At 60.3% G+C, this 52,567-nt stretch carries 42 protein-coding genes and 1 pseudogene; 22 read left to right on the forward strand and 21 right to left on the reverse strand.

Annotated elements, in window-relative coordinates; translation table 11 throughout:
• Nucleotides 1-252: 252 nt before the first annotated feature.
• Both HDE78_RS20160 and HDE78_RS20165 read right to left on the reverse strand, forming a co-directional pair.
• On the reverse strand, nucleotides 253-507 hold the full coding sequence (locus HDE78_RS20160) for a CsbD family protein (protein WP_179482898.1): 255 nt from the start codon (nucleotides 505-507) through the stop codon (nucleotides 253-255).
• 1,125 nt (nucleotides 508-1,632) lie between these two features.
• Complete coding sequence (locus HDE78_RS20165) at nucleotides 1,633-2,202, reverse strand: hypothetical protein (protein WP_179482900.1); 570 nt, start codon at nucleotides 2,200-2,202, stop codon at nucleotides 1,633-1,635.
• 384 nt (nucleotides 2,203-2,586) lie between these two features.
• Here HDE78_RS20165 and HDE78_RS20170 point away from each other — a divergent pair, with 384 nt between their 5' ends.
• On the forward strand, nucleotides 2,587-4,398 hold the full coding sequence (locus tag HDE78_RS20170) for an EAL domain-containing protein (RefSeq protein WP_179482902.1): 1,812 nt from the start codon (nucleotides 2,587-2,589) through the stop codon (nucleotides 4,396-4,398).
• On the opposite strand, the gene HDE78_RS20175 is transcribed toward HDE78_RS20170, so the two are convergent.
• The 7 genes from HDE78_RS20175 to phnG are packed head-to-tail and all read right to left on the reverse strand — an operon-like array spanning nucleotide 4,395 to nucleotide 10,008.
• Nucleotides 4,395-5,537, reverse strand: a complete 1,143-nt coding sequence (locus HDE78_RS20175; protein ID WP_179482904.1) for an alpha-D-ribose 1-methylphosphonate 5-triphosphate diphosphatase — start codon at nucleotides 5,535-5,537, stop codon at nucleotides 4,395-4,397. The two genes, HDE78_RS20170 and HDE78_RS20175, sit on opposite strands and share 4 nt — an antisense overlap.
• A gap of 23 nt (nucleotides 5,538-5,560) precedes the next feature.
• On the reverse strand, nucleotides 5,561-6,283 hold the full coding sequence (gene phnL / locus HDE78_RS20180; protein WP_179482906.1) for a phosphonate C-P lyase system protein PhnL: 723 nt from the start codon (nucleotides 6,281-6,283) through the stop codon (nucleotides 5,561-5,563).
• Nucleotides 6,280-7,050 carry a phosphonate C-P lyase system protein PhnK gene (gene phnK, locus HDE78_RS20185; protein WP_179482908.1) on the reverse strand — a complete coding sequence of 257 codons (771 nt, stop codon included), beginning with the start codon at nucleotides 7,048-7,050 and terminating at the stop codon, nucleotides 6,280-6,282. Before phnK ends, phnL begins: the two co-directional genes overlap by 4 nt.
• Complete coding sequence (locus HDE78_RS20190) at nucleotides 7,047-7,886, reverse strand: alpha-D-ribose 1-methylphosphonate 5-phosphate C-P-lyase PhnJ (protein WP_179482910.1); 840 nt, start codon at nucleotides 7,884-7,886, stop codon at nucleotides 7,047-7,049. Before HDE78_RS20190 ends, phnK begins: the two co-directional genes overlap by 4 nt.
• On the reverse strand, nucleotides 7,883-8,983 hold the full coding sequence (locus HDE78_RS20195; protein WP_179482911.1) for a carbon-phosphorus lyase complex subunit PhnI: 1,101 nt from the start codon (nucleotides 8,981-8,983) through the stop codon (nucleotides 7,883-7,885). The genes HDE78_RS20190 and HDE78_RS20195 overlap by 4 nt, the downstream gene beginning before the upstream one ends.
• Nucleotides 8,984-9,559 carry a phosphonate C-P lyase system protein PhnH gene (phnH, locus tag HDE78_RS20200; protein ID WP_179482913.1) on the reverse strand — a complete coding sequence of 192 codons (576 nt, stop codon included), beginning with the start codon at nucleotides 9,557-9,559 and terminating at the stop codon, nucleotides 8,984-8,986. It lies immediately after the preceding gene.
• Entirely contained in the window at nucleotides 9,559-10,008 is a 450-nt protein-coding gene (phnG, locus tag HDE78_RS20205; protein ID WP_179482914.1) for a phosphonate C-P lyase system protein PhnG, read from the reverse strand. The genes phnH and phnG overlap by 1 nt, the downstream gene beginning before the upstream one ends.
• Before the next feature lie 131 nt (nucleotides 10,009-10,139).
• Between phnG and phnF the strand changes: the two genes are divergently transcribed.
• The 3 genes from phnF to phnN are packed head-to-tail and all read left to right on the forward strand — an operon-like array spanning nucleotide 10,140 to nucleotide 12,063.
• Nucleotides 10,140-10,871 (forward strand): phosphonate metabolism transcriptional regulator PhnF, encoded by a 732-nt coding sequence (gene phnF / locus HDE78_RS20210; protein WP_179482916.1) that lies wholly within the window; start codon nucleotides 10,140-10,142, stop codon nucleotides 10,869-10,871.
• Nucleotides 10,871-11,530, forward strand: coding sequence for a DUF1045 domain-containing protein (locus HDE78_RS20215; protein WP_179482918.1), 660 nt, complete (start codon nucleotides 10,871-10,873; stop codon nucleotides 11,528-11,530). Before phnF ends, HDE78_RS20215 begins: the two co-directional genes overlap by 1 nt.
• Entirely contained in the window at nucleotides 11,527-12,063 is a 537-nt protein-coding gene (gene phnN / locus HDE78_RS20220; RefSeq protein WP_179482919.1) for a phosphonate metabolism protein/1,5-bisphosphokinase (PRPP-forming) PhnN, read from the forward strand. Before HDE78_RS20215 ends, phnN begins: the two co-directional genes overlap by 4 nt.
• Nucleotides 12,064-12,107: 44 nt before the next feature.
• Here the strand turns inward: phnN and HDE78_RS20225 are convergent, their stop codons facing one another.
• Nucleotides 12,108-13,409: a DUF5690 family protein gene (locus HDE78_RS20225; protein WP_218862611.1), complete on the reverse strand. Its 1,302-nt coding sequence runs from the start codon at nucleotides 13,407-13,409 to the stop codon at nucleotides 12,108-12,110.
• 245 nt (nucleotides 13,410-13,654) lie between these two features.
• Here HDE78_RS20225 and HDE78_RS20230 point away from each other — a divergent pair, with 245 nt between their 5' ends.
• From HDE78_RS20230 to HDE78_RS20245, 4 genes are all read left to right on the forward strand, one after another.
• Nucleotides 13,655-15,712 carry a phospholipase C, phosphocholine-specific gene (locus HDE78_RS20230; protein WP_179482921.1) on the forward strand — a complete coding sequence of 686 codons (2,058 nt, stop codon included), beginning with the start codon at nucleotides 13,655-13,657 and terminating at the stop codon, nucleotides 15,710-15,712.
• Between the two features lie 431 nt (nucleotides 15,713-16,143).
• On the forward strand, nucleotides 16,144-18,798 hold the full coding sequence (locus HDE78_RS20235; RefSeq protein ID WP_179482923.1) for a TonB-dependent receptor: 2,655 nt from the start codon (nucleotides 16,144-16,146) through the stop codon (nucleotides 18,796-18,798).
• 89 nt (nucleotides 18,799-18,887) lie between these two features.
• Nucleotides 18,888-20,897, forward strand: coding sequence for a tetratricopeptide repeat-containing sulfotransferase family protein (locus HDE78_RS20240; RefSeq protein ID WP_179482924.1), 2,010 nt, complete (start codon nucleotides 18,888-18,890; stop codon nucleotides 20,895-20,897).
• A gap of 26 nt (nucleotides 20,898-20,923) precedes the next feature.
• Complete coding sequence (locus tag HDE78_RS20245; protein WP_179482926.1) at nucleotides 20,924-21,073, forward strand: hypothetical protein; 150 nt, start codon at nucleotides 20,924-20,926, stop codon at nucleotides 21,071-21,073.
• Nucleotides 21,074-21,106: 33 nt separating this feature from the next.
• Here the strand turns inward: HDE78_RS20245 and HDE78_RS20250 are convergent, their stop codons facing one another.
• Together HDE78_RS20250 and HDE78_RS20255 are read right to left on the reverse strand one after the other, a co-directional pair.
• Nucleotides 21,107-21,982: a bestrophin family ion channel gene (locus HDE78_RS20250; protein WP_179482928.1), complete on the reverse strand. Its 876-nt coding sequence runs from the start codon at nucleotides 21,980-21,982 to the stop codon at nucleotides 21,107-21,109.
• Nucleotides 21,979-22,644: a carbonic anhydrase gene (locus HDE78_RS20255; protein WP_179482929.1), complete on the reverse strand. Its 666-nt coding sequence runs from the start codon at nucleotides 22,642-22,644 to the stop codon at nucleotides 21,979-21,981. The genes HDE78_RS20250 and HDE78_RS20255 overlap by 4 nt, the downstream gene beginning before the upstream one ends.
• A gap of 338 nt (nucleotides 22,645-22,982) precedes the next feature.
• On the opposite strand from HDE78_RS20255, the gene HDE78_RS20260 reads away from it, so the two are divergent.
• Nucleotides 22,983-24,146, forward strand: coding sequence for a glycosyltransferase (locus tag HDE78_RS20260; RefSeq protein WP_179482931.1), 1,164 nt, complete (start codon nucleotides 22,983-22,985; stop codon nucleotides 24,144-24,146).
• Complete coding sequence (locus tag HDE78_RS20265; protein ID WP_218862613.1) at nucleotides 24,143-24,679, forward strand: hypothetical protein; 537 nt, start codon at nucleotides 24,143-24,145, stop codon at nucleotides 24,677-24,679. Before HDE78_RS20260 ends, HDE78_RS20265 begins: the two co-directional genes overlap by 4 nt.
• Nucleotides 24,680-24,698: 19 nt before the next feature.
• On the opposite strand, the gene HDE78_RS20270 is transcribed toward HDE78_RS20265, so the two are convergent.
• Together HDE78_RS20270 and mug are read right to left on the reverse strand one after the other, a co-directional pair.
• Nucleotides 24,699-25,328 carry a DNA-3-methyladenine glycosylase gene (locus HDE78_RS20270; protein ID WP_343205626.1) on the reverse strand — a complete coding sequence of 210 codons (630 nt, stop codon included), beginning with the start codon at nucleotides 25,326-25,328 and terminating at the stop codon, nucleotides 24,699-24,701.
• A 115-nt stretch (nucleotides 25,329-25,443) separates the two neighbouring features.
• Nucleotides 25,444-25,962 carry a G/U mismatch-specific DNA glycosylase gene (mug, locus tag HDE78_RS20275; RefSeq protein ID WP_179482934.1) on the reverse strand — a complete coding sequence of 173 codons (519 nt, stop codon included), beginning with the start codon at nucleotides 25,960-25,962 and terminating at the stop codon, nucleotides 25,444-25,446.
• 255 nt (nucleotides 25,963-26,217) lie between these two features.
• On the opposite strand from mug, the pseudogene HDE78_RS20280 reads away from it, so the two are divergent.
• Together HDE78_RS20280 and HDE78_RS20285 are read left to right on the forward strand one after the other, a co-directional pair.
• Nucleotides 26,218-26,972, forward strand: a pseudogene (locus HDE78_RS20280) (pirin family protein).
• Between the two features lie 222 nt (nucleotides 26,973-27,194).
• The gene (locus HDE78_RS20285; RefSeq protein ID WP_218862615.1) at nucleotides 27,195-27,560 is read left to right on the forward strand and encodes an isochorismatase family protein; all 366 of its coding nucleotides are present in this window, start codon (nucleotides 27,195-27,197) and stop codon (nucleotides 27,558-27,560) included.
• A gap of 117 nt (nucleotides 27,561-27,677) precedes the next feature.
• Here HDE78_RS20285 and HDE78_RS20290 read toward each other — a convergent pair whose 3' ends face one another.
• Complete coding sequence (locus HDE78_RS20290; protein WP_179482936.1) at nucleotides 27,678-28,103, reverse strand: response regulator; 426 nt, start codon at nucleotides 28,101-28,103, stop codon at nucleotides 27,678-27,680.
• Between the two features lie 523 nt (nucleotides 28,104-28,626).
• Between HDE78_RS20290 and HDE78_RS20295 the strand changes: the two genes are divergently transcribed.
• Nucleotides 28,627-28,800, forward strand: coding sequence for a hypothetical protein (locus HDE78_RS20295; protein ID WP_218862617.1), 174 nt, complete (start codon nucleotides 28,627-28,629; stop codon nucleotides 28,798-28,800).
• Nucleotides 28,801-29,127: 327 nt separating this feature from the next.
• On the opposite strand, the gene HDE78_RS20300 is transcribed toward HDE78_RS20295, so the two are convergent.
• From HDE78_RS20300 to HDE78_RS20315, 4 genes are all read right to left on the reverse strand, one after another.
• Nucleotides 29,128-29,454: a DUF5056 domain-containing protein gene (locus HDE78_RS20300; RefSeq protein ID WP_179482940.1), complete on the reverse strand. Its 327-nt coding sequence runs from the start codon at nucleotides 29,452-29,454 to the stop codon at nucleotides 29,128-29,130.
• Nucleotides 29,451-30,020: an RNA polymerase sigma factor gene (locus HDE78_RS20305; RefSeq protein ID WP_179482941.1), complete on the reverse strand. Its 570-nt coding sequence runs from the start codon at nucleotides 30,018-30,020 to the stop codon at nucleotides 29,451-29,453. The genes HDE78_RS20300 and HDE78_RS20305 overlap by 4 nt, the downstream gene beginning before the upstream one ends.
• Nucleotides 30,013-30,381 carry a DUF6249 domain-containing protein gene (locus HDE78_RS20310; protein ID WP_179482943.1) on the reverse strand — a complete coding sequence of 123 codons (369 nt, stop codon included), beginning with the start codon at nucleotides 30,379-30,381 and terminating at the stop codon, nucleotides 30,013-30,015. The genes HDE78_RS20305 and HDE78_RS20310 overlap by 8 nt, the downstream gene beginning before the upstream one ends.
• A gap of 71 nt (nucleotides 30,382-30,452) precedes the next feature.
• Nucleotides 30,453-31,874 carry a serine hydrolase domain-containing protein gene (locus tag HDE78_RS20315; RefSeq protein WP_179482945.1) on the reverse strand — a complete coding sequence of 474 codons (1,422 nt, stop codon included), beginning with the start codon at nucleotides 31,872-31,874 and terminating at the stop codon, nucleotides 30,453-30,455.
• A 592-nt stretch (nucleotides 31,875-32,466) separates the two neighbouring features.
• Between HDE78_RS20315 and HDE78_RS20320 the strand changes: the two genes are divergently transcribed.
• Entirely contained in the window at nucleotides 32,467-33,180 is a 714-nt protein-coding gene (locus HDE78_RS20320) for a hypothetical protein (protein ID WP_179482947.1), read from the forward strand.
• A 241-nt stretch (nucleotides 33,181-33,421) separates the two neighbouring features.
• Complete coding sequence (locus HDE78_RS20325; protein ID WP_179482949.1) at nucleotides 33,422-33,922, forward strand: ATP-binding protein; 501 nt, start codon at nucleotides 33,422-33,424, stop codon at nucleotides 33,920-33,922.
• 215 nt (nucleotides 33,923-34,137) lie between these two features.
• Here HDE78_RS20325 and HDE78_RS20330 read toward each other — a convergent pair whose 3' ends face one another.
• Both HDE78_RS20330 and HDE78_RS20335 read right to left on the reverse strand, forming a co-directional pair.
• On the reverse strand, nucleotides 34,138-35,295 hold the full coding sequence (locus tag HDE78_RS20330) for an NAD(P)/FAD-dependent oxidoreductase (RefSeq protein ID WP_179482950.1): 1,158 nt from the start codon (nucleotides 35,293-35,295) through the stop codon (nucleotides 34,138-34,140).
• 429 nt (nucleotides 35,296-35,724) lie between these two features.
• The gene (locus HDE78_RS20335; protein ID WP_179482952.1) at nucleotides 35,725-36,579 is read right to left on the reverse strand and encodes a LysR substrate-binding domain-containing protein; all 855 of its coding nucleotides are present in this window, start codon (nucleotides 36,577-36,579) and stop codon (nucleotides 35,725-35,727) included.
• A 206-nt stretch (nucleotides 36,580-36,785) separates the two neighbouring features.
• On the opposite strand from HDE78_RS20335, the gene HDE78_RS20340 reads away from it, so the two are divergent.
• From HDE78_RS20340 to HDE78_RS20370, 7 genes are all read left to right on the forward strand, one after another.
• Nucleotides 36,786-37,256 (forward strand): lipocalin-like domain-containing protein, encoded by a 471-nt coding sequence (locus tag HDE78_RS20340; protein WP_179482954.1) that lies wholly within the window; start codon nucleotides 36,786-36,788, stop codon nucleotides 37,254-37,256.
• Nucleotides 37,225-38,079: a methyltransferase gene (locus HDE78_RS20345; protein ID WP_255457941.1), complete on the forward strand. Its 855-nt coding sequence runs from the start codon at nucleotides 37,225-37,227 to the stop codon at nucleotides 38,077-38,079. The genes HDE78_RS20340 and HDE78_RS20345 overlap by 32 nt, the downstream gene beginning before the upstream one ends.
• Before the next feature lie 260 nt (nucleotides 38,080-38,339).
• The gene (locus tag HDE78_RS20350; protein WP_179482956.1) at nucleotides 38,340-39,470 is read left to right on the forward strand and encodes an efflux RND transporter periplasmic adaptor subunit; all 1,131 of its coding nucleotides are present in this window, start codon (nucleotides 38,340-38,342) and stop codon (nucleotides 39,468-39,470) included.
• A gap of 10 nt (nucleotides 39,471-39,480) precedes the next feature.
• Entirely contained in the window at nucleotides 39,481-42,594 is a 3,114-nt protein-coding gene (locus HDE78_RS20355) for an efflux RND transporter permease subunit (protein WP_179482958.1), read from the forward strand.
• Nucleotides 42,595-42,655: 61 nt separating this feature from the next.
• The gene (locus HDE78_RS20360) at nucleotides 42,656-44,431 is read left to right on the forward strand and encodes a DUF885 domain-containing protein (RefSeq protein WP_179482959.1); all 1,776 of its coding nucleotides are present in this window, start codon (nucleotides 42,656-42,658) and stop codon (nucleotides 44,429-44,431) included.
• Nucleotides 44,432-44,614: 183 nt separating this feature from the next.
• Nucleotides 44,615-44,872 carry a hypothetical protein gene (locus tag HDE78_RS20365; protein WP_179482961.1) on the forward strand — a complete coding sequence of 86 codons (258 nt, stop codon included), beginning with the start codon at nucleotides 44,615-44,617 and terminating at the stop codon, nucleotides 44,870-44,872.
• A 142-nt stretch (nucleotides 44,873-45,014) separates the two neighbouring features.
• On the forward strand, nucleotides 45,015-52,567 hold a 7,553-nt coding region (locus HDE78_RS20370), incomplete at its 3' end, for a YDG domain-containing protein (protein WP_179482963.1).

The raw sequence follows: 52,567 nt of genomic DNA on the forward strand, positions 1-52,567 counted from the left end.
GACCTCGGCCTTCCACGCCGAGGTCCGTCAAAATATCCAAGACGCGCTACCCCGTGAATCGAAAGGCTGCTCCGCTTAAGTGAACAGCATTACGGATAACAGCGGGGTGACATGTCGTATAGAACGCGTCAATTCGCAGATGACCTGCGAGCGAAGGACAGCGATGGGCTGATCCAGGTGGCGCATGGCATAGGCAAAAAAAGCGGCCACGCAGGCCGCTTTTTCGCTATCGCTCACATTGCCGCGAGAGCGTCAGTCGCGGCTGGCCGTCAGACGTCCCAGCAGAAATGCCACACCTGCGGCAATCAGCACTTTATTCAACGGACGATCGGCCGCCCACTCACGCACGCGTTCAATGACGTCGCCGGCTGTGGCCTGCACGTCGCCAGCGGCAGCGCGCGCCTTGCCCTTGGCTTGCTGGTCGGCGTCGCCGGTCAAAGCACCTGCGGCGTCCTGGATGCGGCCGGCCACTTTATTGACGGTGCCTTCGACTTGATTCTCGTTCATGGGTAAAGACCTTACGGTTGGTTGACGTTGATCGAGACGATGCGCGAAACGTCGTGAAGAACATAGAAAGGGCGCACGCTTCCTCATCCGGCCGTTCAGGATAGGGTTCACCGGAGCACCGAATGAAAGTCAGAAAGAGCCGGCTCAAAATCTCCACGCGAGGTGCGGTGACGCCGTAAAGAGACCCTGATGCCGCATCGAAAAGAGCCATCGATTATGAGCCATCGAAATCGCCGACGAGCGGAGCCAACAACCCTCGTGGATCCGGCTCGCAATATCGGGGCCGAAACGGATAGTGACACCGGCTCCGCAGGCACGCCGCAGGGCAACGGCAATTCGGTACGAAGCGGCGATGTGGATGTCCCGATCGACGCCGGCGTAACTACCGATCGGTGAACAAGCGATGGCGTAGCGGAGCAGGGCCGTTCGAACAAAATGACAGCGCTACTATGACATTCTGCTCACGTACTGCCGCTGATACTGGCATCGCCGGTCAAGGTAGCTTCTCTGCCTCGCCACGGATGACGAATTCCGGCAATGAACAAATCGTGCAGTTCACTGCATGCCCAACCGCCCGGTCCTTCGCCGGGCGGTTTCTTTTTGGAGCTAGTCGATCTTGGATGTTTCGTCCCGAGTTTCGTGGAGGCTGTCTGGTGGAAGTCGCGCCTCCAGAACGGCGGCCTGCCGGGTGAGTGGCCGTAGTAATTTGCCTCGGCCTCTGTCGGCGGTGAGACATATGGTCTTTGGCATGGCCTATCGCTTTCGCGAGTAATACCAACTGGACCCTTGCAAGTACCTCCATTCCAGCAGCGATGCAGGCAAACGCGCGTTGGGCCAGCAGCGCCGCAATGCCGCCAACGCCATTTCCGCCGTTTCATGCCGACCGACTTCGCACTCATCGAGTAGCGTTCGCCACCGATGACCATGCTCGACAATGCGTAGCAAACCGGGTTTGGAAGGATGGACGTACTGCCTCAACACGAGCGATCTCCGTGGCCTTGGTACCCATAGCGTAGAGGCCGTGCGATGACGTCTTCTTTGTTGTCTCAAGGCAATGAAATGACTGAACAAACCGGGTGACCGTTTTAGAGCCGGCTGGATGCTGTAAAGGGCGAACTGTGCCCATCAATGAGAGCTACTGGCCGACTGTCTTTCCTGAATCTGCAAGGCCTCGGCTTCGTGTTTGCGAGTGACGACGCTGCGTTGAGCGTAGAGATAAGAACCCAAAAGCGAGACTTTATAAGAATCGCTTTCCGCATCCTGTTGCGTGCCGTAATCGCGCAATAAACGCAATTCGCGTTCGGCTTCATCCAAGTCGCCTTTAGCGATCGTCAGCTCCACGACGCGGCAAGCGGGCTCGAAGGATGCGTGAAGGCGTTCCAGAGCCTGCTTGTTGTGAGGATCGAGCGCCAAGACGCTTAAATAGAATTCGTAAAGGTTGCTGCCCTCGGGCGCGACGAGATGGTGGTCGCGAAATGCCGTCTCGGCAAGACCCGACAGAACGCCGATGCCGCTGGAATTGCCCACGGCGGCGCCATCCCCGGGCGCTATCGTCGAGGTATGAAAGTGCCACAATCCGAGGCCAAGCAACGCACTGACCGCGACAAGTGCCAACGCAAGAAGAATGTACTTGCGATGGGTACGAGCAAAGAGGCGCGACATGGCATTCACCGATTTCGGGTTGGTTCGCTGCATCGCGAAATGTTCTTGACAACAAATCAGCCTATCCATCCAGTGTTGCGAATCGATGTATGGCTGACATGTCGCCATGCCACGTCCGATGGTTTGAATTCGCTAAACGACAGACAAAAAAGAAGCCCCGCTTGGGACGGGGCTTAATTGGAGAGTCGGCGCACTATAGCGTCGCACTGTGACAGTTTCGTGTGTAACGGAACGGTACGCAAAAGAACGCTGGCAACAGGCTTTCATAACCTTCGATCGCCCGAAGGGCTTTTGTGCATGGAAAAAACTGGACGCCAAACAAAAGCGAACGACTGTCAGATGCTCGTGATACTTTCCCACCACGAACCCAACCACCTCATACAAATGGTGAGTGCCTTTTGAGGCGCTATAGCTCACATGGCCATAGACATCGGTTCGATCCATTCCAACCTGTCGCTGCTCGACCAAGCCACCGGCGGTTCGGGCCTGCGCGCGGTTTTTCAGCCTATCGTGCGACTGGATTCCATGGCGGTGGTTGCGCACGAGGGGCTGTCCCGCCCAACGAACGGTCTTGGCATACTCGACTTGCTCGATTTGGCCCGTTCCAAAGGACGTCTCGGCGAATTCGAGTTGCTTGCCGCACGTACGGTTTGCACAGCCTTTGCCGCTCAGGACGTCGGTGGCCGGTTGCTTGTCAATCTCAGCGCGCACACCATTCTCCACGGAGGCTTGAAGCCAGACCTGCTTATTGCGGCGCTGTCCGATGCGGGAGTGAGCCTCGACCGGATCACGATCGAAATTACCGAACGCGACATCGTGGAAAATCCAGCGGAGTTGGCGCACGCGCTGGGCTATCTTCGAGCACGGGGAACGCGTATTGCGCTAGACGACTTCGGTAACGGTCACTCCAATTTCGAGATGTGGAACGAACTACATCCCGAGGTGGTGAAGATCGATCGTTATTTGGTCCATGGACTGGCGCATAGCGCCGAAAAGCTTGCCATCGTCCGAGCCCTGTGCAGTGTGGCCGAGACACTGGGTGCCGACCTGGTTGGCGAGGGCGTAGAAGACGCGGAAGACCTACGACTGCTTCGGGAACTCGGTATTTCCTACGCGCAGGGCTTTCTACTGGGTCGGCCCGTTGCCAACGCCGTGATCTCTGCGAGCGGTGAGGCTCGCGAAGCGCTTCGACAACAAACGGTGCCGGTTCCTCCTCGCCCACGTGGGCCGGTTACCCAAAGGCCGCTGCAGGCGGCTCATCTCGTGATTCTCGCGCCGTCCGTCACGTTGCAGCACACCAACGACGATGTCGCTGGGGTCTTCGCTCAGCATAGCGAGATACACGCCGTGGCCGTCACCGATGGCGAACGCCCGCTGGGCCTGATCAATCGCAGGCTATTTACGGAACGGCTGGCGCAGCCTTTTGCGCGGGAACTGTTCGGTCGTAAGTCTTGCGAGACGTTCATGAACGTGTCCCCCTTGCTGTGCGATGAGAAACAATCCGTCGAGAGCATGGCCGATGTGCTTCGCGGCGAGGACCAGCGTTACCTTACTGATGGATTCATCATTACGCGTAACGGCTGCTATCTCGGTCTGGGCACGGGTGAGTCGCTGGTCAGGCGTGTCACCGAGCTCAGAGTCGAAGCGGCTCGCTACGCCAATCCGCTCACTTTCCTTCCCGGCAATATTCCGGTGACTGAACATATCGAGAGGTTGATGCGCGAGAGGCGCCCATTCGTCGCCGCCTATGTCGATCTCAACGACTTCAAACCGTTCAACGATCATTACGGTTACTTGCGCGGTGACGAAATGATCCGCTTGCTTGCAGCGATTCTCACCGCACGAATCGACTCCGAGCGAGATTTCGTTGGCCACATCGGTGGCGACGATTTCATGCTGCTTTTCCAAAGTGAGCAGTGGCAGTCCATCTGCCGCACTATCATTGCCGAGTTCAATGAGCGCTCGCGCTCCTTGTTCGATGCCGGCGACCTCGACCTAGGCGGCATCCACGGCGAGGATCGCCGTGGCGCCAAGCAGTTTTTTCCGTTGACAACGGTATCGATCGGCGCAGTCAACATTCAAACGTCGTTCCCTCGGCGTCCGGAGATGATCGCTACGCTCGCTGCGAGAGCCAAGCGTCGAGCAAAGCGCGAACGCTCGGGTTTCCATGTTCTTTCGGGTTATTCCACGGAATCAACCGAAGCCGCCGAGGGAGCGACGCCGTATTAGAAAGTGCGTTCGCCTCTTACCCAGACCTGGCGAACGACGGGTAATCCGTCCATCGCACGCATCCGTACGAGGTCCGCGCGATACCCTGGCGTAAGCTGACCACGATCATGCAGACCCAGCGCCCTGGCCGGATTCAGTGCGACTGTCGCTATGGCGCGTGGCATCGACCATCCTGCATGAGTGTGCAGCATGAACGCACCGTGCAGCAGACTCGCCGGCACGTAGTCGGACGACAGCATATCGAGGCGATCGGCTTTGGCCAGGTCCAAGGCTGAGGCATTGCCCGAGTGCGAGCCGCCGCGCACCACGTTGGGTGCACCCATGACGGTAGTCAGGCCAAGCTTTTTTGCGGCATCGGCAGCTATCAGTGTCGTGGGAAACTCGGAAATAGTCACACCGATGTGCTGTGCATGGGCCACTTGTTCCGCATTGGTATCGTCGTGGCTTGCCAGCACGACATTTCTGCCGCGTGCAAGGTCGAGGACGGCCTTTTCGTGGCGCGCACTGTAGCTGGCTTGTTGATCGACGCGACGCTTCACGACGTCGGCGAACTCCTCTTCGGTCCAGGTCATATGATTCTTGCTGTAGTACTTTCGGTACTGTTCGATGTCCTGGTACTGGCGTTGTCCCGGTGTGTGATCCATCAGCGACAGTAAGCGAACGCTGCTGTGATTCATCAGCGGCTCCAGCGCCTCGAGCAATCGCGGGTAGGCCAGTTCGCAGCGCAGGTGAATCCAGTGATCGGCGCGCAGGGCGCCGCTGGCCTGTCCGGCGAGAATGGCATCGTAGGTGCTACGCAGCGTTTCGATGCGCACGCTTTCTTCTTCAAGATCTCCAACCGACAGCGCATCGAAGACCGTGGTGATGCCAGACGCCACGATTTGCGCATCGTGGGTCAGCACGGCGGAAAGCGCTGGCCAGAGCACGCCGGCGCGGGGCATCAGATGTTTTTCCAGATTGTCGGTGTGCAATTCGATCAAGCCGGGTATGACGAAATCGCCATCGCAATCGATAGCCCCCGGAGCCTGCGTCGATCCCTCGTCCACGAGCCGAATGAGGCCGTTTCGGGCAATCAAGGTGCCGTGCACGACGTTATCGTCGAGCACGATGCGAGCATTGGTCAGAACCAAATCATTCATGGAGAAGTGCCGTTGAGTTGAATTCAAGCGATCGATAGCTGACGCATGGGGAATAACCGCGTTGCAACGCGATGGCGCATGTCGTCGTCGTGGAAGATGCCCAGTACTGCCGTACCGGCCGCGCGCGCTTCCTGCAGCAGTTCGGCGACGACATCGCGGTTGCCGCCGTCGAGCGAGGCCGTCGGCTCGTCCAGCAAAAGCAGCGGACGCGCAACGATCAAGCCGCGAGCGATATTGACCCGCTGCTGTTCCCCGCCGGAGAACGTGCCGGGTGGCAGACGCCAAAGGCGCTCCGGCACATTCAGTCGGCGCAGCAGGGCGCTGGAGCGATCTCGCGCCTCTTCTACGTGTGCACCTGCCTCGACCAACGGACCCGCAACAACATCCAGTGCAGGCACCCTGGGAATGACCCGCAGGAATTGGCTGACATAGCCCAGCGTGCGCCGTCGAACGTCGAGCACCTGATGCGGGGTGGCTTCGGTCAGATCGAGCCAGTCGCCATCGTGGCGCACGCGCACGGTGCCGCGGCTGGTGCGGTAGTTGCCGTAGACCACCCGCAGCAGGCTGCTCTTGCCCGCGCCGGACGGGCCGGAGAGCACCACGCACTCGCCGGCGTGCAGGGTGAGGTCGATATCGCTCAGCACGTCGAGATGCGTATCGTCTTGATGGTGCAGCTCGAACGATTTGCCTAGTCCGCGCAGCTCAAGCATCGGCAACGCGTGGTTGGTCGTAGTGGAAGCGGTCATGTCGTCAGCACCGAGGAAACGAGCAATTGGGTATAGGGGTGTTGCGGATCGTCGAGAATCTGGTCGGTGAGTCCGGTTTCGACCACGCGGCCGCCCTGCATCACCATGGTGCGCGCCGCCAGCAGGCGCGCCACCGCCAGATCGTGCGTAACCATCACCGCGGCCAGTCCCAGCTCGTTCACCAATCGGCGCAGCAGATCGAGAATGCGCGCTTGCACCGAAACATCGAGGCCAGCCGTGGGCTCATCCATAAACACGAGCCGCGGCTGGGTGACGAGGGTGCGGGCAATTTGCAGACGTTGCTGCATACCGCCGGAGAACGATGTCGGTGCATCGTCCACGCGCGCCGGATCAATTTCGACGCGCTCCAGCCAGCCTTTGGCGATAGCGCGCAGCTGGCCGTAGTTGCGCATGCCCTTGGCCATCAATCGTTCGGCCACGTTGGCGCCCGCGCTGACGTTGAGGCGCAGCCCATCGCGCGGGTTCTGCGTGACAAAGCCCCACTCCTCGCGCGCCAGGCGACGGCGACCGGCTTCGTCGAGCTCATTCAAATCCAGCCAGCTGTCGTCCCGCTGGTGGTAACGGACGGAGCCCGAACTGGCAGTCAGCTGTGCCGCCACTGTTTTGAGCAACGTCGATTTGCCCGAGCCGGATTCGCCGACGATGCACAGCAGCTCCCCTGGGTGCAGATCGAAACTGACGTCCTGACATCCGACACGCTGCCCGTAGTGGTGACTGAGCCCTCGGACTTGCAGCAGTGCGCTCATGCCGCCGGCTCCGCGCGACGCTGGCCGCAGTAATCGGTGTCAGAGCAGACGAACAGGCGCGAGCCGCGATCGTCCGTGACGACCTCATCGAGATAACTATCTCCCGATCCGCAGAGCTGGCACTGCTGCTCCCAGCGCTGGATCTCGAAGGGATGATCGTCGAACGCCAGGCTTTCGACGTGCGTATACGGCGGAATCGCGTAAAGCCGCTTTTCACGACCCGCACCGAACAGCATGAGCGCAGGCGAGCGGTCGAGCTTGGGATTGTCGAACTTCGGGATGGGCGAGGGCGACGTCAGAAAGCGACCATCGACCAGCACGGGATAATCGTAGCTGGTGGCAATGTGCCCGTATTGCGCGATGTCTTCGTACAGCTTCACGTGCATCAATCCATAGTCGGCCAGGGCATGCAGGGTGCGGGTTTCCGCTTCACGGGGCTCCAGCGTGCGCAGCGGTTCGGGTTCCGGCACCTGGAACACCAGAATCTGATCTTCCCGCAACGGTGTTTCAGGGATGCGATGACGCGTCTGGATAACGCTCGCCTCGCTCGTGCGTTCGGTTGTCGCCACACCGGTGACCCGCGCAAAAAACCGCCGTATGTTGACGGCGTTGGTGGTGTCGTCGGCCCCCTGATCGATGACCTTGAGCACGTCATCCGGTCCCAGCAGCGCCGCCGTGAGCTGGATGCCGCCCGTGCCCCAGCCGTAGGGCAATGGCATTTCGCGGCTGCCGAACGGCACCTGATAGCCGGGAATGGCGACAGCCTTGAGCAGCGCGCGACGGAGCATGCGCTTGGTGTTTTCGTCGAGAAAAGCGAAGTTGTAGTCCGACGTCATGGCTTGGTCTCCGGAGCGCGCATGTCCTCCGCGGCGTGCTGCCGGGCGTGCTGCTTGCTCAGCGTACGCAGCAGCGACAGCTCGGCCTGAAAGTCCACGTAGTGCGGCAGCTTCAGGTGCTGAACGAAGCCCGAGGCCTCCACGCTGTCCGAATGCGACAGCACGAACTCCTGGTTCTGTGCCGGCGCGACCGACGGCTCACCCAATTCGTCACAGCGCAGCGTGCGATCCACCAGCGCCATCGACATCGCTTTGCGCTCGCCTTCGCCCATGCTCAAGCCATAGCCGCGGGTGAACTGAGGCGCGAGTCCATTGCCACCGTGGAACTGGTTGATCATTTGACACTCGGTCAACGTGATCGAGCCGATCTCGATGGCGAAGCCCAACTCTTCGGGGCAGATCACGACGTCCACTTCGCCCATGCGGATTTCGCCGGCAAAGGGATGGCTTTCGGCATAACCACGCTGGGTCGAGTACGCCATGCCCAGGAGAAAGCCTTCGTCGCCGCGCGCAAGGTTCTGCAGGCGGGTGGCGCGATCGGCGGGAAACATCATCGGTTCGCGCGTCAGGTCGATTGGTTCGGGATCGCTGCCGGCATCGGCGCGTTCGATCAGGGCTTCGGCGTCGAGCAGATCCAGTACGCGCGGCATGGCATCCGGCAGCGGCGAGTCGCTCTGCGTGGACGGTTCTAGAGCGACGTTGCCGAACTCCAGCAGGCGCTGGGTGTAATCGTAGGTCGGCCCGAGCACCTGGCCGCCGGGGATATCTTTGAACGTGCCGGAAACGCGCCGACGCACGCGCATCGCGTTGGTATCCAGCGGCCGGGTATAGCCAAAGCGGGGCAGGGTGGTCCGATACGCGCGCAGCAAAAAAATCGCCTCCAGCATGTCGCCGGCCGCCTGACGCATCGCCAGCGCAGCCAGCTCCTCGTCGTACAGCGAGCCTTCCTGCATGACGCGTGCGACGCCCAGCCGCAGCTGCTCGCGTATTTGGTCCAGCGATAGCTCGGGTATGGAGGGGGCACCGCGGCGAGCCTCGGCGAGCAGCTCCAGCGAACGGCTTATGGCCTGTTCGCCGCCTTTCACAGCAACGTACATTCAATCCTCCAGGACACGAGTTGTGCGTGGTAACGCAACCATCCGGTCGCCAGCAATAAAGATCAGGTCGACGCCCAATGGCAGCTGTGCATGCATGGTCGTGCGCTGTTGCCAGAACGTAGCGGGCAGGCCTTCGATCATCAGCTGCTCGACATCGCGGATACCGGGTCCGCTGAAGCGCATGCCGTCGTTATCGGTAAAGCCATCGACCTGCACAATCAGGGTGGCGGAGCGATCGGGATAGCGCAGCTCGCCATGGGCAAACAGTGTGAGCGAAGGCATCGTCGCCGGTTCGGTGATCAGGGCGAAATCGGCTTCCATGGCGCTTTGCGTAAGGCGGACACCGGTGTGGAAGCGCAGATGTGTCGCCACCTCATCGTTGGGTTGCTGCAGCCAAAGCGTGGTATCGGCATCGCACAAGGTGAGCAGGGCGGCCATGGTCGCGGGCAGGATCGGCGCCGGCGCTGGCGCCACGACCGGCATGGCGCGTGGCGCTGCCGGGCGCGCCATCGCCTGGAGCAATTCGCGAAAGTTGCGCTGGCTGTCGAAGACGGGGTGAGCAAAGGCAGCAAGCATCATTCGCCCCGCACGACGGTAAAAAATTCCACCTTGCTGGCCGCGGCCTTGCGGCTGGCGGCCTCGCGGCGCAGGGTCAGCGATTTGCGCAGCGGCTCGACCACATGCGCCTGCAGGTGCGCACGCTGGTTGATATCCTGCATCAACGCATCGGCGCAGGCGGCCAGTTCGGCATGGCGACGGTTGCCGCCGCGGACCCACGCATGCCCGATGCGCTCGCCGATCTGCACGCTGCAGCGGGTCACACTGACCTCACCGAGATTGAACTGCTCGCCGGTACCGCCGATGCGACCGCGCATCATATACAGGCCGGTCTGCGCAGGGCGCAGCCAGGTCATGCCGTCGAGCGCAGGCGAAAATGCTTCCATCGCTCGCATCAGTTCGTCCGCTTCGGCCTGTGCCAGCAATGACATCCATTGCGCACGCGCCAAGTGGTCACAGGTGTCCATAGCTTGTTCCTCGGCTTGTCACAATTGTCTAGTTATCTATACAGAGCGGGACACACGATCCCGTCGCAGTGCATTCCAGCAGCTCAGCGTGCCGCTGCCATGACGGTGAATAGACAGGTAGGTGCAGTCGTATGAGCGAAGTGGAGCGTGGGCGTGGCGTAGCGCTATGGAGCCAGATTGGCGACATCCTCGCGGACGACATCTTTAAGGGCCGCCTGCGGCAGGGTGACATGCTGCCATCCGCACAAGAGTTGGCGACCCGGTTTTCCGTCAATCGGCATACGGTGCGTCGGGCGATGGCGGACCTGGAGCAGCGTCATCTGGTGCGTACCGAGCAAGGCCGCGGCAGCTTCGTCCAGGAACACACGCTGGACTATGCCATCAGTTTGCGCACCCGCTTTACGCAGAACATGCGTAATCTCAACGTCGATAACGACATCGAGATTCTGGAAACCGTGCGTGAGATTCCTCCGGCACAAGTATCCGAGGCACTGGGTCTGGGTCGCAACGAATATACCTTCCGTATCGACACCCTGAGCCATGCCGACGGCCACATCATCGACCACTGCACGGCGTATTTCCCCGCGGCACGCTTTCCCGGCCTGCCCGAGATCTACCGCCGCACGCGATCGGTGACGGCGACGCTCAACGAATTGGGCGTCAGCGATTACATGCGCAAACACACCCGCGTCTCGGCGCGGCTGCCCGAGGCGCAAACTGCCCGCCTGATGAAACAGCAGGCCAGTCGCCCGGTGCTGTACGTTCAATCCATCAATGCCGATACGCGCGGCGTGCCGGTGCAGTACGGCATTACGCGGTTCTCCGGCGACTGGGTGCAACTCGTGCTGATGGCGAACGACTGATGCGCTACGCGATTTATTATTGTCCCGGCATCAACACGGCGCTGGGACGTTTGGGGCGCGAGTGGCTGTCGGAGGCACTCAGTCTGCCCGGCATCTGCTCGGAACGACGCCAGGCGCTGCTGGCTGATGCCCGTCGTTACGGCTGGCACGCGACCATCCACGCACCGTTCGCACCGATAAGCGGAGCCAGCTATGGCGACGTGCGATCAGCGGTCACGGCGCTCGCGGAAAACGTCGCCCCGTTCGAATTGACGCTACGACTGGATCGGCTCGCCGGCTTTTTATCGCTGCGCCCCCTCGTTGACGGTATCCCCGAACGTGCGCTCGCTGCGGCCTGCCTCCATACGCTGCAGCCCATTCGCGCATCGCTGTCCGATGAAGGACTGCGGCAGCGCAGTGCCGGCTTGGACAAGGATGAGCTGGCCCTTTTGCAAAAGCATGGCTATCCCTATGTGCTCGATCGCTATCGCTTTCACCTGACCCTGGCGGCACCTGCCGGCGAACTGGAAGAACTCGCCATGCGTAAATGGCTGCAGCCGCGCGTAGCGGCTTTGCCGCCGGCGCGTATCGACGCGCTGGCGATCTGCCGGGAAGCTGATCCAGGTAGCCTGTTCGAATTGCTGGAGCGCGTCGCACTGCGTTCGGAGCGTGCGCCGTGAAAGAAGGGCGACTCTATTACGTCATGGGGCCATCGGGCGCTGGCAAAGACAGCGTACTGGCCTGGGTCCGTTCGCACGGTGTCTCGCACGATGTGCTTTGTGCGCATCGCTACATCACGCGACCGGCCGATGCCGGCGGCGAAAACCATGTGGCCTTGAGCGAAGCGGAGTTTCGTCTACGCGCCGAGCGCGGCCTCTTCGCGCTGACCTGGCAGGCGCACGGCCTTCATTACGGCATCGGCCGCGAAGTGCAGCACTGGCTGGAGCGCGGTGCCCACGTGCTGGTCAATGGATCGCGTGACGCGTACCCGCAGGCATACAAGCGCTTTCCTGCTTTGCAGCCGGTGGTCATTACCGCCAGCCGCGAGACGATCGCCGCACGTCTGGTCGCGCGCGGGCGCGAAAGTGAAGCGTCGATCGCCGAGCGTCTGGCACGCCGCGATGCCTATCATGTACCGGCCGATGCGCTGGTGATTCCCAACGACGGCAGCCTCGTCGACGCCGGAACAGCCTTATTGAATGCTATCAAGTGACCTGGCTGAGCCGAGGGTGTGCGAGATACCGTTGGTGAAACCAGCTAGGCGAGTGTCGGTAACACGCCCGGCATGTCAACACGCCGCGTCTTCGCTTTGAAGTACAGCGCCGACGCCAGTGTGATCAGCATGCCGATACTCGATAGCGCGACCACGGCGCTGGCATAGAACGCCGCCCACGATAAATGCACGCCGCTGAATTCCTTGAACAGAATGATCGCGACGCTGCCCATGTATCCACTGGCATCGGAGATATACATGATGAAACCGACGTTGCCAGCCACCTGAAAGGTGGCCAGCATGCGCTCGAAGAACGTGCAGTTGTATGGCACGTAGGCGAGATACAGGCCGAAGCCGCTACCGCCGACCCACCACACGGGATCGAGCATGCCCATGCCGTGTAGCCAGGTGGTTATCAAGGCGATCGCGAAACCACCGAAAATCATCACGTGGTTGAGCATCAGCGCCTTGAAATTGTCGCGTACGGCCATGGTGCATGCGGTAATCAGCAGCACGGCGATGGCGATCGGCACTTCAGTCTGAGTGAATACGGCCGCGCTGTTGCCGCGGCCAAGGTCGGCCCAGATTTCGGCCGCGAAATTGTCGCGAAAATCGCGCATGACGGTCAGTGCGATGTATGCCATCACGATCATGATCACGGCGGGCAGAAACTTAGCCAGAAAGGCGCGGCGGCTTTGTGCGTCCATCGGCGTGCGGGCGTTGCGCGCGGCCATATCCTCGGCGCTCGGCGCAGGCAGGCGTTCGAGTACCCACGTCGCCAGACAGAGCGGCGGCACAAAGACCATGCCGGTGGCGAACGGCATCCAGAATTCGCTGACTCCGTATCGCACCATCAGATACTTGCCCACGGTTTTCACGACTCCGGACGCCACGATAAAGCTGGCGCACATGAAAGCGCCCATCAGTTCGGTGCCGCGGCGGCCTTCGATGTATCCGAATATGACACCCCACACCATGCCGAGCGGCAATCCGTTGAGGAACAGGCAGGCGATATTCCACGGTGCGGGAATCAACGCAAAACCCAGCAGCGCGAGCCACGAAAAACCGATCAATCCGGCCAGCGCACGAGCACGATGGTTTCGTTGCATCGCGGCGATCCAGGTGATGCCACGCACTTTGCTGAGCATGTAGCCGAAGACCTGGGCGATGACCAACCAGACCTTGTAGTCAACGCCGGCGAAATGCAGTCCGGTGAATTCCGCCGCGGTAAACGGTTTGCGAAACGCATACATCGATGCGTACGCCAAAAAGGCGGCACCGCCTGCAAGCAGGTTGATCGCCATCCGATGGCGATAGGGGCCAGAGGACCAGGAAGCAAGAGGCATAAAGACAAACCACGGAGGGATGCCCCGCATGGTGTGGCCGCTAGATGACAGCGATGTGGCGTTGTCTAGGCCGGTCTGTCGGCCTGGCGGAAGATCGTTTTTCTTAACGGCCAGCACAAAAGCGCTCGCACTAGACAACCCCGCCCACGGATCCATTTCTTGGCAATCGGTTGAAACGTCTTTGCGCTCTGCTAGCACCGTACCAGGGGTAGCAACGGCATATTCCACCTGATCGGGAGAGCGACGTGAGCGAGATCAACGACATCAAGCGCCGGAAGTTCTTGAAAATGACGGCTGGCGCAGCGGGTGGACTGACCTTCATGTCCATGCTGCCGCCGGCTATTCGCGACGCGTTGGCCACGCCGGCCGCCACGGTCACTGGCACCATCAACGACGTGCAGCACGTGGTGATCTTTATGCAGGAAAACCGTTCGTTCGATCACTATTACGGTAGTCGACCGGGCGTACGTGGGTTCAACGATCCTGTCCCTGCACCGCTCCCGAGTACCACGCTCACCGCCAACAACGTTTGGCAGCAGCCCAGCACCGCCAATTCAGCCGGTTACACGGTGCCGTTCCACATGGATACCACAACGACCAACGCCACCTGCGTGAGCGCTTCGGCCATGGGTTTTACCGTCGATACGGAAATCGTCAATGGCGGCAAGTTCAACGCCTGGAATACGGCACGAACCGCGGGTCTTGGCATGGGTTTCTTCGATCGCGCCGACCTTCCGTTTTACTACGCGCTGGCCGATCACTTCACGATGTGCGATCAGTATTATTGCTCGACCCTGACCAACACCAACCCCAATCGTCTCTTCCTGTTTACTGGCACCAATGGCCTCTCGGTAAGCCAGTCCCCTGTATTGGACGACACCGAGTCGAGTTCTGGCTGGACCTGGACGACCTATGCCGAACGCCTGCAGGCGGCTGGCGTCAGCTGGAAGGTGTATCAAGAAGCCGATAACTTCGACGACAACGCGCTGGCGTGGTTTGCCAACTTCAAGAACGCGGCGACCAGTTCCGCCCTGTACAAGCAGGGCATGGCGAAGGTGACCGATATCGTCGCCGCTTTTCAGAACGACGTGATCAACAACACCTTGCCGCAGGTCTCGTGGATCATTGCGCCAAGCACCTTGTCGGAACATCCGAGCTATCAACCCGCCGATGGTGAAGATCTGTCCGCTCGTTTGATCAGCGCACTAGTCTCCAACGCCAGCGTGTATGCAAAAACCGTCTTCATTCTCAATTACGACGAGAACGGCGGTTTTTACGATCACATGCCACCGCCGTGCCCGCCGTCCAGTATCCAGGGCGGCTCGTCCACCGTCAGTACGGCTGGCGAACTCACCACGGTGAACGAATCGGGCAGCACGATCGGCTCGTCGCCGATCGGCCTGGGCTTTCGCGTACCGATGATCATCGTTTCGCCGTGGACTTACGGTGGGCGAGTGTGTTCGCAAGTGTTCGATCACACCTCGGTATTGCAGTTTCTCGAGCAGCGCTTTGCGGTCAAGGAGACCAACATCAGTGCGTGGCGACGCGCGGTCTGTGGTGACCTCACCTCAGCATTCAATTTCAGTGGCGACAATACCACCTGGCCAAGTCTTCCCTCGACCAGCAACTACGTTTCCCAGTCGAGCAATGAATGCTCGACGCTGCCGGCGCCCACCGTACCGACCAAGCAAACCATGCCTACGAGCGAGTCGGGTACGTATCCGGCATGCGCGCTTCCGTACGTTCTGGATGCACAGGGCAGCATCAATACCTCGGCCAATCAGTTCGACGTCAGCTTCATCAACACGGGCACGGTGGGCGCGGTGTTTCAGGTCTACGCTCTCAATCGCAGCAGTTATTCGGGGCCTTGGACCTATACGGTGGAAGCCAACAAGTCGCTGTCCGATTACTGGAACGGCAGCGTATTCGGCAGCGGCGTGTATGCGCTTCAAGCCCATGGCCCCAATGGCTTCCTGCGAAGCTGGCAGGGCAGTGCCCAGACGGCATCGGTCATGCCTGAAACAAAGATCACCTACAACCCTACGGGCAACAGCATTCAATTGACCATGACGAATGCGGGAACCACCAGCTGCACGATGACCGTGACCAACGGTTACAACAACGAAGATGTTCGCATGTACACGATCAAAGCCGGCGGCAGCGTCAGCGACACCTGGAATATCGGCAGCAACGCCAACTGGTATGACCTTAAAGCGACAGTCTCCGGCCTAGGCAACTGGCTGCGGCGTCTGGCTGGGCATATGGAAAACGGTTTGGGCAGCACCACCGAACCGCCTCACTGAATCCAGCGGCGATATCGGCGACAGCTCGCGCTGCGCCGCGTAAGTTCATGCACGCGTATCGTAATAACACGGCGCAAATCACGCGAAAAATCGAACGAATTTAGAGGCACTAGATAGGTGGCCATACCTGTCGCATAGACGCAGCCGCATTGAAATATCCGCACAACATTCACGCAATCAGATTCCGCTTCAATGCATGTCGCCGTCATCCGTAAGGCGCGCCCAGGGGAACACTTGAATATCTCGTCTCTGCTTGGGGAGCTTTACGACCTTAGTGCGCGCTCCAGGATGCTTCGCGCGACTTGCCGCTGACAGTTTCCGATCAAACCAAGAGTCCACAAGCACGAATGCGGTCTGCGTCGATATCTGCGCCATCGCTGGCTGAGTTCGCTGCGTTGTGACACGCCGCCTTAGACCATCTGGAGAGAACCTTGAAAGTCAATAAAATAGCCTTCGCGGTGTTGACTGCGCTCGTCGCAGGTCGCGCGTCTTATGCCGCTGAAGACAACACCCCATCACCCAACAGCGCACCGACCGTCGCCGCGCTCGACGCAACGTCCCCTGCGGCAAGCTCGAGCGCAGCGGCACCAGCGAACGCGAACACGCTGCAGACGATCAACGTCACTGCGCAACACACCACCCAGGACATCCAGTCCGTACCGATTACGATCCAGGCCTTCTCCGGCACAACGCTGCAGCAGTTGAACACCACGTCGTTCAGTGACCTGATCAAATACCTGCCCAATGTGACCTTCGCCGCGAACGGCCCGGGCCAGGGCAATATCTATATGCGTGGTCTGAGCACCGGCTTCCTCGGCAACCAGTCCAGCGCGACCATCGCACCGTTCCCGAATGTGGCCGTCTACTTGGACGACCAGTCCATGCAGTTCCCGGCGCGTAACCTCGATATCTACATGGTGGATATGGAACGCGTCGAAGTGCTCGAGGGTCCGCAGGGCACCTTGTTCGGCGGCGGCGCTGAAGCGGGCGCCGTGCGCTACATCACCAACAAGCCGAATCTCGACAAGGTCAGCGGCAGCGCCGAAGCCAGCACCAGTGTGACCGCCGGCGGCGCTCCGAACAACTCGGCGAACGTGGTGCTGAATCTGCCAATCATTCCAGGCACGTTCGCTTTGCGTGGCGTGATCTACAACGATCATCAGGGTGGTTACATCGACAACGTGCCCAGCACGTTCACCCGTCAGCCTACCGACGGCGGCGGTGTGATGGCTCCCTACATCGCCGCTGGCGGCACCTCGGTTTTCAACAATTATTCCGTGGCACAGAACAACTGGAATCCGGTCGATACCCAAGGGGCGCGACTGTCTGGTCTTTGGCAGATCAACGAGAACTGGAACCTGCTGATCGCCGAAAGCTACCAAAACCTGGACGCCAAAGGGCAGGCCTCGACCTATCCGATCGGCGCAGACGGCCAGAAGCTGGGTACCGACCAGATTACCGCCTTCGTGCCGGCCTGGAACAATGACCATGACACCAACACCGCCTGGACGTTGAACGGGCAGGTCGGCGATCTCGCGGTCGTATACACCGGTGGCTACACCAATCGCCGCATCAGCGAGCAGCAGGACTACACCAACTACTCGCGCAGCGCAGGTGGCATCTACTACCAATGCACCGGTACTTCCGCGGGTATTTCCAGCGCTGGCAAGCCGACTTGCTATTCGCCGGAAGGCTATTGGAACGACCACGTCACCAGCACGCATCAGAGCCACGAGCTGCGGTTCAGCACACCGGAAGACTATCGTTTGCGCGCCATCGGCGGTCTGTACTACGAAGACTTCAATATCGACGACCACATGCGGTTCAACTACATCACGATTCCATCGTGTACGCCGCAAAACCTCGCCACTGCCCTGGGCGGTGGAAACCCCTGCGTGGCCGTGGCGGAGTCCTCTCCGGGTGTCACGCTGCCCGCCGGGACGGCTTTCGGTGAAAATGCGAAGCGCGGTTACAAGCAGGAGGCAGCGTTCGGTTCGTTGTCGTACGACATCATTCCCGATGTCCTGACGGCCACCGCCGGCACGCGCTATTACCACTACTCCGAATACGAGACCGGCACGGAGTTCTATACCACCAGCGCTCAGGTGAACGTCCCCAACGGTACCTACGTCGGCGACGACACGGTGATCAATTCCCACACCACGTATAACGGGTTCAAGAGCAATGCGAATCTGACGTGGCACATCACGCCGGATGCGATGGTGTATTACACCTTCTCGCAGGGCTTCCGCCCGGGTGGTTTCAACCGCACGACCTCGGACGTTGCCAAACTCGACGGCAATCCGCAGTACAGGAAGCCGATCAGCTACGCGCCCGATACGCTGACCAACAACGAAATCGGTTTCAAAACCGAGTTTCTCGATAACCGCCTGCTTCTCAACGGCTCACTGTATGACATGCGGTGGGACAATGTGCAGCAGCAGTTCTTCAACCCGTTGGTGCTGGGTAACACCACGTTCGCGGTCAACGGGCCAAATTACAAGATACAAGGCTTAGAGTTGCAATTTCAGGCACGCATTGCCGATGGCCTGTCCCTCATCGGCTCCGGTTCGCTCAACCATGCCAAACAGACCAACTCACCGTGCTTGGTCAACAATATTCCGGGGTCGGCCGGTTATAACTCGTGCATCGTGGAAACCGGAGCCATTGGCGCCGAGACGCCGTTCGCTAACCCCTTCGGTGAGGTGGGCAGCACGCCGGCGTTCTCGCCCCGTTCGCAGCTCAACATGCGCTTGCGTTACGACTGGGAGTTCAACGGGGGCTATAAGGCGTTCTGGCAGATCGGGGCAAACCGCACCGGTTCGATGTACAACCAGCCGGCGACCTATCCCAGCGGCGCAGGCGTGACGGACATCACCACGGTGGAGCTGCGCTATCTGCAGGCTGGTTACAATACCGTCGACGCATCGGTGGGTGTGGCCAAGGACAGCTGGAGCGCTTCGCTTTACGGCACCAACCTCAGCAACAGCCATGCGAGCGTGTTTACATCCTCGGCCCAGTTCATCGAGTCGCAGGTACCCATCCATCCGCGCGTCATCGGTCTGAAGGTGGGTTACAAGTTCTAAACGAGTCGCGTCGCGCGAAGTCGATGCACATAGAATGGGGGCGGTCTTCAAGGCCGCCCCCATTTTCTTAATGGTTTTTCTTGGTCACCATGAACGCTACGGCAACCGATCCAGCTCTCTCGCCGTTGGAGCTTCAAATCCAGCGCATCCATCAGCTGCACCTGGACGGACAGTACGCGCCCGCTCTGCGGGCGGCACAGGCGTTGCTGATCGAGGCGCCGGACCGATACGAGGTGCTCTATCTCGTCGCCCGCAACCAACGGTATCTGGGACAGATCGACGCGGCGTTGCAAACGCTGGCTCGCATGGAACAGCAACATCCTCATTACAGTCGTATGTACGAGGAGCGCGGCCATTGCTACGTGGTGTTACGTGATGCGCCGCGCGCGGTCGATGCGCTGCTGCGCGCGGTCAACATCAACCCGGCGCTGCCTTCGAGCTGGAACCTGCTCGAAGGCCTTTACCGCATGACGGGCGATACAGCCAACGCGGCGAGCGCCGCCGCGCATGTCGCCACGCTCAAGCGCCTGGCGCCCGATGTCGTGCGCGCGACCAGTCATTTTTCGGACGGCGAACTTGAACCTGCCGAACAAATCATTCGCGCCTATTTACTCAAGGCCGGCAACGATGTCGAGGCCATGCGCTTGCTCGCGCGTATCGGTCTTGCGCGCAAGGTACTGGACGATGCCGAAATACTGCTGGAGGCCGTGCTGAAGATCGCGCCGAATTACCGAGCGGCGCGTTACGACTACGCTTCCGTGCTGCTCGAGCGGCACCTGTATCGACGTGCCGGCGAAGAGGCCGAGAAGCTGCTTGCGGTCGAACCGGCTAATGTCGATTACCGTGCGCTATACGCCAGCGCCAGCGTCGGGCTAGGTGAACACGAGCGCGCCATCATGCTTTATCAGAAGCTCGTGCAGGAGCTGCCCGGCATGGCCGATTTTCATCTGTCGCTCGCGCATTCGCTGAAAACGCAGGGACGGCGGGCGGAGTCGATCGAAGCCTATCGCGCTGCCGCGACGGCTCGCCCCGATTTCGGGGACGCTTACTGGAGTTTGGCCAACCTCAAAACGTATCGCTTCAGCGATGAGGAGATCGCCCACATGCGCGCAGCGGAAGCCGCGCCGGCAACGCAAGTCGTGGATCGGTATCATCTGTGCTTCGCACTCGGCAAAGCGTTCGAGGATCGCGGTGATCATGCCGAATCGTGGCGTTATTACTGCCAGGGCAACGCGCTCAAACGATCCGAGAGCCAATACCGCGCCGAGATTATCGAAACCAATACGCGCCGGCAGATCGACGTCTGCACCCAGGCGTTCTTTGCCAGCCGCAAGGGTGTCGGCGATCAGCGCCGGGACCCGATCTTCATCGTCGGGCTGCCGCGCGCCGGTTCCACCCTGATCGAGCAGATACTGGCATCTCATTCGCGCGTCGAAGGTACCCATGAGCTGGGCGAGATTCCGCGCATGGTGCTCGACCTGCAGGGACGGGAACTCGACCTCGACAACCCGCGTTATCCGGGCGTCCTTGCCGATCTGCCGCCCCAGGAGTTTCTGCGGCTTGGCGAAAAGTACCTGAGCGAGACGCGCATCTATCGCGGAGACAAACCGCACTTCATCGACAAGATGCCGAACAACTTCCGGCATATCGGCCTGATCCATCTGATTCTGCCCAACGCGAAAATCATCGATGCGCGGCGTGAACCCATGGCCTGCTGTTTCAGCAATCTGAAGCAGCTATTTGCCAATGGCCAGGAATTCACCTACAGCGTCGAAGACATCGCGCGCTATTACCGGACTTACCTGGAGCTGATGCACCACTGGGACGACGTGCTTCCCGGTCGGGTGCTTCGGGTCCATCATGAAAGCGTCGTCGACGATCTGGAAAGCAACGTGCGCCGAATCCTCGATTTCTGCGGGCTGGGATTCGAGCCCGCCTGCCTCGAGTTCTACAAGACCGAGCGCAGCGTACGCACGGCCAGCTCGGAACAAGTGCGCCAGCCGATCTTTCGCGATGGCGTTGACCGGTGGACGAACTATGAGCCCTGGTTGGGTTCGCTGAAAGAGGCGCTCGGGGATTCGTCAGTGCGTTATCGCTAGCAAACACGCGGGACAACGGATTCGATATGTCCCGCATCGGAGCACGATCGGCGGGCATCGCGAAAAAGCTCTATTTCCAGATGGAGAGCGATCGCCGGAATATCCGCATTGTGCGTCATCGTCTTGAGGGCAGGGGAGGCGAGTCGCCCGTTGCCATCAAAGAGCGTTTGACGTGACGGCGCTTGCCCGCCACGCGCTATGAGGTCTTCTTACCAAAGAATTCCGTCGATCGGCTTCACCGGCTCCAGTGCGTGCGTTTCGCCAAGACTGTCGCGCAGGTCGATTTCGATGCTGCGAGTCAGCGTCGTAAGCGGGACGTCGTCTTCGGCATTTTCGAACGGATTTTGAATATCGTTGCCGATCTGCAGCAGTACCAAGAACAGGAAGCCGGCGACCGTAGAACCGAGCGGTGTGTAGATGCCCAGCGACTCGACCAGACCGATCGGTAGCAACAGGCAAAAGCCGTGCGTGAAGATGGTCGGGTAGGTCGCGTACTGCTGCGGTAGGGGCGTGTTCTTGATCCGCTCCATGCCGCCCTGCGCGTTGGATATGTCGGACAGCGTCCGTGCGATCGCGGCGAGCAATATCGGGTCGAGGCGGCTTTCGGCGATCCGTTGCGCCGTACGCACATGGATGGCGTTGGGCACGTTGGCGACGCTGCGGAGCGATTCGATTTCTTCGGTCGAGAGACGCGCGGACAAGTCGTCCCACGGCGGTTGCCTACGCAGGTGCAGGCGCAGCGCGTGCACGTAAGCCACCTGCCGGCGGACGATAGAGGCGGCCGTCTCGCGATCCGTTATCAAAGTGAGTGCTTCGCGGGCCAGCGTGCGCGAGGCGTTGACCATCGCCCCCCACAGGGTGCGCGCTTCCCACCACCGCGCGTACGCGGTGGTATTGCGGAAGCTGAGGTATAACGCTACCGCCGAACCGAGCAAGGCCAGGGGCAGCGCGGGGAAACCTAGCCAGTTCGCGGGGATGAAATACCAGACCACGGTGACCACCACGTCCCACGCGAACAGGATACCCAGCGGTCGCCCCACGTAACGCAGGATGTGTCCGAGGTGCGCGCGACCGGGCAGGATCATTTGTCTTGCTCGCGCTGGATCGCTTCGGTCAGCGGAACGAAGCGGTTGTGCTGTTCGTCGAGTACCGCGATCTGGCCGTCGCCGATATCGTAGACCCAGCCTTGCAGCTTCAGCGCGCCATTGGCGAGCGCTGCGGCCACCGCCGGGTGCGTGCGCAGATGGGTGAGCTGCAGGCGGACGTTTTCTTCGATCAGTGCCAGCACGGCCTCGTTGCCTTCGAGCTTGCGCGTGAACATGGCGCTTTTGGCTGCCTGCGCGTTACGCAGCCAGGCCTCGACGGTAGGCATGTCTTTCGTGGAGTCGGGATTGAGCAGGCCTTTCATCGCGCCGCAGTCGGTGTGTCCGCAGACCACGACATGGCGCACGCCAAGCACCATCACGGCATATTCGACGACGGCGGATACGCCACCCAGCATTTCACCGTAACCGGGCACGATGTTGCCGATATTGCGACAGACGAAGAGTTCGCCCGGCTGGGTCTGGGTGATCATCTCGGGAACGACGCGAGAATCCGCGCAAGTGATGAACAAGGTATGTGGGGTCTGCCCCCCGGCCAGTTCGCTGAACAGCTGGCGGCTCTCGGGGAAGACTTTCTGACTGAAGTTTTCGACGCCTCGCAGCAGGCTGAGGAGACTATCGTCATGCGGGATATTGGGGGTCATACCATTGCCTTGGGAAAGAGGCCTGCGCGGGCGCGCGAGGCAGCGGGAACCGTAGTTTAAGACAACGCCGAACGCTTCGAATTCAAAACGACATGATCGGGAGCGGCCTCTGGCGAGATTGGCTCGGGTTCGGGGATATCGGCCGGTGGTGCGAGACGGACACGAAGTGTCATCTGATTGCCGTATCATCGAACGACATGCGTCTTGATCGGCAGCGTCCGGGGCCTCAATGGTGAATTCACCGGCTCTCATGGCGTCGAGCACTACGAAATCGTACGGGTCAGATATGCATAACACCCCGCGACCGGGTATTCGCTGGTTCATATGATGGTTGAACAATGGCGCCGCCAAAAATCCTGTTCCTCAGTGTGTCAGCCGGTGCCGGTCACATGCGCGCAGCAGAGGCCCTGCGACTGACGGCGGAGAAGGGCCTGCCCGGTGTCGTCACGCAACACCTGGACGTCATGGAGTACGTCCCGTCGGCGATGCGAAAACTGTATACGGACTTTTACATCCTTCTCGTCAACAGTTATCCGACCTTATGGGGCATGCTCTACCAACGTAGCGCGGAGGCGGATCCCGACGGCCCGGTGCATAAGTTCCGACGTGCGGTCGAACGGCTTGGAACCGGCGATCTGCGCAAGGCGGTCAACGAGTTTGCGCCCGATGCCATCGTCTGTACCCATTTCCTGCCGGCCGAAGTGTTGACCCACGAGCTTCGGCACGGTCGGCTGAATATTCCCGTATGGGTTCAAGTGACCGATTTCGACCTGCACGCCATGTGGGTGATTCCAGGCATGACGGGCTTTTTCGCAGCGAGCGAGGAAATCGCCTTTCGGATGCGGGCCAATCAGATCGAGTCGCAGCGGATTCATGTCACCGGTATTCCGGTAATGCCCGCGTTCGGCGACTCGCATGATCGCGAGGAATGCTGCCGGCGGTTTGCACTCGACCCTGCGCGAAAGACGATCATGCTGATGGGCGGTGGGGCAGGCGTGGGCAAGCTCGATGAAGTGGCGGGCATGCTCATGCAGCTGAAGCACGATTTTCAACTGATCGTGCTGGCCGGTCGCAACGAGCAGGCACTGGCTCGTCTCCAGACTCTCGCGATGAAATATCCGGGGCGTTTATTTCCTTTCGGATTCACCCATGATGTGGCGCCTCTGATGGCCTGCGCCGATCTGTTGATCACCAAGCCTGGTGGACTGACGATATCCGAATCGCTTGCGGTCGGCGTTCCCATGATTGTTTATGCGCCCATTGCCGGTCAGGAGGAGCGCAACGCCGACTACCTCCTAGAGCAAGGTGCCGCGTTCAAGGCCATCGATATGGTGTCGCTGGAATATCGGTTGCACGAACTGCTTGCCGATACCGCACGTCTGGAGCGCATGCGCGATCGTGCGAGAGACATCGGCCGTCCCGGCGCCGCACGGGATGTGCTGGACATCGTTCTGGCACAGCTGGCTCCGATCGAATCCTGCAACGGTGTCGAGTGTCGATGATCGGGTTGGATGGGCGCGAAGCGGGACCACGATGCAGAGAAGACCGGTTCGATTTCAATCGTCCGCTGCTGCTGCTTCTCACCCTGGGATGGACCGAACTATTGGCGTTCTTTTTCGCCCATGTCGAAATCCAGGTGGAGGGCGCGGCGGGTTGGGCCGCCAGCCTGCCGACGTGGCGGATCGAACATCGCTGGTGGCTAGACGTTTTCTGGGGCGGCCGGGCGATGACGGGATACCATGCCTGGCTGTTTCCCTGCATGGCTCTGTTTTTCCATTTCCCCCTCGTTTTCTCTGGAACCTGGAGCTGGCGTCACGAAGCCCGGGTGCTCGCCTGCATCATGTTGTTCTGGCTCAGCGAGGACTTTCTCTGGTTCATCCTGAATCCCGCTTACGGGCTCGCCCACTTCCGGCCGCAGTTCATTCCCTGGCATGTTCACTGGTGGGGGCCAGCGCCCAGCGACTACTGGGTATTCCTCGGCATTGCCGCCATACTTTTTTCGCTTTCACTGCGCGCCACGCACCGCTCCAAATAATGATTCTGGATGACGGCGGTCAGTTTCGTCGAGCGGCCGTACCCGATACATAACGGCTGCCTAGCACACTCCACCGCCATGGAAAATCCTTGCCTAGGCTGATGCCGATGCGAGGTCCGCCGACCAGATCCTCAGGCGGAGCCATGCCGTCGCCGACAATGGTAAAGCCATCACGGGCGCCCACCAGATCGATCCCGTTTTGTGCTCCGCTGATGCCCATGGCCTGAGTCAGCCGAGCCGGGCCACGGCACAAATCACGATCGCGCGCTATTCGCGGGCGTGCTGCGCGCATTTGCGCGAGACCGTGCAGAGGTTCCAGCGCGCGGATGAGCACGCCGCTACCGTCGCCTTCGGGACCACACACGCAATTGCAGCACCAGTGCATGCCGTAGGTAAAGTAGACATACATATGCCCCGACCGCCCAAACATGACCGCGTTTCTTGGCGTCTTTCCCCGGTAGGTATGTGCGGCTGGGTCGATAGCGCCGACGTAGGCCTCCACCTCTACAATGCGGCCCGACCGGCCATCCGCCGACGCCAGGATTTTATTGAGCAGTTGCGGTGCGACCGTGGAAGCGTCTGGATCAAAGAAAGCGCGCGACAGGGGCGCGCCTGGCCAGACGGCCGAAGCCGATTCTTTTTGAACCACTCGAACCTCCATCGGTTTTGAACATGCCTATCGCATCTCGCTGGAAAGCGCCGGTGTGCCGGGGCAGAACGGCACACTCGCTCAGCACTATACGGCGAGTGGTTTTGCGAAGTCGCTAGGTGGGATGGTCGACCGACGCTCGATAAAGTTCACGATACGCTTCAACCAGACGGTCGAGACCGAACGCAAGATTCCTACCGCTAGGATTGGGCAGCAGCCAAATCGCCGCACCCTCCATGCGGTTCGGTTGCCGTCCCCAGGCGATGTCTCGTCGACCGGAAAGTCCGCCGTAGGCAGCCTTGCCCAGAAAGGCGATAAATCGTGGAGCATAGTGTGCGACCTTCCGTTCGAATTGGGCAGCGGCAGCGGTAAATTCCTTTGGCGAGAGCTGATCCGCACGCGCCGTCGCTCGCTTAACCACAGACGTCACACCGCAACCGTATTCCAGTAGCTCGTGGCCCTGCTCAGGCAAAATCTCCTGCGGGGTAAAGCCCGCGAGATGGATGACTCGCCAGAAGCGATTGTTTCTTCCGGCGAAATGCCGACCAGTCGCGGCCGCCATCATCCCTGGGTTGATTCCGCAGAACAGCACGTCGAGTCCTTCGGCGATGATATCCGGGAGCTCGTCAGTCATGGCACACCTCGAAGACCTAGGGCAGAGCCGAACTTGATCCGCAAGGCCAGTGTCTCGCAAATACAGATGGCATGGTTGAAGTCCAACAGCTTGGAGGCGCGAGGCCGATCTTTTCTGAACGCAATCGCCCTGAAAGCTTCTACCCAATATGGGGGATGCGTTTGCGCACGCCCAGGGGAGTTGCGGACTTCGGCGGCGTACTAACCTGGAAGCCAGAGCGTTTACATCGACAGCTCTTTATACCGCGAGGACTTCATGCTTTCAGTGCGTAAAGCCAATGACCGCGGCCATGCCAACCATGGCTGGCTCGATTCGTATCACAGCTTCTCATTCGCGGACTATCGCGATGATGCCCACGTCCATTTCGGACCGCTGCGCGTGATCAACGAAGACCGGATCCAGGCCGGCTCCGGCTTTGGCACTCATACCCATCGCGATATGGAAATCGTCAGCTATGTGCTGGAAGGCGCGTTGGCGCACAAAGATTCCATGAACAACGAAGCCGTCATCGTGCCGGGTGAGGTCCAGCGTATGACGGCGGGGACGGGGGCCGCCCATTCGGAATACAACCACGCCGCCGCAACGACGCATTTTTTGCAGATATGGATCATTCCTTCCCGGCCGCAACGACGCATTTTTTGCAGATATGGATCATTCCTTCCCGCAGTGGCCTGACGCCATCGTACGAACAGAAAATGTATCCCGACAGCGAAAAGCGCGGTGTGCTGCGTCTGGTCGCCAGCCCCACGGGTGAACGGGGCTCGGTCACCGTGCATCAGGATGTTCGCCTCTATGCCGGTCTTTTCGACGGGCAGGAGCGGGCCACGCTCGACCTGGATGCAGGGCGACTTGCGTATGTGCATGTCGTGCGCGGCAGCATCGGCATCAACGGCACTCAGCTTGCGGCCGGTGATGCCGTCAAGCTGACCGATAAGCAGCGGGTGGAGGTTGCCGAGGGCATTGATGCCGAGGTCCTGGTCTTCGATCTCACCCCTTTTCCGCGCGTCTAGTCGACCCCCAAAGAGCAACTCGGCGATAGACATGTCATTACTGATGCCCGACGACTGCGTTCTTCTGCTGGTCGATTTGCAGGCGGGACTGGCGTTCGCGACCGGTTCCCACGATCGGCAGATCTTTCGAAGCAATGCTGTTGCCGTCGCCCGAACGGCAAGGCGTTCGATGTTCCTGTCGTAGTCTCGACATCGGCATCGAAGGTCTATAGCGGACCGCTTATGCCGCACCTGCAGGAGGTCTTGCCGGGGACGACGGCCATCGAACGACGAAACATGAATGTCTGGGAGGACGACGCGTCTCGTGCCGCCATCGAGGCCACCGGCAAACGCGCATTGATAGTCTGCGGACTGCTGACCGAGGCATGTGTGTCGTTTCCCGTTCTGTCGGCGCTCGCGGACGGCTACCGCGTCCATGTGGTGGGCGATGCCTGCGGCGGTTTGACTTCGATGAGCCTTCAGCGGATGCAGTCGGCCGGCGCCACGGTAACCTCCTGGCTTCAACTTCTGCTCGAATTCCAGCGCATTGGGCAGGATGCCGATGATTTGTTCGTCGGTAAATCGCTACGTCCGACCTCCGTCAGTTGATGAATTGGAATCCCAACTTAGGTGCTACACAAAACCGGGAGCGTCGTCCTTGGAGCTGGTTTCCTCCAGTTGTGCCTGGATCAAGATTACCGGGAGCCGACAAGAGCTTTGTGCTGATCAATGCAGAGAGAAGTCGTCCCGAGCCGATAGCCCAAGCAGCCACTCTGCGGAAGTACGCAGTTTCGAAAATGCATTGTCAACGTGAACTGTCAGTTGTTCCTGGTTGAAAGGCTTTTGCATGAACTCGTAATCTTCGCGCATACCCTCGATATCGGCCTGGCGATCAGCAGAGAACAAAACGACGGCAACTTCCGCATGAGTTCTTACGGCTAAATCGGCTATGTCTATCCCATTCATTTCATCGGGGAAGTAGAGGTCGCTAAGGAGCAAATCCAAGCGCTGCATAGCGTTTATCGATATCGCAGCAGATAGGAAACCTTCAGCCGAGTGAACGTCGACGTGCGGCCATTGCTCCACCATCCGCTCAATCGAGTCGCGCACGTCTGGCTGGTCTTCGACAATGAGAATCGCTAAATTCGCCATGTCAGGAAGCGCTCCAGCGCCTTATGATAGACCGGACGACGACACTAGCCCTATCGCCAGTGTCTCTGTTTTCACACACTATCGCACTATTTTGATCGCACGAACCATTCATCACCTCGGCTTGCTGAACAGTCGGCAGGGGAATGTAAGCGATAGAGATTTTCTATACTCCCTTCAATCCAGATCGCGATGACAGCTGGAAGGTGCCTATTCCCAGGATGGTGAAAAGCAATTTTCATCGAGAAACGATGCGTTGGCCTTCGCTCGCAAAGTTGCTAAAAAATAGGGTCGCCATCCAGAACGAATGGATTTATCTCTGCGTCGAACGTAGCGCCAGCGGTGGCGGTTCACACCGGAACTCAAGCCGGTGAATTGAAAGGTTCGTCGTCCTCGCCGCCTACCTGAATTTGTTCATTCAATGTTTAGGACGCGGGCTTATGGTGATAACCAGAGACTATGGGTACTGGTTATGGCAATTTCTCGGCAAAATCTCCGGCGACAGCTTGAATCGTTTGAGTTGCAGATGCGCGTCGTCGCCGGAACATATGTAACCACCGAGCGATTTCTGAAAGATTTTTTAGGTCATGCGGAAAAGATTCATCGGAGTGCGCCTCCCGAAGAGCGCCAATGGGTCTCCGATCAGATCGGCCACATACTCAACAAGTTTGGCTTTAAGATCATCGATGATGATTGGTAAGCGCATTAAGGCTCGCTCCCGACGAATCGCTGCCGCTTCATATCAGGCATCGCTTGCTCATTGACGCGCCGATCGTTTCGATCAGGTCTTTCACGTCATCTGGTTTCAGAAGCACACCGAGCAAGGCGGATAAAACCGTAAAACCGCGCATAGATGGATACCAGTACATCGAAGGATGTATGCCCCAGGTTCCCCTCAGTCCTTTCGCAAGTCGATGGTGCAGGGTAGGTGGGCAGCCTGTTGCCGATGCTTTTCTGCCGATCGCGAGCGCCCCCTGGCGATAAACCCGACTAACCGTGCTTCACCACGTTCTGAGCAGGGGCTCTTTCAGCGATCCTCGCTCTCCGCCAAGCTCCATCCCAAAGCCAGCAACGACATGGCAACCATTGCCAGCAGCATGCCGATGGCAGAGGTCGATAGATCTCCAGCCAACCAGTCCCGCCAGCCGATATGCAGCAGCGGCACATTCGCCAGGCAAAGGCCGCACGTCACGGCTCCTAGCATCACCCCCAGCCATAGCGGCCATGCAGTACGACGAGGGCGGCGCGACGGCAAATGCTGCATCACCCGTTCGCTAAAACCGTTGTCGGCCACCGGCCCGTCGAATTGCCGGCGCAGCAGTGCTTCGAGAGTGTCGTCGTGCGATTCGTTCATGATGTTTCCTCTTTGCCGGCATGACGCCAGTCCGCGAGCCATGTTCTCAATTTTGCCTTGCCGCGTGTCGCATGGGTCTTCACCGTCCCGAGCGGCATCATCAGTACGTAGGAGGCCTCGTCGTGGCTGAGTCCCAATTGCGCACAATGCAGCAGCACCACCTGCTCGGCGGCGGACAGCTGACGCATGGCGCGTTCGAGGTCGAGCTGCAGGTCGATCCGATGCCCCGGCGCCCGAAGTTGATCCGCGGCCTGGTCGTCGAGGGCATCGATTCGCGAAGGGGTGCGGCGCGCCTGCAGAAAACAAGTGTAGGCAATGCGATACAGCCAGGTGGAGAATCGCGCTTCGCCGCGGAACTGATCCAGCTTGCGCCACGCCAGCACAAAAGTTTCCTGGGCCAGGTCGTCGGCTGCGGCATCGTCGCCGTGGAGCAGCCGACGCAATTGCGCGCGCACCATGCCCTGGTGCCGGCGCACCAATTGCTCGAACGCCCGGGTGTCGCCGTCGAGTCGTACGCGTACTGCCAGGGCCTGATCGATGCGCGCCTCGGCGGCGCTGTCAGCCACGCACATCTCCCCGCCGGTTCAACCACCAGCTGGCGAGGTAACCCAAACCCGTCATCAACGGCAACAGGCCGATACCCCAGAGACGATCGATGCCCAGGCCGTTATCGAGCTGGCCGGGCAACGCTAAAAACATCGCTATCAATCCCAGGCCGCCACCGATCAGCACCAGCGCCCTACGCCGTTCGCTATACACCGCCCGCGGTTCCAGCAACAGTTCCGGCGTCAGGTTTACACCTTTGTCGGCCAGCTGAAGCAGAGTGTTGTAACGCGCCTGTGTCCGCTTGTAGCCGTAGCGCAGCACGATCAGGATGATGAGCACAGGGGCCGACATCACGACGAGGGGAATCAAAAAGTAATCCATGGTCTTGCTCCAAAGGGTTTATCGAGCCGAAAGGCTCAGGTGACAGATGATGAACTAGGCGCTAGCGGAACTCAGTTTTTCGCGCCTTCGGCGGCAAGCAAGTCTGCAATCTGCTCGGCCAGCAGCCAATGTTGCGATGGCCCTTCGTTACTGGTCAGCGCCACCGCGGCACCGGTTTCCCAAACCATCTCCAGGTCGGCCGTGGTGCCCTCGATGCCGCCTTGGTGGCCGCGGATGTGCAGACCGTGCGAGAGCCGTTCGTCGATGCCTGCTCCTATCGCACCGGGACCGGCCGGCACGGTGTCGTCGAACATCTTCGCCAGCGTTGCAGACTTCAACAGCTTGCCCCCGTGCAGAACCTTGACGAACCGCAGCAGATCGGCATTGGTGGAATAACCGCCGCCCGCAGGATTGCCCTTGTAGACACTCTGTACCCAGTTTGCCTTCCACGTGCGGGAGAACATCCCATCGTCGTGGTAGTAGCCGACCGCAAGCCCACGCACGATTTCGTCCTCGCTGTCGAAGCCGCTGGACGCCATCTGCGCCGGTTCGAAGACATGATGCTGGATATAGTCGAAATAGCTTTCGCCCGATACGTTCTCGACGATGCGGCCGAGCAAAATGTAGCTGGCGTTGCTGTAGTTCAGCCCCTTGCCTGGTTCGCTCAGCTTGGGCTGGCGGGCGATCAGCGCCAGATAGTCCACCGGCTTGACGAAGCGCGCGGCGTGCTCGAAATAATCCGGCACCATGAAATCGCCCAGGCCTGCGGTATGATGCAGGAGCTCCCATACCGTGATCTTCTTCGCCGTCGCCTGGTCGGGATATTCCGGAACCCATTTCGCCAGCGTGTCGTTCCACGAGAGTTTGCCGGCCTCGACCAGTTGCGCGATGGCAACCGCGGTGAATATCTTGCCGATCGAGCCGATGTGGAACTTCGTTTGATGATCCACCGGTACGTTGAAGCTACGTTCGGCGAGGCCTCGGCATTCGTCGAACACGGTTTCGCCGCCATCGGAAACCGCCACGCAGCCGGAGAAATCGGACACACGTACCAGTTTGTCCAGTACGGCGCGTATCAGTTTTCCCAGCTCCGCATGCGACACCGGGCCCTTGGGCCAGTCGGCATAAAACGGATTGTCCATCGAGACCAAGTGCGCATCCGTGAGCTGGTCTGGATGCGCTGGGTCGGCGGCCAACAAGAACAGAGCGGACTGTGCGTTGCGTCGCCCCTTGACGGCGACTTCGAACAGCCCCGGCTGATGCGGGTCGGTACGCACGTCGAATACGTCCAGTCCGCCGCTGTCGCGTGCCGCCGAAGCCAGGTCCGCGATAAACGAGGCCTTGTCGTCGGAAGCGATGGATGCCGACAGAATGCTTGGCACCCATTGCGTGATCCGTACAGGGCCATCGTTATTGGCATGGCGGATCAGCTCACCGGCGAGGTGACCCGCCGGCGTATCGGGCAGCTGCGCGTTTGCGGGCGTGGTGGCCATGCAAGGCGTCGCGGCGCAAAACAGCGAAAGAGAGGCCCACAAGGGGGAGAGCCGAAACGCGCGAGCTTTGGACCTGACGATGGCAATACGGTCGATCATGGAGGAGGCTCTCTGGGTCACCGGCCGACATGGCGGTATCAATCCCTTAGATGCAGCCACCTCACCGATTGGATTCAGCGGAATGGCTTCCTCGCAAGAATATGGAAGTGCCATACGCGGACGCAGTCTTCACGGCAGGGTATCGGCGATGGGGTACCCAGCATTTCGGATCACTTCAACACGCGTGGCTTGCTGCGCTTTGTCGAGGGCCTTTTTGCCAACGTCCTGCGAGCTCGCCCATAGCAACCTTCAAATCCCGCACACTTATGCATGCGCAGCTAAGGCGTCGTTCGATCGCACGCATACGAGAAGACGGTCGTGAAAGATGCACTGCGAAATGGAGCGCAAAGAACGACCCGCAACTCAAACCGCCGTCGCGCTGCAAGCCTAACCCTCATCACAGAGATCGCTTTGCGGCATGCATTGTGGCGGAGGAACAGCCGCTAGTAGCCGATTTCTTACCTTGGCAGGGCGATTAGCCGCTGTTGCGGCCATGTCGACGTTCGATGCAAATGATCTGGAAACGAGGGGTTATTTTCTGCCGGAGAACAGCCAGCTTGGGCTGCAGAAACTGCGCGACTACGTCGAGTTTCTTTCGCACGTAGCGCAACCGCGCACGCCGGATGCAGAGCACGAAGGGATTCCCGAGATCAACGCGGAGCAGGTCGCGATCTGCCGGGGATTTCTGGCAGAGCAGTTGGGCCTGGTACTGAACAACCTCTCGTTTTCAGCCTACCGATCCGAACGCGAGGCCGAGCCGGGCGCCTACGCAAAGCCCGAAGCCGCCGAAGCGATGCCCTACGATACGGGCGAGCGCTACCGCTTCGGCATCACCCTCGACCAGGTCGACACACTCAACCAGCTGATCGACATGATTGTGGCCCACGGCGATGTCGTCACCGCTAGCCAAAGCGCTGAGCTAGCCGACCACACGCTGTCGCTACTGGGGCACGCCATCTTCAACGACGCACGCGCCGTGCGTGACATCATCCGCCTGGTGGAATCGCAGTGTCTCAACCCGCCGCGCCATTCGCACACCGGCGTGAGCGAAGAGCAAGGCGTTTACGAGGTGGTGCAAAAACCTTCTCGGGCTCACGGGATAACGAGCGCAAGCACGGGTCAGATGCAGACGTTGCCAAGGAAGGTGACAGCACACGTGTCACGTCAGGAAGAGCCTTGCGCATATGGGCGTCTGTCATCGGTGTAGTTCGGAATCCGCTTTCAGCTGCGGACATGAACGCAGCTGATGTCGCTTTCGGAATTGACGTGGATGATTTCGTCGCTTATGGTCCTGAGTATGAAGTGCGCGCATACCCATACCTCGCTGATTATTCGCAGCCCACAAAATAAGGTGGGTTAGCGCGCGTGCTGCGCAGCTAAAACAACCCGCCCTGGAGGCGGGTTGTTTGTATCCGACTCCTGGGCTTCCAAAGCCAAAAGGAGTTTTTATGAGTCCCGATAGTCTCCAGCCTCCGGTTCTTCACCTGGTATGCGGGAAGATTGCCGCAGGAAAGTCGACGCTGACCCAGCAACTGGCCGCGCGGCCAAACACGGTGCTGCTCAGCGAAGATGTTTGGCTGTCGCAGCTCTATGCGAACGACATCCATACGCTCGCCGACTACGTTCATCGCTCGGGTCAGTTGCGCGAAGCACTCGCGCCACACATTGAGTCACTGCTGCGGACCGGCGTGTCGGTGGTGCTCGATTTCCCCGCCAATACGCTCAGTAACCGACGTTGGATGAAAGACATCATCGAAAGCGCTGGCGTCGCCCACGAATTGCACTACCTCGATGTTTCCGACGAGGTGTGCAAAATGCGCCTACGAACTCGCAATGCCACGGGCTCTCATCCTTTTGCGCCCACGGATGCCGAGTTTAACGAGATCACCCGACATTTCGTGCCGCCCTCTAGCGACGAAGGCTTCCACATCGTTCGCTACGTACAGTAGCCCGTGAGACGGTTCTCGACGCTTTTGAACGTCGGTTACCGGCCGACCGTCGCCTTGCGTTGCAGGTGACGACCCAACAAAAGCCGCAACGGGCCGAGGTCGACCCATTGCAGTCTTCCGCCGAGCAGGGTTTGGCCGTCCGAAACCGGACGTTCATGCTCAACGTCGAGCGGACCACCGCTGCTGGGCGCTCGCCAGTGTGCCGTGGCAGGCAACTAGTGCGCAGAGAACAGCTCGACCACGCTCTGAGGAGCGTGGTCGCCGAAGAAGCGCCGATGATTCTGCGCCGTTTGGTCGGCAAAGGAGGCGCTGCGAGGAAAAAGCGCCGCTTCATACGTTGCCAGTGCAGCCTCGATATCGCCAGGATGGTTGCGCAGCGCGCGGCCCAATTCCGCGCCGTCATAGATGGCAAGGTTGGCCCCTTCGCCAGCAAATGGCGACATCAGATGGGCGGCATCGCCCACAAGCGTGACGCCGCTGACACGATCCCAACGGTGATCGATCGGCAGGGCATGGATAGGCCTGACGACGGGCACCGTATCGCTATCCGTAATCAATGCCCGTAGCTTGGGTGCCCACCCTTCGAATTCGTTTGCGAGGTGACGCAGGGCCGCCGTCGGCTGACCGAAGTCGATGGCGCCGAACCACGATGGCGACTTGTTTAAAGCGATGTAGGTATGCAGGTTACCGTTGGCGTAGCGGTGCGCCAGAATGCCTTTGCCCGGTTCGACGGCCATCAACGTACCGCTGCCGATGGCGTCCGCGCTGGCTTTGTATCGGTTGTCGCCGTCAAAGAGATGGGTCTCGACGAAGGTGGTGCCGACGTACACCGGCGTGGCGGCAGACAGAAGCGGGCGAACTCTCGACCAGGCGCCGTCGGCCCCGACCAGCAGATCCGCCGTGGCCGTCGAGCCATTGGCAAAGACCAGATGATGCTGGCCGTTGTCATGGCGATTTGCCTTGACGAGCTTGCGTCCCCACACAATAGTCTCGGCAGGAAGGGCGTCGATCAGCAGACGACGTAGCGCGCCTCGGTCCACCTCAGGTTTGGCTGTGCCGCCCGAGCTGGGTTTGTCGAGCAGGACATGACCGTGTCTGTCCACGACACGCTTGGCATCCTCGCTCGGAAGCGTGAGGGCGAGAAACGCGTCGTGGAGTCCCGCGGCTTTCAGTCCAAGCTGGCCGTTGTATTCGTGGATATCGAGCAAGCCGCCCTGCGCCCGCGCATCGGGCGAGGCTTCGGTTTCATAAATCGTCGAAGGAATCCCGTCGATGTGCAGAACGCGTGCGAGCGTCAGTCCGCCAAGGCCGGCGCCTACGATGGCGATGCGTGGATGTTTCGATGCAGGGAAGTGATCCGGGTAAGTGCTCATGACGCGCTCCGATGACTGCGGACCCGCGCATCGACGCGCGATAGTACGCAGTAAGGTCCGACATACGTCGGGGGAAGCGCTGGCCGACCTAGCTCAGATGCGTAGGCGACGTGTATGCGGCCGTCTGATGGTGGAGCTAGAAGCTACGACAGACGGCCGTTTTTCGCGATCGTTGAGAATCAAGTATCGCATAACGACAGGATTGCGGCAGCTTTGCGGACGCCCCGTCAGCGGGACGACTGGTATGCGTCGTCGGACAATCACGATATCTCCGATGCCAGGAGGTGTCTCGCGCTTGCCAAGGCAGGAGCGCTTGCGCGGCCGGAAGCGCGGAATTGTAAAGAATCGAATTGTCACCACCGTCGTGATCCGAAATTTGGACGTCCATTCGTTAATGATGCAGACAAAAATTGGGCGACCAGAAAAAACTCAGACTTCGACAAGACCTTTGAACGCAGCGCCCAAGATGCGTAACGCGTGACGCGAACGACGGTCGTTGAGTGCGGAATAAAGCACAACCTCCTGGGTCGGTAGGGTGGGGAGTGCCAACGTATTACCGATATCGACGGTACCCGCCGGAGCGCTCCGGCGGGCCAGCACGGCGATGGCAATGCCAGCGGCGGCTGCAGCGCCGACCACGGCCGCGCCCTTACCGATGAATACCTCTGTCCAGGCGATGCCCGCTTGGTCGAGCGCACGCACCGCGTTCGCTCGTATGCTGCATGTCTCGCCCTGAGTGGACAGCGGTAGCGGTTGTCCAGCACGTGGCTCCCAGTCCGCCGCGGCGATCCAGGCGAAGCTTTCATTAAACAGTTTTTCGCCTTGACGGTGTCGGTCTTCCGGTTGGAGTACCAGGGCAGCATCCAGCCGACCCTCATCGTAGGCCTGCATCACTTCGCGAGAGCCTGCGACACGCAATTCGATCAACAGGTGCGGGTCCTGTTCGTTCATATGACGCAGCAGGGAAGGCAACTCGCTGCCTACGATCTGGTGGCTAATGCCAATAACCATTCGGCGTTGTTCGATGCTGAAGGAAGCAACGGCGCGATCATGCGCACCCACCAAGTCGCGCGCCGAAACCAGAAAGACCGCACCTTCAGCAGACAAGCGCACTTGCCTTGGTGTGCGTTCCAGCAAGCGCCGTCCCAGCTGTGTTTCCAATCGACGAAGCTTTAGGCTGATCGCGGATTGAGTGCTGTCCAGAGCTTCCGCAGCACGGGTAAAGCTCTGCAGATCGGCCGTCAGAACAAAGGCTTTCACAGCATCGAGGTCAAGGGCTTTCATCGCTTATCCATCTCGATTTGAAATGACTGAAATATCTGAAAATGGTGTTTATCCATACATGGTAGCCGACTACGCTGCGTGCATTCGTACGAGAGCGAGAGGGTTTCTCCATGCGCCGATTTCTTTGGGTTTTAGCGCTTAGTGGATTAGTTCCGTTACTCGGTCCGCTTTCAGCTGCGGCCACAAGCTCGCCATTTGAACAGGCCGTGCGGCGTGCCGATAAAGCTGCAGAGACCGGGTCGAGTGCCGTCCCGGCTTCCCTGGTCGGCGCGTGGACGCTGGTTAGAGTCGACAACGTCTATCCAGACGGTCACCGCATAGAACTATACGGCCCGCATCCTCAGGGCCTGTGGATCATCGATGCACACGGCCGCTACAGCATGCAGATGGTGCGCGCGCAGCGCACCGGCTTTGCTGCCAACGACAAGTCCAAAGGCACTGCCGATGAATATCGCGCGGCTGCGCTGGATAGCAATGCGCACTATGGGGAGGTATGGGCTGACGGCACGACTTTGCATACGCATATCGAGCACGCGTCGTTTCCCAATTGGGATGGCAAGAGCGGTGCGAGCCCTTACACATTGGACGGTGACCGGTTGACCTACACCGTCGCCAAACCGTCTAGCGGTGCGGGGAAAGGTGCTCATGGCGAAGTGGAATGGCAGCGCCTGCCCTGAAGGCGCGACATGGATTACCCAACGTAACTGCGGAGTGTCAGGACTTATGAAAAAAGCTTTGTTCGGCCTTAGCCTGTGCGCGGCGACAGCGATGGCATATGCCGGTATGTCCCTACCGACCTATGTCACGGGCGCCGTAGCCGATAGCGCGCGGCCCCTTGCCGACACGCAGCTCGATGCCAGCCGCAAGCCGGCCGAATTGGTCGCCTTGGCTGGTATCAAACCGGGCGACAAGGTGGCGGATGTCATGCCGGGCGGCGGTTATTTCACGCGTATCTTCAGCAAAGTGGTCGGACCACGCGGTCATGTCTATGCCGTCGTACCGCAGAGCATTGCGGCGGCGAGGCCGAAGGCGCTGGAACCGATCAAGGCGATAGCCACCGATATGAACTACCACAACACCAGTCTCGTTGTGCTGCCATACGACCAACTGGGCGCGCCCTCGTCCCTCGATGTGGTCTGGACGTCGCAGAATTATCACGACGTCTATGGGCAGGTCACGGTGTTTGCCGTCCAAGGCAATAGTGGCCCCGATGAGACAGCCAAGCTCGATGCGGCAGCCTTCAAAGCCTTGAAGCCTGGCGGCGTTTTCATGGTGGTCGATCATGCGGCAGAGCCCGGTTCGGGCGGGCGCGATGCCGGCACATTGCATCGTATTGATCCAGCCACGGTGATCACGCAAGTGCAAGCGGCGGGGTTCGTACTGGAAGCACGCAGCGACCTATTGCGCAATCCTCAGGACGCCCACGACAAGATCATTTTCGCACCTGAGATCAAAGGGCGCACTGACAAGTTCGTCCTTAAATTCCGCAAGCCCCAGTAAACGGCAGTAGAGGCATAGCCCGTTCTGCGTTGGAGAGCACGCCGTTTGAAAGAACGGCGCTGTGGCACCCAATCCAAAACGGCGGGGGATTTCCGTCACTTGGGCTAGTTCGCTCGTCGACTCTTTCCGCGGCTGCCTCGGACGCACGTCAGTGCCTTGCTCCTTTGGCCTGTCCGGATGGCTGCTTATGGCCGAGGCATACGGGTTGGGACTAACAACGCGTGAGTGTGTGAAAACAACAGACGCTGAAGAGTGCCCGCATGATCGCACCACGGAAGAAGTCAATTATCGTTGCCGTTGCCGTTCTGGCAACGTTGGCCGGGGCAATGTATTTCTCCCATGATTCCCAGGCGCCGAAGCCAGTTAGCCACGTCGGAGACGCTACCGTCGTACCCGTCGAGAGCGCACTGGCCACTCGTGGCGATGTGGACCTGTCATTGAACGTGGTGGCGCGCACGGAAGCGTGGTCCACCGTCACCGTGCGCGCGCGCGCCTCGGGCCAGCTGCAAGCCTTGGATTTCACGCCAGGCGCAAAGGTGAAGAAGGGGGATCTGCTGGCGCAGCTCGATCCCTTGCCTTTCAAGGCACAGCTCGTGCAGGCGCAAGGCAGCGCCGCCAGCGCCCGGGCGCAACTCGCCCAGTCACAGGCGGATCTTCAACGCTACAGTCAGGTGGCGGCGCAAGGCTATATCTCACGCACCAGTTTCGATGCCTATCGGACCAACGAAGAGGTGGCTCGCGCCAATCTCCAGACCAGCCAGGCTGCGCAGGAACTGGCAAAACTCCAGCTTGGCTATACGCGAATGACTGCGCCGTTCGACGGCATCGTCGGGCTGCCCTCGGTCTGGCCCGGGGCGCAGGTGACGGCCGACAGCACCGATATCGTGGTGCTGAATCAGATCGAACCCATTCGGATCAGCTTCAACATTCCGGAGGCCAGTCTGGCCGCGGTTCGCGCAGCACAAGCACGCGGCGCTGTGGCTGTGCAAGCACGGCTGCCGGGTGAAAACGGCTTGTACTTGCATGGCGTTCTGGACTTCATCGACAACACGGTGGACGTCAACACCAGCACCATCGTGCTCAAGGGGCGTTTCGAGAATGCCGACGGCCGACTTACTCCGGGCCAATTCGTGCAGGTGAGTTTACCGACGGTACATTTGACGAAGGTGGTGAGCGTACCGGCGGAAGCGTTGCAAAGTTCGGACAAGGGCAATTTTGTCTTTGTGATCGGCGCGGACGGCAAGGCTCATCAACGCTTCGTCGATATGGGGGCTACGACGGAGGGGCGCATCGTCATCAATCAAGGGCTGGAAGCCAACGAGCGCGTCGTGACGAATGGCCAACTGCTGCTAAGCGATGGCAGCCCTGTACATACGACACCGAATGTATGAGCGCAGGGCTATGAATTTACCCGCGCTTTGCATCCGCCGCCCCGTAATGACGACGCTGTTGATGCTTGCAGTCCTCATATCCGGCGTGGTCGCCTATCCGCGACTGGCGGTAAACGAGTTACCTAACGTCGATTACCCGACGATACGGGTTTTCGCCAGCTTGCCGGGCGCTTCGCCCGAAGTGATGGCCTCCGCAGTGGCCGCGCCGCTAGAGGCGCAGTTATCCACCATTCCCGGCATCGATACGATGAATTCATCGAGTTCGCCGGGTGGAACCAGCATCGTCCTGAGCTTTGCATTGAGTCGAAATATCGACGCTGCTGCGCAGGATGTGCAGTCGGCGATCACCGCCGCACAGCGCCAATTGCCGCCGGACATGCCTACGCCACCGACCTTGCGCAAGGTAAATCCGGCCGACGCTCCGGTGCTGTTACTAGCGATGACCTCGTCTACGTTGCCGGTGTCGCAGCTGGATGAGTATGCCGAGACGCAACTGGCGCAGCGCTTGTCAACGATCGACGGCGTTGCGCAAGTCTATGCTTATGGAGCGGCCAAATACGCCGTTCGAATCAGCGTCAATCCAGATCGATTGGCAGTAGCCGGCATTGGTATCGATCAGGTGCAGAAAGCCATCGAAAATGCGAACGTCAATCAATCGACCGGTGCGCTGTACGGCCCCAGCCAGCAGTTCCAAGTACGCAACGAAGGCCAGCTGCTGCGCGCAGCGCCCTACAACGACATCGTATTGGCATGGCGCAATGGCGCGCCCGTTCGGTTAGGCGATATTGGACGGGCCTACGACAGTGTGCAGAACGATCAACTCGCTAGCTGGTACAAGCATGACCGTTCGGTGCTGCTGGCGATTCAGCGTCAGCCGGGCACCAATACCGTCGCGTTGATCGATCGTATCCATGCAATCTTGCCCGGCTTCACCGCAGGGCTGCCGCCGTCGGTAAAGCTCAACGTGTTGTATGACCGCGCACAATCGATACGAGCCTCGGTGGCAGATGTCCAATTCACCTTGTTATTGGCTGGGATGCTAGTCGTCCTGGTGATCTATCTGTTTCTCGGCAATCTCTCCGCCACACTGATTCCGACGGCGGCGCTGCTGCTATCGGTGACTGGCACATTCGGCGCCATGTTTTTGCTTGACTACAGCCTGGACAACCTGTCGCTGCTGTCATTGACGCTTGCCGTCGGTTTTGTGGTCGACGATGCAATCGTGATGTTGGAGAACATCGTGCGCCACGTGGAGGCAGGGCTCGATCCCCACGAAGCCTCGCTCAAGGGCGCGACCGAGATCGGCTTCACCATTCTCTCTATGACGTTGTCGTTGATCGCCGTGTTTACCCCGGTCATGTTCATGAGCGGCATTGTCGGCCGGCTCTTCCACGAATTCGTAGTAACGCTCAGTGTGGCCATCCTGATCTCCGGTTTTATTTCCATCACGCTTACACCGATGCTGTGCAGCCGCTTCGTTAAGGCGAACGAGCATAAAAAGAAAAACGGGTTGATCATCGTTTTCAACCGCGGCTTCGCTATGACCCAGCGCGTCTATGTGCGCAGCCTGAGATGGTGTATGGCGCGAGAGTGGCTGGTTTTCGGCGTGTTTGCGCTCAGCTTGTTGGCCACAGCACTGCTGTTTTACACCGTGCCAAAAGATTTCATTCCCGCTGGCGACAGCGGCCGCCTGCAGGTCATCACCGAAGGTCCGCAAGATGTTTCTTATGGAGGCATGGTGGCGCGTCAGCAGCAGCTCGCAGAGATTGTCGCGAACGATCCGAACATCGAAGCTTGGATGTCCTCGATCGAGGCAGGAGGTTCGACCATCAACGATGGCGAGATGTTGCTGAAGCTGAAGCCGGCGAACCAGCGTCGCCTCGGAGTGGACGAAATTGTGCAGGAGTTGCGGAAGAAGTTTGCGAAAGTAATCGGAATGCGCGCCTACGTACGCAACCCACCCTTAATCCAGATCGGCGGCTTGCGTTCAAAGGCGCAGTACCAGTTCACCTTGCAATCGCTCGACTTGGAAGCACTGTATAAATGGTCCACCGTGGCGACGCAGGCGTTCACGGCGATACCCGGCTTTCAGGACGTGACCAACGACCTCAGTCTCGATAGTCCATCCATTGTCGTCGAAGTCGACCGCAGCAAGCTGGCGCCACTCGGTTTGACCATGTCTCGGGTCCAATCGGCACTCGGGGCTTCTTTTAGCCAGAACCAGCTATCCACTATCTACGGTCCGGCCGCCCAGTATTGGGTGGTGATGGAGATTCAGCGCAATCTGCAAAACGATCCGTCGGTGCTTTCGAAACTCTACGTCACGTCTGCCACCGGCAAGCTAGTTCCACTGGACACGATAGCTCGGTTCGTACGCAAGTCACAGGTGCTAACAGTGAACCACCAAGGCCAATTGCCGTCGGTGACGATATCTTTCGGCCTTGCTCCCGGCGTCAGCCTGAGCGATGCATTGACAGGCATCCACGACTCCCTGGCAAAGATCGGCTTGCCAGCAAGTATTACCGGCAACCTGCAAGGCACAGCACAGGCTTTTCAAGCCTCAATGCAGGGAATCGGCATGTTGTTGCTGCTGGCGGTTTTTGCAATCTACTTGGTGCTCGGCATCTTGTACGAAAGCTTCATTCATCCGCTGACCATCTTGTCCGGTCTGCCGGCAGCCGCGGTCGGCGCGCTGTTCACTCTGCAGCTGTGCCGCTTGCCTCTGGATCTATTTGGATTTGTCGGCATCGTGATGCTGATCGGTATCGTCAAGAAGAACGCGATCATGATGATCGACTTTGCCCTGGTCCGGCAGCGCGAAGAAGGCCTTACTGCCGCCGCCGCTATCTTCGAAGCCTGCCACGTGCGATTCCGGCCGATCATGATGACCACCATGGCTGCATTGATGGGCGCGCTACCGATTGCCCTTGGCTTGGGTGCCGATTCGCAGGTGCGCCGGCCGCTCGGTTTAACCGTGGTCGGCGGTTTACTGCTGTCGCAGCTACTCACCTTGTATTTAACACCAGTGATTTACGTGCAGCTTGATCGCCTTCGTATGCGTTTCGTTGACCGGGCGTCCGAATCGGACGGTTACGGCCTCGGGGCTCTTCAAAACCACGAATGAAGCAATGGTTGTGCAATGCGCGGCGGACACCGACCCGGAAAATATCGAGAGGAAAGACTGAATGAAGACAGGATTATGGATGACGTTGATTGTTTTGCTGGGTGGCCTGACGTATTCGGCACCGGATCAGGCACAGGACGCAGCGCAACGCGTCAAAGCGCTGCATGCGCTGCTTGACGAGCAATGGCAGCATACGCTGCAGGAGGATCCTGAATCCGCCACGGTGCTCGGCGACCTGCGTTATAACGACCGCTGGATAGATGGCTCGTTAGCGCATGCGCGAAGCGAGCGCGAGGTTACGGCGAATTTCCTGAAGCGTTTTGTGGCGATAGACACCGCCGGATTTTCCGAAGAGGAAAAGCTCAATCAGCAGCTGATGGTGCGGCAGCTGAAAGCCAGCCTGCGCGCGTTTGATTTGAAACTTTACGAAATGCCGATCGACCAATATCAAGGGGTGCATCTGAGGCTGCCCGCCTTGATAAGTTCGATTCCCTTCGACAATACCAAAGAGTACGAGCAGTACCTTGCGCGTCTACGAGCGATTCCAAACGCGTTGGCACAGGCGACCGACGTAGCACGACAAGGCGCGCGTGATGGCATGATGCCGCCACGCTTTTTATTGAAAAAAGTGGTGGTTCAGCTCAACAGGATCGCCGAAACGGCCAGTGCCGACAGCCCGTTCGCCAAACCGTTGAAGCATTTCCCAGACAGCGTATCGACGGCCGACCAGCAACGTCTGCGCGCGGCGATCATCGCAGCCATTGACGATGACGTACGACCAGCCTATCGCAGGCTGGGGGAATTCGTGGCGAAGGAATACGCACCGCAAGGGCGCATCGAGCCAGGGGTATGGAAATTGCCCAAGGGCGATGAGATTTATCGTTTCGACGTCGCGCAGATGACCACCACCCAGCAGAGCCCGGAAAGCATTCATGCACTCGGCCTTGCAGAGGTCAAGCGGATCGAGACTGACATGACCGCCATCGCCAAGTCTCAAGGGTACCCAGATCTGGCCAGCTTCCGCGCGGCATTGAAAGTCGATACGAAAGTACACCCCGTATCGCGGGAGGACATTCTCAATCGCTATCGGGGCTTCATCGCACAGATGCAGCCGGAGTTGCCTAAGCTTTTTGGGTTATTGCCCAAGACCAAGCTCGAAGTCGTGCCGGTCGAGGCATACCGTGAAAAGGGATTTCAGATCGCTTCGTACCAACAAGGTACACCGGACGGCTCACGACCCGGGCAGCTCTACGTCAACACCGGGGACTTTGCTCACCGCACCACGATGGACATGGAGTCGATCGCGTATCACGAAGGCATTCCCGGTCACCATTTGCAGCTCTCCATCGCGCAAACGCTGCCTGGGTTGCCTGCCTTCCGCCAACAGGCCGACTACACGGCTTACATTGAGGGTTGGGCGCTGTATGCGGAGCGACTGGGCAAGGATATCGGCTTCTACAAGGACCCATTGTCCGACTATGGTCGTCTGACCGGCGAGTTGTGGCGCGCCGATCGGCTCGTGCTCGACACCGGCGTTCACTACAAGCATTGGACGCGTCAGCAAATGGTGGATTTTTTCCACGCCCATTCCGACGTAACCGACTCAGACATCCAATCGGAGGTCGATCGCTACATCGTGTGGCCGGGCCAGGCGCTTGCTTACAAGGTAGGTCAACTAAAAATACTTGAGCTGCGCGAACGGGCTCGAAAGACGCTGGGAGAGCGCTTCGACATCCGCGATTTCCATGACGAAATTCTCAGCGCTGGCGCTTTACCGCTGGATGTTCTGGAGAAACGAGTCGATGCATGGATCGAAACGAAAAAAGCAGGTGCCTGAATGTTGGGAAGCAGGCAATGCAACAAGCCGACGGCCGAAACGATCAGGGACGATTCCTCGACTCATACATAGGTTCTACATCTAGAGCTTCTGCGCTGGTCTGATCCATGCCCGTCCACGGATATGTATGCGTCTCATACACCATTGCTGGTGTCGCAGATGAGCTTGTCTGACGAGCGGCTCATGCAGCCGGCCAACGATGTCATGCAGCCGGGCACGCGGCTGGATTTCCTCAAAGTCGACCAGCGCGGATGGCTATGGGCCAGCAGTGCGATGGTCGAGAGCGTTTTCGACGGCGACCGCTGGTCGCGCATCTCCTCCCGGTATGTGAAGGCCGGTGCCCGAAGACCGGCGCTCCGTGACGCTGCCGTTAGAGCGTGTTCCGGGCTTGTAAATGATGTCCGGCAAAGTAGGACGTCGAAATTGATGGTGAAAACGTGAAGATCAACACATTTCTAGACGCTTGATTTATAGTAGGTGTGGGGTTTTAGTCCGGAGGCTGTACAGGCAACCATGCTGGAAATGCTTGAGCCGCGGATGAAGTGAGGAGCCCCTTAAGCACTCATCCAAGGGGAGTTCCATCATGAACCGCATTTATCGCCTGTGCTGGAATCGCTCCAGCGCACAATGGGTGCCGGCATGTGAGTTTGCGAAGAGCTCGTCGCCCGGCTCGGCGCGGCGTCGCGTCATCGGCCATCGTACGGCGATGCTTTCCGTCCTGTCGTTAGCGCTCGGCATGACGGGCCTGGCCTGTGCCGGCACGACGGGCGGACAGGTCACTGCAGGTGTGGGCCAGATCAGCCAAAGCGGCAATACGACCACGATCCGGCAAAGCAGCCAAAATCTTTCGTTGAGCTGGCAGAGCTTCGACATCGCCGCCAACCAGACGGTCGATTTTCTGCAGCCGGGCAGCAGCTCCATCGCGGTCAACCGTATCCTGGGCAACACCGCCAGCGACATCGAAGGCCACCTCAACGCCAACGGCCAAGTGTGGCTGATCAACCCCAACGGGGTGCTGTTCGGCAAGAATGCACAAGTGAACGTGGGCGGCATCGTCGCCTCCACGCTCGACCTCGACCAGAGCACGCTGGGCACGGACACCGTGCGCTTCTCCGGCAACGGCAAGGGCAGTGTGGTCAACCTCGGCACGATCACCGTCACTCCCGGCGGTTACGCGGCGCTGCTGGGCAACACGGTTTCGAACCAGGGCACGATCCGCGCGCAACTCGGCACGGTGGCGCTGGCCGGCGGCACGGCGATGACGCTGACCTTTGCCGACAACCGACTCGTGCACCTGGTGGTGAACGCCAACACCGTGCAGAGCCTCGTCGAAAACCGCCAGCTCATCGTCGCCGACGGTGGTCAGGTGCTGATGACGGCAGGGGCGCGCAACTCGCTGATCGACAGCGTGGTCAACAACACGGGCACGGTGCAGGCGCAAACCGTGCAGGATCACAATGGCACCATCACCCTGCTCGGCGGCATGCAGGCGGGTACGGTGAACGTGGCGGGCACGCTGGACGCCAGCGCGCCGAACGGCGGCAACGGCGGCTTCATCGAAACGTCCGGTGCGCAGGCACACATCGCCAATGGTGCCGTCATCACCACCAAGGCGGCACCCGGCGGCAAGGACGGCACGTGGCTGGTCGACCCTACCGATTTCACTATCGCGTCCAGCGGCGGCGATATCACCGCCACTACGCTTGAAAGCCAGCTTGCCAGCGGCAACGTCGCCTTCACCAGCGCCAGTGGCGCCAGTGGCACCTCCGGCAACGTCAACGTCAATCAGGCGGTGACGTGGGGTGCCAACACCACGCTCACGCTGACCGCGAGCAATAACGTCAACCTCAACGCCGCCATCACCAATACCGGTGCCGGCGGCAAGACGGTGTTGAATGCGGGCAATGCCTTCGTCAACAACGTGGGCGCTTCGGGTCTGGGCGGCCATTGGGCAATCTACAGCGCCAGCCCTACGGCCACGGGCGAGAACTTGGGCAGCCTCACGCCCAACTTCATTCAGTACAACGCCCCCATCGGCACGGCGGCGGCAACGGGAGCCACGGGCAACGGCGTGTTCTACAGCACCAAGCCCACGCTCACGGTCACGGGCCTCACCGGCACCGTAACGAAGAGCTACGACGGCGCCACCACCGCGACGCTCGCCGGCAACAACATCACCGACTCCGGCTTGATCAACGGCGACACCATCAGCTCGGCCGCCGGCACGTACAGCCAGTCCGACGTGGGCACTGGCCTCACGGTAACCTCGCCGTCGTCCATCACCAGTTTCAACGTCGTCAACGGCAGCATCCCGGTTTATGGCTATACCCTGTCCGGCACGGGCAAGACGGCGAACATCGGCACGATCAACGCGGCGCAGTTGTACGCCACCGTCATCGGCGATCCCACCAAGGTCTACGACGGCACGACGACTGCCATGCTGACCTCGTCCAACTACTACATCACGGGTCTTGCCGCAGGGCAGAGCGTCACCGTGAATCAGCCCAGTTCGGTGGGCTATGCCAGCGCCGACGTCAACACCAATGGCGGTACGACTCCCAATGGCGGTCTGGTAGCGGTCAATGCCTCGTTCGCCAGCACCAACTTCGTCGCCGGTTCGGGTACCAAGCTTTCCAATTACATCCTGCCCACAGCCACCTCGACGACCGCCGCCGCGCTCGCGGCCGACTCGACCGCCGGCTACGGCACCATCACGCCGGCGCCGGTCTATCTGAGCGGCGTGCAGAGCACCAACAAGACCTACGATGCCACCACCAACGACCCGCTGAACATCAGCAACGCCAGCATCTACGGCGTGGTCAACGGCGACAATGTCACGCTCGACACGAGCGGCGCCAGCGGCAACTTCGCCAGCCCCAATGCGGGTAACAACCTCGCCGTTACCCTCAGCGGCTTCACCCTGACGGGCAGCAATGCCACCAAGGTCGCCGACTACGCGCTGATCGCGCCGACCAACCTCACTGCCGATATCTACCAGAAGGCGCTCACCGTTGCCGGCGTCACCGCAACGGACAAGGTGTACGACGGTACGACGACCGATACTCTGGGTACTGGCAACGCCGTGCTCAGCGGCTTCGTGAACGCCGCCGACCAGGCATCGACAACGCTGACCACGAGTTCAGCCACCGGTGCCTTCAGTCAGGCTGACGTCGGCAACGCCCTCGCGGTGACGGTCAACGGCCTTACCGTCAACAACAGCAATTATTCGGTGACCCAACCGACGGGCCTCACTGCGAATATCACGCCAGCCTCGCTGACCATCGCCTTCAGCGGCAGCGCCGACAAGATCTACGACGGCACCGATTACGCCACGCTGTCCACGCCCAACTTCACGGTCAGCGGCGCCGTGGCGGGTCAGACCGTCGCGGTGAACCAGGCTCCGGCGGTCTACACCGGTGCCGATGCGCCCAATGTCGGCACGGACACGGTGACGGCCACGTTGCAGTCGTCCGATCTCACCTTCGCCAGTGGCGCCAAGGCCGGCAACTACACCTTCAATACCAGCGTCGTCGGCAGCGGCAGCATCACGCCGGCGCCGTTGACGATAGCCATCAATAACAATCCAACCCGCACGTTTGATGGCACCGAGGACACCTCGGCCTCACTGACTGCCGGCAACTTCGTGCTGTCTGGCGTGATTCCAGGTCAAACCATCAACCTGGACGGCGCCTTCGCGGGCAATTACTACGACACGTCCAACGCCGCCGCGCCGGGGGCAGCCAGCTACGAGGGCAACGCGGGCACGTGGGGCGTAGTCGCGGCGCTGACCGGCGCCAACTTCTCGGCAGGCAGCAGTACCTCGCTGAGCAACTACCAGTTGCCGACCACAGCGCTCGGCTACGGCACCATCCTGCCCAAGGCGTTGGGCGTAAGCATTGTCGCGGGCATTACCGGCGCCAGCAAAACCTACGATGGCAACACCTCGCTCACGCTGATCCCCGGGAATTTCAATCTCTCGGGTTTCGTGAACGGCGACAGCGCCACGGTGAACCAGAACATCGCCGGCACCTTCGCCACCAAGAATGTCGGCTCGCAGCCGATAACCGCCACGCTGCAGGAATCGGATTTCAATTTTACCGGCAGCGACGAGGGCAATTACACCTTTCCGGTGGCGGCCTACGGCACCGGCACCATCAATCCGGCAACGCTGACCGTCAGCATCATCGGCAATCCCACCAAGACGTACGACGGCAACACCACGGTGCTGCCGCTCACGGGCGGCACCCAATTGGGTACGGCCGCGTGCCCGACAGCCACGTGCAACTTCCAGGTCGCCGGCTTCGTCAACGGCGAGGGCGCCACCATCAATCCGACGGCGTCGTTCACCTACGCCACGGCGAACGTCGCCCGCGACAGCAATGGCAACGTCGTCGGGGGCACCGATGCCATTACCGGCTCGCTCACGCAGAACAACTACATCGCCAACAGCGGCACGCTGCTCTCCAACTACACCCTGGACTACGCTCCCACGGGTAACGGCACGATCAACCCGGCCAGCCTGTACGTCAACGGCGTATATGCGCAGAACAAGATCTATGACGGCGGCACGGGGGCGCTGGTCAACATCAGCAACGGCCAATTGGCCGGCCTTGCCGACGTGGACAAAAATGCTGGCGACATCACGCTGAGCATCGGCAATTCCACCAGCAGCACGGCCGACGGGGTCAGCGGCAGCACGGGCGGCACCCTCGTCCCCAACAGCAACGGCAGCTTCACCGCGACCGGTTCGCCAGTAAGTGGCGCATTCGCGAGCGCGAATGCGGGCAACGGCCAAGTGGTAACTACCACCTTCACCCTCGGCGGCAGCTCGGCCGGCAACTACACCCTGGAACCGCTCACCCTCACGGCCAACATCGCGCCGCGCCCGCTGTCGGTGACCGGCATCTCGGCCAACAACAAGTCTTACGACGGCACCACGGCTGCCACCTTCACCTTCACCACGCCCAGCTTCAGCCAGGCAGGCGGCACCGGCTCATCCGTCAATGGCCTGCTGTCGCAGGATGCGAGCAACGTTTCGCTGAACCAGGGCAGCGGCACGGGCACGTTCGCCACGCCCAACGCCAACACGAATCCGAGTGGCGCCTTCCTGTCGACCAATGGCCAGCCTATCACCGTGACCGCCAACGGCTTCACGTTGAACGGCAGCGCGGCCAGCAATTACGTACTGAGCCAGCCCACGGGCCTCAGCGCCGATATTGCGCAGGCACAAATCACCGCCAACCTCACCGGCAGCATCACGAAGATGTACGACGGCACGTCGACCATCACGATTCCTGCGGCCGACTACAGCACCAGCGGTTGGGTGGCTGGCCAGGGCGGTACGATCACTCAGACGCAGTCCGGATATTACGGCGACCCCGGCAGCCCGCAGTCCAACGCCGGCACCTACGACGTCACCGCTAACCTGGTGTCGTCCGACTGGAAACCGAACGCCGGGACGTCGCTGTCGAACTATGCGCTGCCCTCGCAGGTGGTCGGCAACATGATCGGCACCATCGCGCCCTTGGTGCTGAACCTCAGCGCCACGCGCGTCTATGACGCCACCACCGATATCTACTCCAGCCTGTCCGGCAACGTCACCAACGCCGACAACGCCAACGTGTTCGGCACATTGAACGGCATCAACGGCGACCAGTTCACCGTGACAGGGCAGGGCACCGCGTCGAGCAAGAACGTGGGCACCTATACGGGCGGCAACTTCACCCTCGGCACGCTGGCCTTGCAGGCCAGCAGCGGCAACGCCAACAACTACACTCTGGTGGGTGGCGTCGACACGTACACCATCACCAAGGCGCCGTTGGACGTCACTGGCGCCACGGTGGCCACCAAGGTTTACGACGGCACCACGACCGCGTCGGTGAACGGTGCGACTCTGACTCAGGGCAACGCGAAGGGCGACGTGCTGGGCTCCGACGTCGTCACGATCGGCAGCAGCAACATCGCCGGCACTTTCAGCGACAAGAACGCCGGCAATGGCAAAACCGTCAACATCACCCCGTCAGACGTCGGCGGCGGCGATGCCGGCAACTATCAGTTGGTGCAACCCGCGAACCTGACGGGTGATATCACTCAGCGTCCCGTCACCATCGGCGGTTCGCGCCAGTACGACGGCACCGACACCGCGGTCGGCGGCAGCGGCGCGACCTGGCAGAATCCCGGCGCCGTTTCGGGCAATGCATCCTCTGGCGTGGTGAGCGGTGACACGGTCAAGGTCAACGGCGGCAGCGGTTCGGTGGCGCTCGCGGATGTGGGCACGTACAACAGCGATGGCTCCGGCGCGGGTACGTTCGACGCTACCGGCCTGACCTTGAGCAACACCAACTACGCGATCGCCTCCACGGGCAACACGTTCCAGATTACGCCGATGGTTCTGACCCTCTCCGGCACGCGTGTGTACGACGGCACCGCCAACGCCGACGCCGATCTGGTTACCTCGCTCAATGGTTCCAGTTCGGGTATCAGCGACTGCGGCGCCGATTGTGTAACGCTCACCGGCGCAAACGGCGAAAAGCTGAACCTCGCCGGCACCGGCACCGGTGCTCTGTCTTCCGCGAATGTGGCCGGTACGAGCAGCAGCCCCACGAAGGTGTCGTTCGTCACCAGCGGCGGCGGTATCGCCGGCCTCACGCTGAGTGGCAACAGCGGGGCCAAAGCCAGCAACTACACACTGGCCGGTGGCGTCACCATTACGCCTTACGTGCTCAGCTTCAGCGGCACGCGCGTGTACGACGGCACCAACAAGGTCAACGCGGGCAATCTCGTCGATGCGACAGCGGGCAGCGCCACGCTGGGCAGCACCACGTTCAGCGGGGTCGGCACCGACACGTTCACCTTGAGTGGCACCGGTTCGCTGGGCAGCGCAAACGCCGGTCACTACGGCGGCACGGCAAGCGGCACCAGTGGCACCCCTTCCGGCACGGCGCAGGTCGGCGTGGGCGGGTTGACGCTGGTTCCCGTCAGCGGCATCAGCAACAACTACACCTTGGTGGGCGGCAACGATACCTACGACATCAGCCAGGCCGTCATCACGCTGACCGGCGTGCGCCAGTACGACGGCACGCAAACCGTGAACGGGAATGGCAGCGTCGTTCTCATCGACGGCACCCCTGCCAGCTGCACCGCTGGCAACACGTGCTGGGGGGTTTCAACCAGCAACGTGTACACCGGTGATCTTGGCAAGCTGACCGTGGCAAGCAATGGCTCCACGGTGAGCAGCCCCAATGTCGGCACCTACAACGACAACGGCGGCGGTTTCGTCGATGGATTGACTCTCGGTGGCAGCGCCGCCGGCAACTACACATTGGCTACCACGGGCAACCAGTTCATCATCGACAAGGCGGCACTGACCGTCACCGCACAGAACGCCAGCAAGACCTACGACGGGCTGGCTTATTCCGGCGGCAACGGCGTGACCTACACCGGCCTCGTCAACAACGAGACGTCGAGTGTCTTGGGTGGCAGCCTTGTCTATGGCGGCACGTCGCAAGGGGCGATCAACGCCGGCAACTACGGCATCACCGCCAGCGGCCTGAGCAGCAACAACTACGCCATCAGCTACGTCGACGGTACGCTCGACGTCGGCAAGGCGGCGCTGACCGTCACCGCGCAAGATGCCAGCAAGACCTACGACGGGCTGGCCTATTCCGGCGGCAACGGCGTGACCTACACCGGCCTCGTCAACAACGAGACATCGAGTGTCTTGGGCGGCAGCCTTGCCTACGGCGGCACGTCGCAGGGTGCGATCAACGCCGGCAACTACAGCATCACTGCGAGCGGCCTGAGCAGCAACAACTACACCATCAGCTACGTCGACGGTGCGCTCGACGTCGGCAAGGCGGCGCTGACCGTCACCGCACAGAACGCCAGCAAGACCTACGACGGGCTGGCCTATTCCGGCGGCAACGGCGTGACCTACACCGGCCTCGTCAACAACGAGACGTCGAGTGTCTTGGGTGGCAATCTTGTCTACGGCGGCACGTCGCAGGGTGCGATCAACGCCGGCAACTACGGCATCACCGCGAGCGGCCTGAGCAGCAACAACTACGCCATCAGCTACGTCGACGGTACGCTCGACGTCGGCAAGGCGGCGCTGACCGTCACCGCGCAAGATGCCAG

Source organism: Rhodanobacter sp. K2T2, assembly GCF_013408815.1.
GTDB lineage: Bacteria > Pseudomonadota > Gammaproteobacteria > Xanthomonadales > Rhodanobacteraceae > Rhodanobacter.

Bases quoted from the DNA above. Each gene is read 5' to 3' on its own strand.
- phnG (WP_179482914.1), bottom strand. From the start codon at position 10,008: ATGGACACCTGTGACCACTTGGCGCGTGCGCAATGGATGTCATTGCTG.
- HDE78_RS20335 (WP_179482952.1), bottom strand. From the start codon at position 36,579: ATGAAAGCCCTTGACCTCGATGCTGTGAAAGCCTTTGTTCTGACGGCC.
- phnK (WP_179482908.1), bottom strand. From the start codon at position 7,050: ATGAGCGCACTGCTGCAAGTCCGAGGGCTCAGTCACCACTACGGGCAG.
- HDE78_RS20300 (WP_179482940.1), bottom strand. From the start codon at position 29,454: ATGAACGAATCGCACGACGACACTCTCGAAGCACTGCTGCGCCGGCAA.
- HDE78_RS20310 (WP_179482943.1), bottom strand. From the start codon at position 30,381: ATGGATTACTTTTTGATTCCCCTCGTCGTGATGTCGGCCCCTGTGCTC.
- HDE78_RS20265 (WP_218862613.1), top strand. From the start codon at position 24,143: ATGATCGGGTTGGATGGGCGCGAAGCGGGACCACGATGCAGAGAAGAC.
- HDE78_RS20350 (WP_179482956.1), top strand. From the start codon at position 38,340: ATGATCGCACCACGGAAGAAGTCAATTATCGTTGCCGTTGCCGTTCTG.
- HDE78_RS20160 (WP_179482898.1), bottom strand. From the start codon at position 507: ATGAACGAGAATCAAGTCGAAGGCACCGTCAATAAAGTGGCCGGCCGC.
- HDE78_RS20190 (WP_179482910.1), bottom strand. From the start codon at position 7,886: ATGACGTCGGACTACAACTTCGCTTTTCTCGACGAAAACACCAAGCGC.
- phnH (WP_179482913.1), bottom strand. From the start codon at position 9,559: ATGCTTGCTGCCTTTGCTCACCCCGTCTTCGACAGCCAGCGCAACTTT.
- HDE78_RS20240 (WP_179482924.1), top strand. From the start codon at position 18,888: ATGAACGCTACGGCAACCGATCCAGCTCTCTCGCCGTTGGAGCTTCAA.
- HDE78_RS20330 (WP_179482950.1), bottom strand. From the start codon at position 35,295: ATGAGCACTTACCCGGATCACTTCCCTGCATCGAAACATCCACGCATC.
- mug (WP_179482934.1), bottom strand. From the start codon at position 25,962: ATGACTGACGAGCTCCCGGATATCATCGCCGAAGGACTCGACGTGCTG.
- HDE78_RS20170 (WP_179482902.1), top strand. From the start codon at position 2,587: ATGGCCATAGACATCGGTTCGATCCATTCCAACCTGTCGCTGCTCGAC.
- HDE78_RS20215 (WP_179482918.1), top strand. From the start codon at position 10,871: ATGCGCTACGCGATTTATTATTGTCCCGGCATCAACACGGCGCTGGGA.
- HDE78_RS20295 (WP_218862617.1), top strand. From the start codon at position 28,627: ATGCGCGTCGTCGCCGGAACATATGTAACCACCGAGCGATTTCTGAAA.
- phnL (WP_179482906.1), bottom strand. From the start codon at position 6,283: ATGACCGCTTCCACTACGACCAACCACGCGTTGCCGATGCTTGAGCTG.
- HDE78_RS20315 (WP_179482945.1), bottom strand. From the start codon at position 31,874: ATGGCCACCACGCCCGCAAACGCGCAGCTGCCCGATACGCCGGCGGGT.
- HDE78_RS20195 (WP_179482911.1), bottom strand. From the start codon at position 8,983: ATGTACGTTGCTGTGAAAGGCGGCGAACAGGCCATAAGCCGTTCGCTG.
- HDE78_RS20260 (WP_179482931.1), top strand. From the start codon at position 22,983: ATGGCGCCGCCAAAAATCCTGTTCCTCAGTGTGTCAGCCGGTGCCGGT.
- HDE78_RS20225 (WP_218862611.1), bottom strand. From the start codon at position 13,409: ATGCCTCTTGCTTCCTGGTCCTCTGGCCCCTATCGCCATCGGATGGCG.
- HDE78_RS20285 (WP_218862615.1), top strand. From the start codon at position 27,195: ATGCCGCACCTGCAGGAGGTCTTGCCGGGGACGACGGCCATCGAACGA.
- HDE78_RS20175 (WP_179482904.1), bottom strand. From the start codon at position 5,537: ATGAATGATTTGGTTCTGACCAATGCTCGCATCGTGCTCGACGATAAC.
- HDE78_RS20355 (WP_179482958.1), top strand. From the start codon at position 39,481: ATGAATTTACCCGCGCTTTGCATCCGCCGCCCCGTAATGACGACGCTG.
- HDE78_RS20365 (WP_179482961.1), top strand. From the start codon at position 44,615: ATGCAGCCGGCCAACGATGTCATGCAGCCGGGCACGCGGCTGGATTTC.
- HDE78_RS20165 (WP_179482900.1), bottom strand. From the start codon at position 2,202: ATGCAGCGAACCAACCCGAAATCGGTGAATGCCATGTCGCGCCTCTTT.
- HDE78_RS20325 (WP_179482949.1), top strand. From the start codon at position 33,422: ATGAGTCCCGATAGTCTCCAGCCTCCGGTTCTTCACCTGGTATGCGGG.
- HDE78_RS20290 (WP_179482936.1), bottom strand. From the start codon at position 28,103: ATGGCGAATTTAGCGATTCTCATTGTCGAAGACCAGCCAGACGTGCGC.
- HDE78_RS20345 (WP_255457941.1), top strand. From the start codon at position 37,225: ATGGCGAAGTGGAATGGCAGCGCCTGCCCTGAAGGCGCGACATGGATT.
- HDE78_RS20320 (WP_179482947.1), top strand. From the start codon at position 32,467: ATGTCGACGTTCGATGCAAATGATCTGGAAACGAGGGGTTATTTTCTG.
- phnF (WP_179482916.1), top strand. From the start codon at position 10,140: ATGAGCGAAGTGGAGCGTGGGCGTGGCGTAGCGCTATGGAGCCAGATT.
- HDE78_RS20245 (WP_179482926.1), top strand. From the start codon at position 20,924: ATGTCCCGCATCGGAGCACGATCGGCGGGCATCGCGAAAAAGCTCTAT.
- HDE78_RS20255 (WP_179482929.1), bottom strand. From the start codon at position 22,644: ATGACCCCCAATATCCCGCATGACGATAGTCTCCTCAGCCTGCTGCGA.
- HDE78_RS20360 (WP_179482959.1), top strand. From the start codon at position 42,656: ATGAAGACAGGATTATGGATGACGTTGATTGTTTTGCTGGGTGGCCTG.
- HDE78_RS20250 (WP_179482928.1), bottom strand. From the start codon at position 21,982: ATGATCCTGCCCGGTCGCGCGCACCTCGGACACATCCTGCGTTACGTG.